Below are 57035 nucleotides of genomic sequence, written 5' to 3'. Positions count from 1 at the left end.
GGGAGTTCGTAGAGACTACAGCCGAGGTCGTCGGCGTCGACGGCGTTCGAGAGCTCTTTCCGGCGGAAGGTGGTCTCCTCGCGGTCGTACTGCTTCCAGTCGACGTCGCTGTCGTTGACCTTCTCCATGTTCGGGTACCGACGCTCGTCAACGGTATAATATTTCTCGCGATGCGAACCACTTTGGTCGCTACCGGTCAGGGATCGAGAAGTAAGCGAACGAGTCTCGAGGCAACCCAGCGTCCGCGAACGAAGTGAGCGGTTCACCGAGCGCGCTGACGGCGCGCTCGGCCTTTTTCATCAAAGTTTTTGCGCGGGGTCCTCGCTCGCTCGGCTCGCTCGAACCCCGCGCAAAAAGTTTGGTGGGAAAACGAAACCCCCTAACCCCGCCCGAGCGTGGGAACGGGCATGCACGACGACAGCGAGGTCGCCGTCCTCCGGCTCGGCCACCGACCGGGACGGGACGACCGGATGACCACCCACGTCGGTCTGACCGCGCGGGCGCTGGGGGCCGACCGCGTGGTCTTTCCCGACAACGCCGGCCAGTCGCTCGAGACGGTCGCCGACATCACCGACCGCTTCGGCGGCCCCTTCGAGGCCGAACTCACCGCGGGCCCACAGGGGGTCATCCGCAACTGGGAGGGCCGGGTCGTCCACCTCACGATGTACGGCGAGCGCGTCCAGGACGTCGAAGACGAGATCAGGGCGGCCCACGCCGACGCGGGCGAGCCGCTCCTGCTTGTCGTCGGCTCCGAGAAGGTCCCTTTCGACGTCTACGAGGAAGCCGACTGGAACGTCGGCGTCACCAACCAACCCCACTCCGAAGTGGCCGGGCTGGCGGTCTTTCTCGACCGGCTGTTCGAGGGCCGGGAACTCGAGCGGGAGTGGGACGACGCCGACCGGCGCGTGATTCCCACGGAAACGGGCAAGCGCGTCGAATCGGCGGATTCGGACGCCGAAGAGTAAGCCAACCGAGCGCCGACGGCCCGCGAGAGCCGTGACACCGCCTGGCCCCGCCTCAACCGCTCGAGTTGAGTAATCGAACCGGCCGGACGAGCCGCCCCCACACCAGCCCCAGCGCCGTCCGGACGGCCGCGAGGACGCCGGTCTCGTCCTCGTTCAGGACGTAGCCGTTGCCGACCCGTTCGATCGGGCTCGAGCTACTCTGGACCTCGAGTACCCGCTCGAAGTCCTCTTCCATGAGTCCGGTTCGGTCGCAGATCTCCGTCTTCGTGAGCGGCCGGTCGGCCTCCTGTAGTTCCTCGAGCAGCCAGCGACTATGAAGCGAGACGAGGTGGAACTCGTCGTCGGTCAGGTCGTCCTCGTCGGTCTCGGAACCGTCGTCGGTCCGTCGCGCATACAGCCCGTCGAGACAGATCCAGCAACCGGCCGCCAGCAACGCGGCGGCGATCCAGCGGGTCCCCTCTTGTAACTGCACGGCACCCGCGGCGACGGCGAACAGGCCGACGCCGATCCAGGCGAGCGCCGGGTCGATGTCGAACTCCTCGAACGCGCTCTCGAGCAGCGGCGCGCCGATCGCGATACCGAGGACCGTCCCGAGAACGCTCAGGTCGAGGTCCAGAACGATGACCGCGCCCGCGGTGACGAGGGCGATGACGACGTCGGTACGGTCGATTCGATCACCGACTCGAGCGGCCGACTCGCGAAGCATCTGTCGACAATACAACACCATCGCTACTAAGCGTACCGCTCGGCGTCGGCCGCCCGGACTCGCGACGGCCGTGCGGGAGCAGCTGTAAGAGAGGTACAATTTTAAACATGGGATTCGGTATCACGATTCATGGACTTGGAAGCGGTCGACGAATCCGCCCTCGCGGGCAACGTCGCGAAGCTATTCGACCAGACGGCGGCCCACCACGGGGACGCACAGGCGATGGAACATCACGGCCGGCGCTGGACCCACGCGGAGGTCCGCGACTGGACCGCCGAACTCGCCGGCGGCTTCCACGACCTCGGCCTCGAGCCCGGGGATCGTGCCCTCCTGTTCCTGCCGAACTGTCCGCAGTATCTGATCGCCTCGATCGGCGCGTTCAAGGCCGGCGTCGAGATCTCGCCGGTCAACCCCCAGTACAAGCGTCGCGAAGTGGCCTACCAGCTCGAGGACACGGACGCGGGCGCGATCGTTACCCATCCGGCGCTGCGGGAGGTCGTCGACGAGGCGATCGAGGACGCCGGAATGGAACCGGAGATAATCACCATTCAAAGCGAGGACTGGCCCCGCGATCCCGAGGACCACGCCTTCGAGGAGTTGCGCGGCGAGCCGACCATGGTCGAACGTGCGGACGACGACGTCGCCTTGCTGCCGTACACCTCCGGGACGACCGGCGATCCGAAGGGCGTCCAGCTCACTCACGAGAACACGCGGGCCCAGCTCATGTGGCCCCTGGCGGCTTCGAACGTCGACGTCGAGCCCGAGAACGTCCGCAGTCTGACCTGGCTCCCGCTCTACCACATCACTGGCTTCACCCACACCGCCCTCCAGCCGCTGGTCGGCGGCGGCCGGCTCTACTTCCGCAGCGCCCTCGAGTGGGACGCCCAGGAGTGTATGCAACTCATCGAGGACGAAGGGATCACCCACTACGTCGGCGTGACGACGATGTACGCCGACATGGTCGCGTCCGATGACTTCGGCGAGTACGATCTCTCGAGCCTCGAGTCGGCCTCGGAGGGCGGCGCGAAGCTCTCGCCGTCGGTCCAGGAACGGTTCGAGGAGGTCGCCGGCGTCGATATCTCGGAGGGGTACGGCCTCACGGAGACCCACGGCGCAACCCACACCCAGAGCGGCTCGACCTTCGGCCTGCAACACGGGACGATCGGCCAGCCTCTCCGGATGACCGACTGCAAGATCGTCGACGGATCGGGCGACGAGGTCGCCCCCGGCGAGGAGGGCGAACTCGTCGTCCGCGGGCCCCAGGTCATGAAGGGGTATCTCAACATGCCCAAAGCGACCGAGGCGGCCTTTACCGAGAACGGCTACTTCCGGACCGGCGACATCGCCCGCCGCGACGGGAACAACTACTACGAGATCGTCGACCGGAAGAAACACATGATCAACACCGCCGGCTACAACGTCTACCCCAGCGAACTCGAGAACCTGCTGCTGGAACACGAGGCCGTCGCGGACGCCGCCGTCGTCGGGATTCCGGACGAGCGACGCAACGAGGTGCCGAAGGCCTTCATCGTCCCCGCCGAAGGCGTCGAACCCGGCAGCGACGTGACCGCCGACGAGTTACAGGAGTTCTGTCTCGCTGAGGTCGCCGAGTACAAACACCCCCGCGAGGTCGAGTTCATCGAGGAACTGCCCCGCACGACCTCGGGGAAGATCCAGAAGTACAAGCTCGAGGACGACGCGTCGTAACTCTCGACACCCTCCTCACGCGATCTCGTAGTATCTGACGCCGTCTTCCGTTTCGTACGTTACCGCACCCTCTCGCTCGAGCGTGCCGAGCGCGCCGAGGGTATCGAGCAGCGGAGCCATGTGCCGCACCGTCCCGACGCGTTGTTCGGCGATCGCCAGCGGGCTCGCGGGTCCGACGGCCGCGGCGGCCTCCCGGGTCTCCTCGAGGAGCGCGTCTAGTCGGTCCCGAGTGCTCTCGATGACCGCTTGCGGCCCCTCGAAGACGGGGCCGTGGCCCGGGAAGACAACCGTCGCGTCCGTCTCGGCCAGTCGGTCCATCGCCTCGTAGTAGGCGTCGACTGCCCCGTCGGCACCGTGGTCGAGGCCGACCTGGAAGGCACCGGCGCGAAACGGCTCGATGAGCGCGTCGCCCGAAAACAACACCGTCGTCCCTTCGACGGTCGTCTCGAAACACAGGTGATCGACCGCGTGACCCGGCGTCGCGAACGTCTCGAACTCCCGACCGCCGATCGCGACCGTCGCGTCGGGCTCGATCGTGCGGGCGGTCTCGGGCTCGACCAGTCGCCGATCGCGGCGTAGTTCCTCGAGTTCCTCCTCGACGATCTCCGTGGCTCTGTCGCCCTCGTAGCCCGCCGCCGTCGTCATCTCGCGAAAGCCCTCGCGGGCGGTCTCGAGGTCTCGCTCGAGTCGCGACAGCGACCGCGCCGGCGCGTGGACGGTCGCGCCGGCCGCCCGGAGGACGGGCAACTGGCCGATATGGTCGCTGTGGACGTGGGTTACGACGACGTGGTCGATGTCGGCCGGTTCGTAGCCGATCTCCGCCAGCCCCTCGCGCAGTTCCGTCTCGCCGGCATCGTCCGGTGCGCCCGCGTCGAACAGGATCGGCTCCTCGCCCTCGAGCAAGTAGGCGGCGACGTGTTTGGGTGGCCAGGGAACGTCGAACTCGAGGCGATGGATCCGTTCGTGGGCGCGGTCAGCTCGGACGGCTCCGCAGGAGGCATCGGCAGTCATTGTCCTGAGAAGTGCCACCCAGCCACATAAACGTCGCGCCCGAACACGCTGACGGCGCTCGGATTCGTCGCAGTCGCGGTGGAACTTGCCACGACTCGGCCGGTCGGTCGCGCGCGGGGCAGTTGGCAAGACTTAATGGCGTCATGCCGTTACATGGCGGTAATGGCTTTTGAGGACCTGCTCGAGGACCCGGTGATCCAGAAATATTTGCACGAGCTGGTCGGTCCCAAGGGGATGCCCGTCGCGGCGGCACCGCCGGACGGGGAAGTGACCGACGAGGAGCTCGCCGAGGAACTCGACCTCGAGTTGAACGACGTGCGGCGCGCGCTGTTCATTCTCTACGAGAACGATCTCGCCACGTATCGGCGACTGCGCGACGAGGACTCGGGGTGGCTGACCTACCTCTGGACCTTCGAGTACGACAACATCCCGGAGAACCTAGAGGAGGAGATGTACCGGCTGCGCGAGGCCCTCGACGAACGCCGGGAGTACGAGCGCAACCACGAGTTCTACCTCTGTGAGATCTGTTCCATCCGCTTCGAGTTCGGCGAGGCGATGGACTTCGGCTTCGAGTGCCCCGAATGTGGCTCGCCGCTGGAATCGATGGACAACGACCGACTCGTCAACGCGATGGACGACCGCCTCGACGCGCTCGAGGACGAACTCAACATCGACGCGGACGCCTAATGGTCGTACTCGCAACCAAGCTATACGTCGAAGGAGAGGCCCGCGAACGGGCGCTGGACTCGCTGCGATCGCTGGTCGGCAACGAGATAGCCGATCTCGACGTCGAGTTCGAGATCGGCGTACGCCACGACGATTTCCCGTCGGTGACGGTCGAGGGCGACGACGCCACCGTCGCGCGCAACGTCCTCCGCGAGGAGTTCGGCGAGATCGTCCCCGATCTCGAGCCCGGCGAGACCTACGTCGGCACCCTCGAGTCGTGGGACGACGACGGGTTCGTCCTCGACGCGGGACAGGGCGACGGCGTCCGGATCCCGACCGACGAACTCGGGCTCGGCCCGGGGTCGGCGACGCAGATCCGCGAACGGTACGGGCTGGTCCAGCATCTCCCGCTCCGATTCGTGTACGGTGGCGATGACCCGTCCCGTCTGTCCGACGCAGAACAGGATCGCCTCTACGAGTGGACCCGCGGCGATGGCCGTCTCAACGTCAACAGCGCGACCCGAGCGGAAGTACGGGCCACGCTCAACCGCGCCGGCCACGCCCAGGACTACGTCACCGTCGAACGGCTCGGCCTGCTCGAGCAGAGCGTGATCTGTCCCGAAGACACCGATCCGCCGGGGTTGCTCGCGAGCGTCGGCGAGTACCTCCCGGCCGAACTCCGCTGTGTCGTTCCCTAGCATGAACCGACGGCTCCTCTTCGCGATGGTCGCAGTCGCCCTGTTGACGATGGGGGCCGGTTGTTCGGCGTTTTCCGGCGGGATCTCCGACGAGCAGCTCGATCAGGACGCCGACTACGACGATCTGCGCGACAGCGACGCCGACGTCGCTATCGAGATCGAGGGGGGCAACGTGATCAGCAACGGCGAGTTCCGCGCAGTCTACGACCTCGAGGACACCGACGAACTCTCGCTGTATCGCTCCTCGCTCTATCAGGACGACCCCCTCGATATCAGCGCCGTCCGCTACTGGTATCCCAATGGGACCGAAGTGAACGGCTCGGATCTGGAGATCGAGCAGGGCCAGTCCGAAACGACCGTGCAGGTTCCGAACGGGAACGGAACGCTGGCGTTCTCCGGTGACGCCGGCCGGAAGACCTTCCAGTTGCCGGCCTACGTCGACGGCTCCTACGAGGTGACGGTCCCCGAGAACCACCGGACCTCGAATTTCTTCTTCGGGGATGTCTCGCCGAACGGCTACGAGCGCGAGGTCGTCGACGACCGAGAACGGCTCGTGTGGGACGAAGTCGACAGTCCGATCTCGCTTCGGTACTACCTCACGCGTGACATCCCGCTGTTCCTCGGACTCATCGGTGTAACCGCGCTACTCGGTGGGATCGGGATCGCCTACTACTACCGGCAGATCAGACGGCTTCGGGAGCAACGCGAGGAGTTCGGGCTCGACGTCGATACCGAGGACGAGTCCGACGACGGGCCGCCGGGACTGTTATAATCAGTTCGCCGATACGCGGGCTCGATCCCGTCCGAGGAGGTTCGAAGCGCCGTTTTCAGCCGTGAATCGTTCGCTCGTCGAGCCAGACGACTTCGTCGCCGTCGATCTCGATCCGGCCCTTGACGTGGGTCGTCTCGACGCGTGGCGGCTCGAGGCTGCCGGGTCGAACCGACCGCGTCACGTCGACGTCGTCGACCAGCCAGCCGTAGTAGCGGTCCGCGTCGTCGGTCACGGCGAAGACGAGCAGTTTGGGCTCGTCGACGCGGGCGGTCGTCCGAAGCGACGAGCCGAAGGCCCGCGGGAGGTCGACGACTCTGACCCGCTCGCCGGCGACCGTGATCGTTCCCGCGTCCCACGGGTCCGCAGCGTCTGCGAGGGGCTCGTCGTCCGTCACGCCGAGGACCGATTCGACCGATTCGGCGCCGACACAGTAGCGTCGCTCCTCGAGGTCGAACGTGAGGACGGTGACGGGGTCGTTCGTCTCCTGACGGTCGTCGGGGTTCGAAGCCGAGCCCATTCGAACTGGACGAAGTCCGTTCGGAAAATAAGCCTTCCGGATGGTTGAATTTTCGGTCAAATGACGTACGAGGCGACCGGGATGGTAATCGATGGTCGGCGACGTGTCAGTTCCGACGACTCCCACGGTGGAGTCAACGTTTTATTGGTGGAACCTGATACACGAACAGGACCATGGCCCCGGATCTCTCGGAAAAGCTTCTCGGAATCGATATCGACGACGACCGGCCCGATGACGGCGACGAGGACGACCAGGAGACGTTGCTCCGGTTCGTCTTCGTCGGCGTCGGCGAACACCGACTCGCGCTCCCGGTCGATGCGGTCAGAACCATCGCGGAACCGCCGGACGAACTGACACGGGTCCCGCGTGCCCCGCCCGCAATCGAGGGGCTGATGGACCTTCGTGGGGAGATCACGGCCGTCATCGATCCGCGGGTCCACTTCCCGGTCACCGAGGAGCGGTCGGGGCGCGAGCGCCTGCTCGTTCTCGATCGACCGAGCGATCGGCAGTCGGCAGCGATCCGGGTCGACGAGGTCATCGGCGTCGAGACGGTGCCGGAAAGCGACATCGTCGACGCCGAGTCGGTCGCGGACAGCGACCTCACGGGCGACGCCCTCGAGCATCCGCTGGTCGTCGCGATCGTGACCAAAGAGCGGGACCCGAGCGTCGACGTCGGCGGTGTCCGCTCCGAGCGACCGACCAACGACGGGATCGGTGCTGTCCCCGGTGCCGAGATGGGTGGCGGAACCGAAGCCGGCGGCTCCGCGGCCCTGTCCATGGGGTCGGCCGGCGGTGCGCTCGGGGAATCGATCGGCGACACGTTCGAAGTCGAGCCGACCGACGAGTCGGCCGCCGAACCCGATGAGGGCGACGGGGAGGAGACGACGACGGAGATCGTCGTCGAAGCGACGGCCGTGGTCGACATCGAGCGGTTGTTATTGGCGTCCGGTGGGTCGTAACGAAAGGCGAACCCACGCCGTCCGCTAAGAGGGGCTTTGAGCCGGGTCTTCGTGCCGTATTCGTCGTTTATCACGTCTGATAATCGAGAGACAGCATTTATGGTAGTTGTATCTCAACGAGAGTTTGGTGTACTACTGAATGTCGACAGGGGTGCTCATCGTGGACGACTCTCATTTTATGCGGAACCTCTTGCGTCAGATTTTGGAACAGGATTACCGCATCCTCGGAGAGGCGTCCAACGGCGCTGAAGCCGTCAAACTGTACAAAGAACACGATCCCGACATCGTCATGATGGACATCGTGATGCCCAAATGCAACGGCATCAAGGCGACCGCGGCGATCAAGAAGATCGACCCGGACGCCCGCGTCATCATGTGTACGAGCGTCGGACAGCGTGAGAAAATGAAACTCGCCGTGAAAGCTGGGGCGGACGGCTACGTTACGAAACCGTTCGAAGAACCCAGCGTCAGAAAGGCCCTTTCGGACGTCGTCGCTGCATGACGCGAGTACTCGTTGTCGACGACTCGAAGTTCATGCGGACAGTCATCGGCAACGCGCTCGAGGAAGCCGGCTACGAGGTCGAACGGGCCGAAGACGGCGCGATCGGGGTCGAGCGCGCCGCCGCCGTCGATCCGGACGTCGTGACGATGGACGTCGAGATGCCCGGTATGGACGGGATCGACGCCGTCGAGCGAATCATGGCGTCGAACCCGACCCCGATTCTCATGCTCAGCGTCCACACGGAGGCGGGAACGACGGCCACGCTCGACGCGTTAGAGCGCGGGGCCGCGGACTTCCTCCACAAGCCCGACGGCTCGGGTTCGCGCAACATCGCACACCTCACCGACGAGGTCGTCGAAGCCGTCGACGACCTCGCCGCCGCGGAGGTATCCTCGATGGCACTGGCTCGAGCGGCCGCGACAGCCCACGCGACCCGCACTGGTCGGGCCGGCGCGGGCGAAACCACGACCGGCAACGCCGTCGCCGGCGGGAGTACGGAGACGCAGGTATCCGATCGCTCCGCAGTCGGCCCCGACGTCCCCAGCGTCGGTTCCGGGTCCGGGATCGACGAGGACACAGCGCCCGTGAGCGTCGACGGCGACACCGAGACCGCCCCGACGGTCGTCATCGGCGCGTCGACCGGCGGCCCGAAGCTCATCGAACGGCTGTTCGAGCGGCTCCCGGCCGCCCTCGAGGCGAAGGTCCTGGTGGTCCAGCACATGCCGCCGGGGTTTACCGAGCGGTTCGCCGAACGCCTCGACGCACGCAGCGAGTACGACGTCGCCGAGGCCGCGGACCGCGATCGACTGGCGCCCGGCGAAGCGGCCGTCGCCCCGGGCGGTGTCCACCTCGAGGTAGCGAGCAACGTCGGCGAACGGCTCCGCCTGCGACTCGACGACGGCGAACGGGTCCACGGCGTTCGGCCGTCGATCGACGTGACGATGGAAAGCGTCGCCGCCCGGGTCACCGACCCGCTCTGTGGCGTCGTCATGACCGGGATGGGCCGCGACGGCGCGGCCGGCATCGAAGCGATCGACGCCGCCGGCGGCCACACGATCGCACAGGACGAGGCGACGAGCCCGGTCTTTGGCATCCCCTGTCAGGCAATCGAAACTGGCTGCGTGGACACGGTCGCGCCCGCCGACGGCATCGCCGACGCGATCGTCGACGCGTTCACGACGGACGGTGAGAACGATGAGTGATTATCTGACGGACTTCGTGCAGGAGAGCGAAGAACGAATCACGGAGCTGAACAACGCCCTGTTGACCCTCGAGCGGGATCCGGACGACGAGGAGGCGATGGAGCAGATCTTCCGGATCGCGCACACGCTCAAGGGCAACTGCGGGGCGATGGGGCTGGAGTCGGCCAGCGATCTCGCACACGCGATCGAGGACCTGCTCGACGCCGTCCGCGGGGGCGACATCGAGGTGACGCCGGAGTTGATGGACGTCGTCTTCGAGGCCGTCGACGAACTCGAGACGATGATCGACGAAGTCGCCGCCGACGGCGAGATCGACACCGATCCGTCGGCGACGATCGACGCGGTTCGGGAGTACCTCGAGCGAGATACAGCCCGGCCCGGGCTCGCGTCGCCGACGCCCGAGGAGATCGACGAGATCTGTTCGCGGTTCGCACCCCCAACCGACGACGACCGGGACGTCTACCTCGCCCGTCTCGACATCGCCGAACGCGAGGGCGTCAACAACGGCAAACTGGTCGTCGACGCGCTGATCGACGCCTTCGAGCTGATGGGAACCGCCCCGTCTCGGGATCGAATCGAGGCCGACGAGTACGACCGCGGCTTCGACGCCGTCTTCGCGACCGCGGTCGGCGAGGCCGCGATCGCCTCCGGCCTCGAGCCCGTCGAGGAGGTCGACGATTTCGAGATCGTCGACGTCGACGACCGGTTCGAGGCCGCGCCGGCGGACGACCCCGGCGACGTCGCGGCCGAAGACATCTCCTCCGCCGACGCACAGGACCTCGAGGTCGACGAGTTGCTCGACGAGTTCGACGAGTTCGACAACCTAGACGAGATGGTCGAGGACGTCGAGGACGAGGAACTCGACGCCTTCGAGGACATGGGCGAGGCCGGGTCCTTCGACGACCTGCTCGACGAGGAGGATGTCGAGGAACTCGAGGCCGAACCGGGCCAACCGCCGGCCGAACACCGCGAGACGGACGCGGCGTCCGGCGGCGCCGATGCCGACACTGCGGCCGGTGGGTCGGCGGCCGACGACGGCGACGACGAGGTCGACGACGCCAGCGCGGTCTTCGACGAACTCAAAGACGAAGTCGAGATGGTCGGTTTCGACGAACTGCAGGACGAACTCGAGGAACTCGAGTTCGACGAGTTCGACGAGGACGAAGAAGTCGACATGGACGAACTCCTCGGCGAGGAGGCCGACGACGACGCGTTCCTCGAGGGCGAAGAGCCGACCGAGAGCGCCGTCGACGACATGCTCGTCGACGCGGAGACGGACCCGGCGGCCGATGAACTGGCGGCCGGCGAGTCGGAGGTCGATGGTTCCGCGGACGCCGAGGAGACGGCCGATACCGACGTGGTCGCTGCCCCCGCTTCCGACGACCGCGAGAGCGGGGCCGAAGGCGACGAGCCGGCGACCGACGCTCCCGAAACCGAACCGGCCGACGGGATCGAGGCGGACACGACGCCGGAGCCGGCCGACGAACCCGAAGCGACGCCCGATACTGCGGGCTCGCCGGCGTCGGACGAGGCCACCGCCGAGTCCACCGATACTGAAGCCGAGACGGCACTCGAGGAGTCGACGGAACCCGATGGCACGGCAGCGCCCGCCGCTGACGACGCCGACGATACCGAACCCGGGGCGGCGGAAACGGGCCGTCCCGCCGACGACCCGATCGTAGTCGACGACGCGCCTGCCGACGAGGCGGGCGTCTCGGACGCCGATACCGAGCCCGCGATCGATGACGCCACCGACGAGCGTGTCGCCGTCGACGCCGACGACGGAGCCCCGACAGATCTCGAGACGGAAACCGATGACGGGACCGACCTCGAGGAGGCCGATACCGCCACCGCTGGGGCCGATACCGTCGACGACGTCGAGGCCGACGACGGTGCCGAGACCCCTGCCGCCGACAGCAGTGTTGCCGACGCCGATATCGAAGCCGGCGCGGCCGACGACTCGTTCGGTACCGACGACGGCTTCGAACCGTCGGCGGGATTCGACGACGGCCTCGAGACGGCCGACGAGGATCCGTTCGGCGATGAGCCGATCGACGACGCTGCCGACTCGTTTAGTGCCGACGACGAGTTCGAGGTATCGGCCGACTCCGTCGACCTCGAGGACGGGGACGACGGGTTCGGCGGCTTCGATGACGACATCGACGACGGACTCGACGACGACGCGTTCGACGACACCGACGCGTTCGACGTCGATACCGACTTCGGATCGTCGACCGACGAGTCGGAATCCGGATCCGAATCGTCGTTCGGAGACGATGCCGACGACGACGAGGGCGACGATGTCGTCCGGACCGTCGAGGAACCCGAGTTCGAGATTCCGGACATCGAGATACCCGACACGGACGTCGAGCAGGACGCCGACGACGAGGCCGACGAGATCCAGTCGGTCCGGGTCGACGTCGAACAGGTCGACTCCCTGCTCAATCTCGTCGAGGGACTGGTGACCAGTCGCGTTCGCCTCCGGCACGCGGCCGAGGCCGACGACGACAACGACGCCCTCGAGACGGAACTCGACGCGCTGTCGGACCTGACGACCGACCTGCAGGAGACGGTGATGGACATCCGACTGGTCCCGCTGCGGACGGTCACGAACCGCCTGCCGCGGGTCGTCCGCGACATCGCCCGCGAACAGGACAAGGAGGTCGCCTTCGAGATGACCGGTGAGGACGTCGAACTCGACCGGAGTATCCTCGATCGCATCGGCGATCCGCTGATCCACCTGGTTCGCAACGCCGTCGACCACGGGGTCGAACCGCCCGCCGAGCGCGAGGCCGCCGACAAACCCACCGAGGGCAGCGTCGAAGTCCACGCCGACCGCGAGAGCGATCGCGTGACGATCACCGTCGAGGACGACGGCAGCGGGCTCGACCCCAATCGGCTCCGCGACGAAGCAGTCGAGGCGGGCGTCCTCGAGCCCGAAGTGGCCGCCGAACTTCCCGACGAGGACGCCTACGATCTCATCTTCCATCCCGGCCTCTCGACGGCCGATGAGGTGACCGACGTCAGCGGCCGTGGCGTCGGGATGGACGTCGTCAAGCGGACCGTCGAGGATCTCGAGGGGATGGTTTCGATCGACAGCGAGGCCGGCGAGGGAACGACGGTGACGATGGAACTGCCGGTGACGGTTGCGATCGACGAGATCCTCTTCGTCGAAAGCGGTGGCGAGGAGTTCGGCGTCCCGACCAAGGCGGTCCGGGACATCGAGCCCGCCACGGCGATCGAAACAACGGACGGCGAGTCGATCCTGCCCGGCGAGGACGGCGACTACCCCGTCGTCTCGTTGGCCGACATCCTCGAAACGCCGGCAGCCGGCGCGAACGGGAACGGCATGGTCGTCCGCATCCGCGACGACGTCCGCGAGGTCGCCCTGCACTGCGATCGGGTCAGCGGCCAACAGGAAGTCGTCGTCAAGCCCTTCGAAGGCTTCATGAGCGGCATTCCTGGGATCAGCGGCGCGACGGTTCGGGGACGGGGGGAGGTAGTCAACATTCTGGACGTGACGACACTATGAACGAACAACACCCAACCCTACGGAGGAATCCATGACGATGATGGTCGACATTCGAAAGCTGAGTTTCATAAACGAGATGGCGAAAGTCGGGACGAACGGCGTCGCCGACAACATGAGCAAACTGACCGGCGAGGACGCCCAGATGGAGGTGACCAAGACCAACTTCATCGACGTCGACGACATCGAGTCACAGCTCGACGCCGGGAAGCGCGTCGGCGTCCGGGTCCGACTGCTCGATCCCCCACACGGTCACATCCTCATCCTCTTCCCCGAGGCCAGCGCCAAGAAGATCACGGCGATCATGCTGCGTGACGTCGTCGACGACATGGGAGATGTTTCGGGCAAGATGGCCCGTAGTGCCGTCGAGGAGATGGGCAACATGATGGCCAGTGGCTTCATCGACGGCTGGGCTGACGTGCTGGGCCGCGCGATCGATATCGCCGCGCCACAGCTGGTCTACGCCCCGACGGGCGAGATCGTCACCCGGACTGCGAGTCTCGGCGGTGACGACCTCGCGCTGTTCTTCGACTCCGATCTGTCGGTCCCCAGCTACCAGATCGAGGCGGAGATCTACGCGTTCCCGGACTTGGAAGAGTTCGTGGAAATGGTCAACGGCATCGAAGTCCAACCCGCATGAAACTCGACGTCAACGCACTCGGCACGTTCTACCGGATGGCTCGAGAGGGTGCCGGGATCGCGGCCGGCCGACTGACCCACATGATGGGCGTCGAGACGCAGGTCGGCGTCACGAAACTCAACTTCATGCGCGGCCAGGAGATCCGGCGCGACTTCGAGGACTCGACCGAGAAGGTCGGCGTCCGCGTCAAACTCACCGGCGCGATCGAGGGCTACTCGGTCGTCGTCTTCGAGCGCGAGAGCGCGTTCCGAGTCGTCGAGACGCTGCTGGCCGAGGCCGGCCCCGACGCGGAGATCGAGGGCGACGCGGGCGAACCCGACGAGTTCGACGAGATGACCGAAAGCGCCGCGACGGAGGTCGGTCACATCATAAACAGCGGGTTCATCGACGGCTGGGCCGACGTCCTCGAGGCCGTCATCGACGTCTCGACACCCGAGTTCGTCGAAGGCGTCTCCGCGGAGCCGTTCTTCGGCGACATCGACGAAGCGCCGGGCGACGACGACCTCGCCTTGCTCTTCCAGAGCCGGATCGAGACCGTCGGCACCGAAGTCGGGTTCAACCACTACCTGTTCCCGAAACGGGAGTCGATGTCGAAGCTCTTAGAGCGGCTGCGCACCAGCGAGGGCATCGAGTACGACAAGTTAGACGGGTTCGATCGGATGGCCGAACGGGGCGCGGAGGAAGTCGCCGAAACCGCCACGACGCTGACCGGCATCGACACCAGCGTCGAGATCCGGCGGCTCAACTTCGTCTCGCTCGAGGCCATTCCGGAGCAGGTCGCCGAGGAGAAACTCGTCGGCGTCGCCTTCGAGTTCGACGGGATGCCAAGCGGCTATCTGCTCTTCCTGTTCGACGAGGAGTCGGCCCACGAGATCGTCGACGCGATGGTCCCGATGGAGGTCGACGAGGACGGCTTCGGCGAGATGGGGACCAGCGCGATCAAGGAACTGGGCAACATCATGGCCAGTGGCTTCCTCGACGGCTGGGCGAACGTCCTGGACACGACGATCGACCACTCGACCCCCGAGTTCATCCACGACATGGGTGCCGCGGCCGTCGACCCCGTCATCATCCAGCTCGGCGAGAACCAGGACTTCGCGTTCGTCTTCGACACGGTCGTCGTGGCCGACGGCCGCGAGTTCGACTGTGAAGTGTACGCAATCCCGGACGAATCGGACCTCGAGCGGGCGCTGAACAACTTGGACGTCGATCGGATCGAAGACGCCAAGACGACGGCCGAGTTCCAAGAAGTCGATACCACATGAAGACCTACGGCACCGAACCGGGCGCACCGACGCCGGTCCAGGTCGGCATCTCCGAACTCGTCGTCAGCGACGGCGACGACACGCTCAAGTCCTACGGGCTGGGCTCGTGTCTGGCGATCGCCCTGTACGACCCGCAATCGGCGATCGGCGGCTTGGCACACGTCATGTTGCCCGACGGCGACGCAGCCGACAACAGCGACCGCAAACCGGGTAAGTACGCCGACACGGCCATCCGGGCGCTACTGCGCCGAATGGTCGAACAGGGGGCCAACTACACCGCCGTCGAGGCCAAGATCGCCGGCGGCAGCGACATGTTCGAGTTCGAGAGCTTCGGCGACGGCGTCGGCCAGCGCAACATCGCCGCCGCGAAAGAGGAACTCGAGAAACTCGGCGTCCCCCTCGAGGCCGAAGACGTCGGCGGCGAACACGGCCGCACCGTCGAGTTCACCCCCGGGACGGGGAGCCTCGTCGTGAAGACCTCGGACGGCGACGACGAGAACGGAGTGACGGAACTGTGATCGGCGACGGTGCCGGCGAGATCGATCCCGAAGACCTGGATCTCCCGCTCGACGACACCGGCGGCGACGACGACGAGGAGACGTTCACGGAACTGCTGGCCTTCGTCGAGGAAGAACTCTCCTTCGCGACCAGCCACTACAACGATAGCTACCTCGATCGCCGCGTCTCCTCCCGGATGCGACGCACCCAGTGTGACACCTACGAGTCGTACTTCGAGTTGCTCCGGCAGGAGCCGGCCGAACAGGAGGCGCTGCTCGAGGCGCTGAGCATCAACGTCACGGGATTCTTTCGGAATCCGGACGTCTGGGAGGGGATCCGGACCGTCCTCCGACGACTCTCCGGAAACGGCCCGCTCCGGGTGTGGAGCGCCGCCTGTGCCGACGGGCGCGAACCCTACTCGCTGGCGATGCTCGCCCGCGACGATCCCGAGATCGACGAGTCGTCGGTCTACGTCCTCGGGACCGACATCTCGCGGCCGGCGCTCGAGACGGCCCGCGAGGGGGTCTACGAGGAGTCGCGGACGATCGATCTGGACGAGCAACTCTCCTTTCTCGACGACTACCAGCGGTACGTCGACGTCGACGGCCGGCGATACCGGATCGCCGACGACGTTCGGACGAACGTCCGCTTTCAGCGCCACGACCTGATCAACGACGAGCCGAAATCGGGGTTCGATCTCGTGGTCTGTCGGAACCTGTTCATCTACATCGACAACGCGTACAAGCGCTCCATGCTCGAGACCATCGGCCGCTCGCTCCGGTCGTCGGGCTATCTCGTCATCGGAAAGGCCGAAACCATCCCGCCGAACCTCCAGTCGGCCTTCGCCGTCCGCGAGGCCCGCCTCCGGATCTACCAGCGAGAGGAGCCGACCGCGACGGACCACTAGTCCGCTCGAACCCGACACCGAACCGTTCTCCCGCCTGCAGTCGACCGGACGTTACATGGCGGTCGACCGACTACTCCCGACGAATGCCACCCCTCGACATTCGCTCCTACACCGCTCGCGCCGAGGCACTGGTCGACGCCTCGCCGCCGACCACCCTGCGGGACACCCGCAGGTGGCTCGTCGAGCCCCTCCTCGAGACGCTCGGCTGGGACGTCCGGGCCGACTCGTGTCGTGCCGATCGGGACGTCGACGACGTTCACCTTGAGTACGTCCCGACCGTCGACTCGGTGCCGGCGCTGTTCGTCGCCGTCGAACCCGCGACCGACTCGCTGGACGGCAGTCGGGCGAACGCACTCAGACGGGCGATGGCCTGGACCGGCGTCGACCGGGCGATCTACACGAACGGTCGCGACTTCCTCCTGCTGGCGGGAACGTCCGATATCGACTACCGTACCGTCCGGCTCGCCGACCTCCCCGACGCGGAGTCGGTACTGGCCAACTACACGCGATCGACGCTCGGGAGCCGTCTCGAGCGCCACTCGCGGGAACTGGTCGCTAGACAGCTCGCCGTCGAGCGGCCCGTCCTCGTCGACTCGATCGTCGACCGGCTCACGGCGGCGACGACACAGGGCGAGGCCTACGCTCCCGAGTTCGAGGCCGCGGCCGAGCGCTTTCTCGACCAGCTCGTCGTCGCGTTCGCCGAGCAGCAGCCGGCTTCGGGCGACGGTCCGGCCGTCTCGGTCCGATTCAGCGAATCCGCAATCACCGACGACGGTCCGACTCGCGAGGGGACGGCCGAATCACCGACGGCAGCCGGCGACGCCGCGCTCGAGGCCGACGATCCGACCGAGAGCGAACGCGACGAGTCGGGAGACGGCTCTCCAGGCGAGGAGGCCGACACCGCAACTGACAGCCGTTCCGGCAAACCGGGCGACGAGGGTCGTGGGGACGGCGAGTACGTCGTCCGGTTTTTCAACGAGCGCGGGTCGATCGGCGCGATCGGCCACTCGACGTCGGACGGCGCGTTGGTCGAGGCCGCCGACTACCTCCTCGATCGCGGCCTCGCCGGGGTCGATCCGCCGTGGCGTCCCGACGGGAGCGACCGCACGGTCCTCAACGACGACCCCGTCGGGGCCGACGGCTCACCGATGGCGGCACCGAAACGACTCTCGAACGGTCTCGTACTCGAGACCGCCGGCAGCGTCTCCGAGCGGGCCACCCGCGTGAAATCACTGGCCGACCGCGCGGGGTTGCGGGCGATGCTCACCGGCGACTGGGACCGAGAAGCTCAGTAGTCGATCCGGCCCTCGAGGACGGTAACGACGACAGTTAGATCGTTCTCGGGCGGGTTACAGGTCCCCCCGATGTCATCGCTTAGTTCCCAGTCACCTCGGTCGAAGGTTCCGTTCCATGCGGTCTCGTACTCCGTTTCGGTTACGTTGATTGAAACCTTGTTAACATCTTCTCGGACGACCGTCTCGCGGTTGACGCTCGTCAGTTCGAAGCCGACGCGTCCGTCGGCCTGCACCGAACGGTCGTCGGGGTTTTGAATCGCGACGAGCGAGACGACTGCCCGATCGTGATCGGTATCACATCGCAGTCGCGGCCGCTCGCGGAAGACGCTCCCGCCGTCGTCGGCTCGGACGACACCACCGCCCTCGTAGGCGACCGTGTCCTCATCCAGACCGTACTCGAACCGGCCGAGGTCGAACTCGCCGCCGTCGTTAGTGTTCAATCCGTTGCCAATATATGTCCCGTCGATCGAGACGTTCACTCTCGTTCCGTCCGATCCCGTTCGAACGGTCCCCCCTCGAAGCGACAGTTCCCCCTCTCGTCCCGTTACCCCGTCGTACCGGAGGACGTCGTTGAAGTTGTCCGCCAGCGCCGCCATCGCCCGGTCCGCGGTCCGGACCTGTTCACCCTCCTGATAGTCGGTCATCGTCTGAAATCCGATCGTCGACAGCAGTGCGACGGAGCCGAGGATGATCGCAAAAACGAGGATAAACGCGAGGACGTCCGAAACTGCCCGGTCGTCGCTCGCGGGGTCGCCACCGGCTCGATCGTGACACCCCCGCATTAGCGGGCCTCCGTGATCGAAATGTTGTTCGACGATCCGTCGTACTGCAGCTCGATCTCACCGCCGCTGGCCGAACTGTTCTCGATGTCGGCGGTCGTCTCAACCGGCACGTAGGCGACCGTGTCGGCACTCGCCGCCGTCAGTCGCAGGCAATCGGTCTGCCCGTCGAGCAACGGTGCAGTACAGTTACGCCGTAGTTCGACGGTGTATCTGGAGTTCGCGACCGTCCGCGGGTGACTGGCCGTGACGGCTACCCGCTCGGCCCGCCCGTCGTCTCCGGTCGCGATCCGATCGACGTTGCCGATCTCGTTGGCGAGGCGCTCGCCGATCGTCTCGAGGCCAATATCGGCGCTGCGATCGGTTTCGGTCTCGAGCATGGTGCTTGCACTCGTGATCAACATGGCGACGAGGACGGTCGTAATCGCGATCGTCAGGACGTGTGTCAGTGCGATCGAGACGCCCCGATCGTCGTCCTCGAAGCCGCGGTTCATGATCGATCACCGTACAGGAAGACGCGATACGGTCGCTCGTAGGAGACGTCGCTCGAGTCGTAGGTGACGGTGACGTCGACGGCCCATGCGCGACCGGTGTAGTCGTAGCCGGATCCCAACGAGCCGTTGTCTTTGACAACGAGGTCGTACGTCCCTACCATATCGTTGTTGGTAGTTATGGAGAGAGTAGATGTCTCCGACGGATCGATCGTATTGAACGTGCAATCAGAACCTGTACTCACGTTGATTTCGCCGCTAACAACGTTGATACTTGCGTTCTCATTACCGACAGTACAACGGTTGTCTTCCCCATCTTTTATTATGAACTCTCCCCCAGTGTCATTGATCGTTATTTCCGTTCCTTGATTAGCGTCCTCAACCGTGATCTCGCCGCTGCCAGTAGCCTCTAGTTTGAACGCTAGGTGACCGACGTTAGTGGTATTCGGTAGAAGAGAACTAATAGACGATATCTGTTTATCAGTTTTGACGGACGCGGTTTGCGCTTTTTTATTGAATTCGACATCGACGACGACGGGTCGACTGTTAGCTGTCGTGTTCCGATATCGTTCCGAATAGCTTTCATTGATTGTACTCTCGAGAGTACTATTATAATCGTCATCGTCCCATCTGAGATTGCCGCGGTGAGCGACCCCCCCAATCCCTTGCTCGATGTCGTGTTCGACCATGGCAGCGTCGCTTCCGCTCCGGCCGGAGTCGCCCGACGAAAGCGTCTCGGTGAGCAACACGCTGTTGACCACGACGACGAGCCCGAGAATGATGAACGCGAGCGTGATCGCACCGATCAGGATCAACTGGGCTCGGTCGCGCCCGTGATCATCCCGAACATCACCGTTTGATTGCAGACGACGACTTACCATACGATCACCCGTACCTCGACGACGTTGTAGATCGGATTGTTATCCCCGTTTTTGGCGGATGGGATCGGATAGTTCTCAGCTTCGGAGAGGTTGATCCCCTCGTCTCTACTACCCGGTGCCGTCAGCTCGTCATCGTCGTACAGCGTGACGGTCCGGCTCGCCGTGATCGCGCTTTCCGGCGGCGATCCCTGGTTGACCATCGTAACGTTGTCCGTCGTGCTGCCGTTCTGATAGACGAGTTCGACGTTGTAGTACGAACCGGTCTCCGTGTACCGGTCAGACAGGATCTGTCCGAGGACGAACGCCTCGCGGTTGAACGACTGCGCACCGTAGGTATCGCCCGAATCCGTCGCGTTCGCTCCGTGGAAGCGCTCTTCGGAGTCGTTCCAGTACCGAATCATATACGAGAGCGTCCCGTTCTCGCCCTGTCCCTGTCCCTGGGCGGCGATGGTCAGCGCGTCCATCGTCTCCTGTTGCACTTGCGATTGGACCGTCCGATCGGCCGCGCCGCCGGTCGTCGGCGTGATCACGATCGACTGCAGCGCGAACAGCACTGCCATCAACACGACCATCGAACCGATGAATCCCTCGAGCGTGTAGGCCTGCCCGCGGTCACCGCCCCCGGTCCGTTTGATCCCACTCATGTTACCACACCCTCACGACGAGTCGACATGCCGGCCGACACTCGTCGGGATAGTTCGCGAGCGTGACGATCCGTGCAGAACTCGCCGCCGGCTGTCCGGTGTAGTCGTCCCCCGCCGTCAGACCGGTGTCGATATCCGAACTGCCGTTGAGACGTTCGATAGTTACGTTAACCCGATCGTAGACGAGGTCTTCGTCGCTGCTCGCCCGAAGCCCCACCTGTTTGGTCAGGTTCTCCTTGCCCTGATAACTGGTAAAATTGATCTCGTTTCCCTCACCTGTGGCTGTATCGTTGACGATCCGGTCTGCGATCCGATCGGCCTGTGCCGTCTCTGCACCGCCGACCGACGAGTCAAAGGGGGTCACGACTGACGGCAGAAACATAAAGACGAACGCGATCGCCAGCAGGAAGATCCCGATCCCGACGGCGAAGTCCTGCGTCGTCTGGCCCCGTTCGCGCTCGACCGCTGCCCGACTCGAGGTGGCCAGCAGCTCTCGTCCGTCCGTTCGATCCCGGCATCGATCGTGCGTTCCGTTCCCGGTCATGTTAGGCCACCAGCGTCCAGCCGATGAGTGCGACTGCGGACAGTCCGACCGCGTACTTCAGGCCGCTCAGTAGGTCCGCATCCCGGATGTAGCCACAGATAAAGCCGGAGATGATCGCCTGCAGGGTCACCGCGTGGAAGAACAACACCGACAGCATGTTGACGTCGATGTTCTCGCTCAGGTTCGCGCCCTGCATCGCGCCACCACCACCACCGCCACCGCCACCGCCACCGCCACCGCTTCCGCCGGTCTCGAGCCCAGCCATCGTATCGATGAACTGGGTCTTGAGGATCGCGATCACCGCAAGCACCGTCATGAACGTCATGATGATGATCACGATCTGCATGCGGGTGCGGGACTTGCGCTCGCGTTCGATGTCGTCGTGGTTCTCACTGGCGGTGGCGGCCGTCCGAAGGACGTCCGAAATCTGGTTCGACGCCTCCTGGGCTTCGGTGATCAGCCGCGTCGTCCGGGCCAGCCGCGGAATGTGGTACTTGTTGTTGAACTCGATGAGCGCCTCCGTCAGGCTCATCCCGTAGTTGACCTTCGTGTGCATCATCTCGAACTCGCGGGCCAGCTTGCCGCTCGTGGTGTCCGAGACGGCCTTGAGCGATTCCAGCAGCGTCAGCCCCGTGTCGTTGGAACTCGAGAGCTTTCGAAGGTCCTCCGAGAGTTTGTTGACGACGGCGTTTCGGTGCCGGACGTTCCACTCCCGGAAAATCGAGAGCGGCAGCGCCGTGATATACAGCGGTACGTAGAGATAGATGAACGTCCCCCAGATCGGGGCCTCGAGCATCTCGTCCCACGAGGTCGGGGCCGATCCGTTTACAAGCGCCGTGACGACGATGACGAGCGCAAGCGGGAGGGTCAGTACGAGAGTGACCAGCGGATGGTCCCGGAAGAAGATGTGGGGTTGACGCAGGACTTCGATCGTCTCGTGGGTCCCCTCGCGGTTCTTGATCCGGTCGAAGACGCTGTGTCGACCGGTGAACTGCTCGACGAGGCCGAGACTCAGCAGGCCGCCCTCCTGTCCCGTTTCGGTCCGCTGGTCGGTGTTGCCCATTGTGAGATAGCCGTCGCCGGGTTCGTCGTGTTTGACCGTCGAAACCAGAACCATGAACCCGACACCGATCATCGGAATGAGGCCGTAGACGACCATATACAGCATCTGATCCGAGACGTCGGCGTTCGGGATCATCTGCATGATCACCATGATGATGATCAGCAGCAGCGGGAACAGCGACAGCGTCATGTACATCTCCCCGAACAGCTCGAGCGTCTCGAGGGTCAGTTCCTGTTCCTGCTTTGCGGTCCGCATGTGCTTTTCCTTCTTGTCCTCGAGGAAGCTCTCCATGTCACCGCCGCTGTTGACGATCGAGAGCATGTCGGTCAAAAACTGCGAGAGGTCGTCGCTCGGCGTCTCGAGTGCTTGCTTGCGGATCGCCGTCCGGTAGTCGATATCGAAGTACTCGGTCTCCTTGACGATGCTCTGGAACTCACGGGCGACCTCGCCGTAGGTGTCGTCGGCCTCGGCCATCGCCTCGATGATCTCGAGCTGGTTCAGGCCGCCGACCGAGAGGGCGTACATAAAGGAAATCGAGTCGGTCAACAGCATGTTGATCTCGCGTTTCCGGCTCGAGGCCCGCGAGTAGGGGATCGCGACCATCGAGCCGAACCCGAACGCGAAGCCGATCGAGCCGAAAAGGAGACCGGCGAAAAAGATGACGGCGGGAATTCGGAGGAGGTTGATGATGTCGAGCAGGAGGCCGGTCCCGACAGGGATCCCGATCAGCGGTTCGTTCGCGATGAATCCGAGCGCGACCAGGCCGTAGCCGATCATCAGGCCGATCAGCCAGAGGCTCAGCCCACTGATGAATCCGATACCGAGCGCCCGGGAGAGGTAGAGTTCGACCGTGTCGGTCATCCGGGCCTGTGCGAGTTTCGTCTCGATGTCCGCGACGAACTCGCTTTCCTCGCCGAACAGCCAGTCGTAGAGCGGATAGAACCGATCACCGAGGGCGTCGGAACCCGCCGACATCCCCGTCCCGCCACTGTCGTCCCGTTGGAGGCTCATGTGTCACCGTCCTCGTTCGCGTCGTCGGCGTCGAAGATGCCGGTATCGTCGTTGCCCGATTCGTCTTCTTCATCCCTGAAGATCGAGTCGTCGCCCCCGCCGTCGAAGAGCGAGCCGTCGCTATCGTCGTCGTCGTCGGCCTCGTCGCTGAAGATCGAATCCGACCCACCGCCGAAGATCGAGTCCTCGTCCGTCGCGGAGTCGTCACCCCCGGCAGACCGGTCGGTCGGCGTCGATCCGTCCGTTGACGACGCCGTCTCGTCCGGCGACTCGAGTGCTTCGTCGACGCCGGAGCCAGTGTTGGGCCCGTCGTCCACATCCGTGGCAGTCGAGCCGGAAGCGGTTTGGTCTCCGTCGTCGGTATCGGTCCCGTCCGGCGGGTCAGAACCGCTTTCGTCGATCTCGATCGTCGGCGGTTCGACCGCCGTTGCGTCCGCGGACTCGTCGTCCGTAGTCGCAGGCTCGTCGTCGCTCCCCGCATCGACGGCATCGGTCGCTGACGTCCCGTCGCTCTCCCCCTCGTCATCCGACGAGGGCTCGCTGAGGTCGATCGTCGGCGGCTCCGGCTCCGACGGTGACGCCTCGTCGGCTTCGGCCCCGCCTGACTGTGTGGGCGTCTCGTTCGAGGCCGTCCCTTCCGCGGCCGGTTCGCGACCGTCGTCCGTCGACTCCGTGGCCGTTGGATCGGCCGGCGAACGGTCGGCCGTCCCGTCCGGGCCCGCGTCGCTCGAGGGGGGTGTCGATGCGGCGGACGCGGTGTCGCTTTCGGGGACGTCCGAGAGATCGTCGATCTGTGCGTTGCCCTCACGGCGTTCACCGTCGTCCGATTCCGGATCGAAGATCGAGTCGAGATCGTCCTCGGGGAACATCGAATCGAAGCCGGAGGTGTCGGGTCGGCCCGCGGGGGTCCCGTCCTCGACGGCCGGTCGGCCGGAGCCGGTCGGCTCTCCGAGTTCGTCGATCGTCTCACCCATGTCGTCGAATAAACCGCCCAGATCGCCGTCTCCAGCGTCTTCGGTGGGCATCACCGTCGAGTCGTCGGCTTCTCCCCCCGCTATCGCGCTGTCGGCATCGGCAGACTGGCTCGCGGTTCGGGAGCGATCCGGTCCGGTGTCCGCGGTCGACGCCTCGGTGTCGGCCCCGGCAGCGACCGACGAGTTCCCGCTCGAGGGGGTACTGTCATCGGCCGTCTCCAACTCGTCCGTACTCGGCCCGGGTTCGGCGGCTTCACCGGTATCGGAAGCCGGATCCGCAGCGGCTCCGGCCGCGTCGGCCTCGACACTGTCGCCGCCGGTCGCGGTTCCGCCGTCGTCGCCCCCGATCGCAAAGCCGGTGTCTTCGCTGAGCCACGCCGGCTCGTCGGCGGTCCCGTCGTTACCCTCGACGGCGAATTCCGTGTCGCTGTCACCGAGTTCCCACTCCGAGTCATCGACGCCTTCGTCGACGTCGCCTGCGAACTCGAACTCCTCGCTGTCGGCTCGGTCGACCTCGATCGTGCTTTCCTCCTCGACGTCGCCGAGCGCGCTCGCGAGCCCACTCGGCACTTCGCCACGGTACTCCTCGAACACCGACTCTTCGGCCCGTTCGAGGATGTCCATCGAGAGGTTGTACGTCTCGTCGGTCGCCTCCGGCCGGGGGACCAGTTCCTCTTTCTCCGGGTCGACGTCGATCAGGACGCTCTCCATCTCGCGGAGGTCCTCGAGACTGTCCTCGAGTTGCCCGTTCGCGATGAGCGTGAGGATAGTGTCGGGATCGTTGATGAAGGCCTGGACGGTCGCGGCGACCTGTGCGTACGTGTTCAGTCCGTTTTTGATGAGATAGGCGAGGATGATCTCACGTTTGAACAGTTCCTCCTCGAGCTTTTCAGTACTCCACCCGCGGTCGAACTGGATCTCCTCTAAGGTGTTCGAGTCCCCCATTTTGAGGAACTCGTCGGTTTCGGCTTGCCACTGGTAGACGTCCTGAACGTTGATCTCGTCGTGTTCGGCCTCGTAGTGGTTGATCTCGGTCAGGGACTTGTTCCGGCGGACCTTCCGGCCCTGTACTCGGGTCTGTGTCTGGATCGAGACCAGGTCCAGGGCGGTGAACATCGTCTTCGAGACGTTGATCGGGTCCGTCGTGAACCGCTTGAGGACTTCGTCGACGGAGTCGGCGTGGAAGGTCGTGTACGTGGTGTGACCGGTCGACATGACCTGGAACAGCGTTCGACCCTCCTCACCGCGGATCTCACCCATGACGATGTAGTCGGGGCGCTGTCGGAGCGCGGCCTCCAGCAGGTCGAACTCGTCGACGTCGCCCTGCTCGTCGTCGGCGAACGAGGGGCGGGTCACGCTGGCGATCCAGTTGCGCTGTGGCAGTTCGACCTCGCGGGTGTCCTCGATGGAGACGATCTTGGCGCTGCTGGGGATAAACAGCGAGACGGCGTTCAGCGAGGTGGTCTTCCCCGAGGCAGTACCGCCGGCGAAGATCAGGCTCTTGTGGTTCTCGATGGCCAGCCAGAGGAAGGCCATCTCGTCGAGCGAGAAGGTGTTCCAGTTGATGAGGTCGATCGGCGTGAAGGGGACGTCCTTGAACTGGCGGATGGTGTAGTTCGTCCCGTGGTCGGACACCTCTTTGCCGAGGGTCAACTGGGCGCGCGAGCCGTCGGGCAAGGTCGCGTCGACCTGTGGGAGTCGCTTACTGATGCCTTTCCCGGAGCGCTGTGCCAGTTTGACGACGAAATCGTCGAGTTCGTCCTTCCCGTGATAGATGTTCGAGATGATCTGTTCGTACTCGGAGTGGTAGACGAACACCGGCGAGTTGTAGCCGTCGACGGAGATGTCCTCGACGTTGATGTCGTGTTTGATCCCGTCGATCCGTTCGTAGCCGATGAAGTCGCGTTTGAGCAGGTACAGTAGCTTCTCGACCTGATACTCGCTTAGCGTGTCCGGATCGTCGGCCAGAATCGCCGGCTCCGGTCGGACCTCGATCCCCTGTAGCTGCGAGGGCCCGTCGTCCTCGCTTTCCGCTGCTTCGTCCTCGTCGTCGAGCAGCCCCTGTAGCGTCTCGAGGATGCTCTTTGCCGTCTCGTCCGACGTGGCCTCGAAGAGATCATAGCGCTTGAGCAGCCGCCGGGTCTCGTCCTCGATAACCGTGCGCCGGCCGTCCTCGGTCGCTTTCTCCTTGATCCCGTCCTCGGAGTACTTGATGGCCGTCCTGAGCTTGCCCGAGAGGAACTCCTTGAGTTCCGTCTCGATCTCGTTCTGGTAGGGTTCGACCATGTAGTACTTCTTCTCGTTTTCCTTCTCCGAATGGAAGATGACGACGAAGGCGTAGGGTTTGTTGACCCAGTAGCGCTCGACCTCGCGGAAGTGGGTCTTCTTCTCGAATGGAACCGCTTTCTCGAGGTCGTACCGGTTCGAGACGGTCGTGTTGCCCGCCGCCGTCGAGAAGAACTCGTCTTCGTCGATCTCGTCTTGGATGTTGACGGTCCGTTCCTCGACGATGTCGTCGAGTTCCAAGGCGGCGTCGTTGCCCGCCGCGAGCCGGTTCTCGAGGGTCTCGGGATCGAAACCGAGTGCCTCCTCCCGGTCGTGCCGGACGATCTCACCGTCGGAATCCCGCGGCCGGCTGCCGTCGTCCTCGTAGTAGTATTCCCACTTGTAGTGTTCCCACGTCCAGGTATCCTTGACGACCGGTGTCGTCTCGGGGTTGGCGTACTCCCAGTAGGCGTCCCAGATCGCCTCGCCGTTGTCCCCCGCGGTCGGCAGGACCGTCTCGTCGAGGTCGTCGGGGTGGTGGCCGAGGTATTCCTCGGGGTCGAACTCGACGTCGTTCCAGTCGTCCCCGCTCGGGACGACCGATCTCACGTCCTCGTCGGTGTCGAGCCCGAGCTGGTCGTCACCCTCGGGTTCGTCCGGGTACAGGTCGGCGACTTCGTCCCCGTGCCCGTGTTCTTCCATGAACGCTTCCCACGTGTACTCGCCGACACGGACACGCGAGTCCCGTTCCGACGGCTCGTCCTCCGACGCAGGGTCGGACGCCTCCCCCTCAGAAAAGTCCCCGACGTCCGATTGGTCGGCCTCGTCAATAGCCATTGCCCCTACACGAACGCTCACCCCTCAAAAAATTCATCCGCCCATTACCAGTTCTGATAATCCACTGTCCCGCCGTTTTCTATCGATTACGGCTCGCTCGAGGAGGATTTAGGTTCCGTTATTGACAGGCTTGCTGCCGGGGGAAAACGACGATCGCCGCCTGGCCGCGCGAAAAGCTTGACGTGGGTACCCACGAAACGGGGGACCGATGAGCGAACTCTTCGATCTCGAGGGACGAGTCGCAGTGGTAACGGGCGGCGGCCGTGGTATCGGCCGCGCGATCGCAGTCGAACTGGCGAACGCGGGCGCGGCAGTGGTCCCGAGCGCCCGATCGACGGACGAGATCGAGACCGTGGCAGCGGACATCGAGGACGCTGGTGGTGACGCCCTCGCCGTCCCCGCGGACGTGACCGACTCCGATGCCGTCGGCGACGTGATCGACCGAGCCGCCGCCGAGTTCGGCGGCGTCGACGTCGTCGTCAACAACGCCGGCTTCAATCCCGACGATGCGCTGGGCCGGCCCGAAGACGTCGAGACCGAGAGCCTCGATCGGGTGTTAGACGTCAACCTGAACGGGGCCTACGAGGTCACCCACGCCGCCGCTGACCACCTCCTTGCAAGCGACGGCGGCTCGGTAATCAATGTCGCCAGCGTCGGCGGGTTGGTCGGCCTGCCGCGCCAACACCCCTACGTCGCCTCGAAGCACGGACTGGTCGGACTGACCAAGAGCATGTCGCTGGACTGGGCTCCCGAGGTCCGGGTCAACGCCGTCGCACCGGGCTACGTCTCGACGGAACTGACCGCGGACCTCGAGGAGAACGATCGGCTCCGCCAGTCGATCATCGACCGCACACCGCTGGATCGGTTCGCCGATCCCGAGGAGATCGCCGGCCCGGTCGTCTTTCTCGCGAGCGATGCCGCCAGCTACGTGACCGGCTCCGTCCTCGCGGCCGACGGCGGCTGGACGGCTCGATAACTCCCCGCTCCCGCCGTTCGGACCGATCGTAAGGCCGATACCCTGCTCTCGAGCCGATCACGTTCGGCCCCCGAAATCTTTCATCAAAAATCACGGGGGTAGTTGTGATCGCGTGGGTGTTCTCCAAACCCTTAGCCGTCGATCGGGGGTATCCCAACTATGCGCTACAATGACAGTGACCAAGCACGCGAGGTCGCATCGCGTGCCAACGACTTGATGGAGGAGGTCGTCCTGCCGATCGAACGCGAACGAGCCGGGGGGATGGCCGTCTCGAGCGGTACCATCGCGGAACTCCGCGAGGCCGCCCGCGAGTACGACGTCTACGCACCACAGATCCCCGAGGAGTACGGCGGCATGGGGCTTTCCTTCCGCGACTCGCTCCCGGCCTTCGAAGAAGCGGGTCGGAGTCTGCTCGGCCAGATCGCGATGCGGGTCGACGCTCCCGACGAGGGGAACATGCACCTACTCGAACTGGCCGGCGACGAGTTACAGAAAGAGACCTACCTCGAGCCGCTCGTCCAGGGAGAGATCAAGTCCGGCTTCTCGATGACCGAGCCGATGCAGGGTGCGGGCTCGGACCCGAAGATGATCCAGACGACCGCCGAAAAAGACGGCGACGAGTGGGTCATCGACGGCCACAAGTGGTGGACGACGCAGGGGGTAGAGGCCGACGTGCTGATCGTCCTCGCCCGAACCGACCCCGAGGCTCACCCCTACGAGGCCTGTTCGCTCTTTCTCGTTCCCGCCGACGCCGACGGCGTCGAGGTCATCCGCGACGTCCCACACATGGGCGGCGGCAATCACGGCACGTCCCACGCCGAGATCCGATACAAGAACGTCCGCGTTCCCGAGGAACACCTGCTGGGCGAACTGAACGAGGGCTTTACCCACGCACAGGAACGGCTCGGTCCCGCCCGACTCACGCACTGTATGCGCTACTCCGGGATGGCCCAGCGATCGCTGGACATCGCGAAGGCCTACATCAGCGAACGACGCGGCTTCGACTCGTCGCTGTCGGACAAGCAGTCGCTCCGACACCGGATCGCCGACGCCGAGACGAAACTCCACATGGCTCGGACCGGCATCCGCGACGCCGCCGACCGGATCGCCGCCGGCGACGAGGCCCGTATCCCCGTCTCCATGTGCAAGGTCTTCTCGGCCAACGTCACCCAAGACGCCATCGACCTCGCGGTACAGTGTTGCGGTGCCAACGGCATCGGGAAGGACCTCCCGCTGTCGGACTTCTATGAATCCGTCCGCCAGTTCCGCATCGTCGACGGTGCCGACGAAGTCCACCGCCGGGTCATCGCTCGCGCCGCCTTCGAGGACGTCCCCGAGGAGGAACTCGAGCCGCTGACCCGCTTTGGCGATCCGAACCGGGAACGAAGCGCCGACCACTGACAGGCCGTTCGCTGCGCCGCTTTTCGTCCGACCCCCGTCGGACCCCGCTTGCCGCCCTCTCGAGTGGCACGATCGGCTAGGGACGGACTCGTTGGTCACGGGCCGAATCCCTCCCGTGTCGTCGCCTCGAGAGTCGGCCGTCGAGGTGCGACTGGCGATCGATTTCGACCGGGATCGCCTCGAGGACGTGAACGGCAGGCGTGGCGGTTCACTCCCTGTTCGCTGTATGGGCGTGGCGGGATTCGAACCACGCGAACGGCTCGCTTCGCTCGCCGTTCTCTCATTCGAATCCCGTGCCCGTCCGCTCCTCACGTCCGTTCGTCGCAGGACGGGCGTGGCGGGATTCGAACCCACGATCAGAAGGTTAGGAACCTCCTGCCCTGTCCGCTAGGCCACACGCCCCGGCGGAAAAAGAACGTTAGTTGGTCTCCGTCTCGGTTCCAGACTCAGTGGTCGTCTCGTCCTCGGTGGTGACGGGCTCGGTGTCGACGAACTCCTCGTCGTCGGTGGTCTCGCCCTCACTGACGGTGCCGCCCTCGCGCATTTCTTCGAGTTCCGATTCGACCTTTTCGCGGCCCTTCTGGAACTCACCCATCGCCTCGCCGGTCGATCGCGCGAGCTTCGGGATCTTATTCGCCCCGAAGAGCAAGACCGCGATGACGAGGATGATGGCGAGTTCCGGAGGCCCCATGCCGCCGGGGATGAACAGCGGTGTGATTTCGGCTACCATCTCTATGCGTAGCTTACCCGCTGGCAATTATAACCTTTTTGGAGCACTAAGGTAAGCATGCGGGCGCGACAGTCCGTCTGAGCGCACAGTTCGGAATTTCCACTCGAGCCGGGCCGGCCGACGCCGCCCCAACTTCCGTCGCCGACCGCGACGGGGCCTCGCTCGGATCGATCCACGTCCCGTCCGGGAGCGAAACTGTCTTTCCGGTTTGTACGTAACGATTACAACGATGGCAGCAACCGGAGACGCCGCACCCGACTTCACTGCACCGCTCGCAAACGGCGACATCGAAGAGTTCACGCTCTCTGAGCGCCTCGAGGACGAGGCACCGATCGTCCTCGCCTTCTTCCCCGGCGCGTTCACCGGTGTCTGTACCACCGAGATGTGTACGTTCCAGGACCGACTGGCCGCGTTCAACGGCCTCGACGCCGCCGTCTACGGCGTCAGCCGCGACTCGCCGTTTACCCTGAACGAGTTCCGCGAGCAGAACGGCCTCGAGTTCGGCCTCATCAGCGACTACAACAAGGAGATCGTCGACGAGTACGATCTCTCGATGGACTTCGCCGACCTGGGCGTCCACGGCGTCGCCAAGCGGTCGGTATTCGTCGTCGACGGCGACGGACAGATCGCCTACTCGTGGGTCAGTGACGACCCCGGCGTCGAGCCCGACTACGACGAGGTCGAGGCCGCCGTCGAGGACCTGTCGTAACGAACCCGAGACCGTCGCAGGGCTTTTTTAGTCAGCAACCGAGGAGTACGTATGAGTGATTCTGCCGCCGCCGAGGAGCCCTACCATGTCTACACCCCCGACGACGACCACCACTTTCCCGACGAGAAACTGAACCGCGTCCTCGAGTTCGTCGAGACCGACGAGGAAATCGAGGCCTATCTCGAGGCCCAAAACATCAATGCGGTCGATCGGATGCGGTACAACGATCACGGCACCAAACACATCGAGATCGTCCGTAACCGGGCGCTGTGTCTCTACGACCTGCTCAAGGCCGGCGACGTCGACTTCAACGGCGCGCGCCAGCAAGGGCTCGCCGAGGAAGACGAGGCGGTCATCATCGCGCTGGCGGCGACCTTACACGACGTGGGCCACGTCGTCCACCGCGATAGCCACGCCTACTACTCGATCCCGCTGGCCGCCGACATCTTGGAACGGATCCTCCCGGAGTTCTACGACGCCGCCGACCGCGTCCGGATGAAAGGCGAGATCCTCCACGCGATCCTCTGTCACCACACCGCCGAGACGCCCCTGACGACCGAGGCCGGCGTCATCCGCGTCGCCGACGCGCTGGACATGGAAAGCGGCCGCTCGCGGATCCCCTACGAGTCCGGCGGGCGCGGCATCAACACCCTCTCGAGCCAGGCGATCAAGCGCGTCTCGCTCCAGCCCGGCGACACCACGCCCGTGATGGTCGAGATCGCGATGACCAACGCCGCCGGCGTCTACCAGGTCGACAACCTCCTCAAGGCGAAACTCGAGGACTCGGGGCTCGAGGAGGAGATCCGCATCGTCGCGGTCAACACGAACGAAAACCACGAGCGGCTGGTCGAGCGGATCGAACTCTAGAACCCACCTTTTGCGCTGCGGGCGCGGCTTCGCCGCGCCCTCGGCAAAAGCTGGACCAAAAGCACTCCTCCTTCCGTTCCGACCCGCTACGCGGGTCTCCACATCAGTCGTCGGCCCGCTCGCGCCTTCGGGGCTCGCGGTGAGTAACGGGCAAAGGCCTGCCCTTCCCCGGGTCGCGAGGTCCTCGCAACGCTCGGACCTCGCTTCCGGCCGTTCGCACTCGTCAGAGAGTGTTCCGTCCTCAGGCGAGTTTGTACCGACCGTCCCGTCGCTCGAGGTAGCCCCGATCCCGGAGGGTCCCCGTGATCGAGAGGACGGTCCCTTTCGTGACGGCGAGGTCGTCACAGAGGTCGTCCGCGGTCGCACCGCCGGTCGCGGCGAGATACAGGTAGACCAGTTTGGCGCGGGCGGAGTCGAGATCGGTCGGAAGCGATACGTCCGGTGTCGTCGTCGCTGCTCGTGTCATACTGAATCCTGTATTTTTCGACGATAATAAATGTCGTCTACAACGATTGTCGAAACTGCGACGACGAGCGGCCGCCACTACTGTCGATATAGCATACGTCGATGGTCGAAAGTATGTTCAGACCGACTGACGGGGTCGCGATCGCGCGATCTCGAGTGTAGGCGATCGTCGTAGTGGTGTGTAGTGGTAGCGGGTGACGAAGTCACCGCGGCCGCTGAAGACGGACGGACTGCTTTTGTGGCCGGGTTCGCGAGTAATAGGAGATGTCGACCCAGCTTACCGCCCTCGCACTGCTGACCGGGCTGGTGACCGGTGCGCTGTTCCGATTTCTCAACGTCCCGATTCCGGCGCCGCCGGAACTCCCCGGTATCATGGGGATCATCGGGATCTACCTCGGCTACAGGGTGGTCGAACGCGCCGGCGTCGGCGTCGACCTGCTCGAAGTGCTGGGGCTGTAGCGGTTCGACCGAGCGGCGGGGGACCGCGGCGTCAGGCCGTTGATTCGGTACTGAGGACGAACCGCATGAGTACCCAAAGCACTAGAAGAAACGCCGCGGGCGAGAACACGACCGCTACGAACAGTAGCGGGCCGGCAAGGACGGAGCCGCCGAGGAAGGCCGCGGCGACGCCGAGCAGCGAAACAGTTCCCATACGTCGCCATTAGTCGGGACAGCAATAAACGGTTCTACTCGAGGCGGCGGCCGGATTACGCGGCGAAAACGGCGACGGCGCGGTCAGTAGCTGCGCTCTTTCGGCTCGTAGGTCTTGTTCTCGCCCTCGAGGATCACGGGGCGATAGAAGATCGACGGCGAGCCGTCGTCCCACGAGATCAGCGTGTGCTTGAGCCACTCCTCGTCCTTGCGTTCCTGGTGTTCCTTGCGCCAGTGAGCGCCGCGGAACTCGTCGCGCACCAGGGCGCCGAGCGCGATCGTCTCGGCGACGTCGATCAGGTTGCGCGTCTCGATGGTCTGCTGGAGGTCCGTGTTGAACGTCCGCGACGGGTCGTCGACGTAGACGTCCTGATACTCCTCGCGGCATTCACGGATGATCTCGAGGGCCTTCTTGACGCCCTCCTCGGTCCGGAAGACGTTGACGTAGTCGGTCATCGCCTGCTGGAGCTTCGCGCGGATCTCGGCGTGCTGGACGCCGTCGTCCTTGTCCATCAGGGTGTCAACGTGTTCGCGGGCGGTTTCGACCTTTCGCTGGAGGACACCCTCGGCGTCGGTGGCCATCCCGCCGTCGGCGGCGACGCTCCCGCTGGTCTCGAGCCCCGCTTTGCCGGGTGCGACCGGCAGTTCGGTGTCGGTCTCGTCCTCGACGTCGTCGCCGTAGCCGGTCCGGATCTCGGGCTCGCCGAGGTCCTCGCCGGCGGCGTGTTGGCCGGCGCGCTTGCCGAAGACGATCAGTTCCGGCAGGGCGTTGCCGCCGAGTCGGTTGCCGCCGTGGACGGAGACACAGGCACACTCGCCGGCCGCGTAGAGGCCGTCGACGCAGGTCTGGCCGTTCTCGTCGACCTCGATGCCACCCATGGCATAGTGCTGGCCGGGCTTGACCGGCATCGGCTCGACGAGTCCGTCGACGCCCTCGAAGTCCTCCGCGAGGTGCAGGATGTTCTCGAGGCGGTCCATGATGCGCTCTTCCCCGAGGTGGCGCATGTCGAGGTGGACGTACTCGTCGTCGACGCCCCGTCCCTCGCCGACCTCGGTGAGTTCGGCGCGGGCAACGACGTCGCGGCTGGCGAGTTCGCCGGAGTTGTTCGCGTAGCCGTACTCGAACATGAACCGCTCGCCCTCGCTGTTGTAGAGGATACCGCCTTCCCCGCGGACCCCCTCGGAGATCAGGACCCCCGTCGAGGGCAGCGAGGTCGGGTGGAACTGGATGAACTCCATGTCCTCGAGCGGCGCGCCGGCACGGTAGGCCATCGCGTGGCCGTCGCCGGTACAGGAGACGGCGTTGGTGGTGTGGTCGAAGGCCTGGCCGGGGCCGCCGGTCGCGAGGACGACGCCGTTGTTCGCCTTGAACCCTTCAATGTTGCCCGACTGGACGTCGTAGGCGACGACGCCGTGACACTCGCGGTCGTTGGGGTCGTCCTCGTCGGTCGTCGCCAGGTCCATGACGTACCACTCGTCGTAGACCTGGATGCCGCGTTTGACGACCTGTTCGTACATCGTATGCAGCAGGTGATGGCCCGTCTCGGCCCCGGCGTAGGTGGTCCGTGGGTAAGAGAGGCCACCGAACGGGCGCTGGGAGACGGTGCCGTCGTCCTCGCGGGAGAACGGCATCCCCCAGTGTTCGAGGTTGATGGTCTCCTCGGGGGCGTTCTGGGCGAGGGTCTCGACCGCCGGCGCGTCGCCGAGGTAGTCCGAGCCCTTCATCGTGTCGTAGGCGTGGAGTTCCCAGTCGTCGCCCTCCTGAAGCGCCGCGTTGATGCCGCCCTCCGCCGCGCCGGTGTGGCTACGGACGGGGTGGAGCTTCGTGACCATCGCCACGTCGGCTCCCGCTTCGTTCGCTGCGATCGCGGCCCGGAGGCCGGCGCCGCCGGCGCCGACCACGATGACGTCGTGTTCGTACATGGTTACCAGAATTTCAGGTTCTTCTTGACTGCCTCCCGCTTGAGCTCCTGAATGTGCTCGGTGAGCGGAATGTCCTTCGGACACACCTCGGTACAGGAGAACTGGGTCTGGCACCGCCAGACGCCGTGTTCCTGCTCGAGAATGCGGAGTCGATGCTCCTTGATCTCCTCGCCCTCGCGGTCGTCCATCGCGAACTTGTAGGCCTTGTTGATCGCTGCCGGGCCCAGATACTCGTTGTCGCCGGCCGCGATGTTACACGAGGACATACACGCGCCACACCAGATACACCGCGAGGACATCTTGATCTTCTCGCGGTTTTCCTGGCTCTGGCGCTGCTCCTCGAGGTCATCGACCGGCGGCGTGTCCTCGTCCTGGAAGTACGGCTCGACCGTATGCATCTGGTCGTAGAAGTGGTCCATGTCGACGACCAGGTCCTTGACGACCTCCTGATGGGGCAGCGGCTCGATGCGGACCGGCTGTTCTAGATCGGAGATCTGGGTCTTGCAGCCCAGTCGCTGCTTCCCGTTGACGAAGAAGGCGTCGGAGCCACAGACGGCCTGTCGACAGGAGTGACGGAAGGTTAGCGACGAATCGTACTCGTCGCGGGCGTACATGACCGAGTCGAGGACGGTCATCCCCTTCTCGAAGGGCACGTGGAAGTCGTCGAAGCGTGGTTCCTGTTTCCCCTCGACTTCGGGGTCGTAGCGGAACACCTTGATGTGGACCGTCTCCCCCTCGAGTTCGGCGGCCTTCTCGGCGTGGTCGTCGACCATACCGCCGCCTTTCTGCTCTTCGGCCGCCGGCGACTCCGCGCCTTTCATCGACGGGTCTTCCGGTGCTTCCTGGCTCTCGGGTTCGGCTTGTTGCGTACTCATGTTAGATCATTCCCCGCATCGCGAGTGCGACGTAGATTCCCTGCGCGACGAGGCCGACGCCGGCGATGGTCAGCACCGCCAGCACGACCTTCTTCTGGGTCCCCTCGAGTCCCTGATTGACCAAGGCGTTGTAGACGCCGTTGACGCCGTGGAAGGCGGCGGTCACCAGGAACAGGACCATCGTGAGGAAGTACCCGATGTTCTCCATTCGGAGCTGCGTCTGCATGAAGGTTACTTCGTACGCGTGGTTGACAAAGTGGAGGAGGAAGAAGTGGAACGCGAGAACGACCACGAGGAACGCGGCGGTGATGCGCTGGAGGAACCAGCCGGTGCCGCCGGGCGTGAAAGAGGAGTATCGTTCCGCCATCAGATCCCCACCCCCGTCAGGAAGGTCGGGACGCTGGCGACGGTGATCGCCCCGGTCAACACCAGCGAGGCGTAGAAGCTCTTGTCCTGAGACTCGAGGCCGATCCCGAGATCGACCATCAGCAGGCGAAGGCCGTTCAGGATGTGGAAGACGGCCACCGCGAGCAGGCCGATCTCGAGCAGGCGGATGAGGAACAGCCCCTCGAGTCCCTGCAGCGTGCCCGTGTAGACGTTAACCGATTCGCCGTCGACCATTATCGTTTCGCCCTGTGCGCCACCGATAGACGTACTCAACACGGCGATGTGGGTGAACAGGTAGCCGATCAGCATCCACCCGGTGAACTTGTGGAAGATCCACGCCCACATGCCGGCCGAGAACTCCTTCCACCGCCCGAAGTCCTCGATGAGGCCGCGATTGTAAGACTGACTCATGCGCTCATGTGGACCGTTTGACCGCGGCGGTATAGAAGTTACTTTTATCGCTCCTGTTCATCCGTTCGGTCCGAGAGAACACGGCCAGAAACGAACGAGTTCCGTTGACATGTCCCGAAGGAGTTCGGGGAACTCCCGGCAGATGTCAGATGTTCGCTCAGTCGTCTCCCTGACGGAGGTCCGACCGTGACCGCTCGGTCGTCCGCTCGCGCTCGAGCGCGGTGAGGGTATCCGGCGAGAGTCCGACGAGATGACACAGCGGGTTCCCCGGGTAGACGACGGGGTTCTCGAGGACGCCAACGATGAGGCCGGTAAAGGGGGCCTCGACGGTGACGATGTCCTCGTCTTCCTTGAACGGGTTGGTGATGGTACAGATGACCTCGCCCTCCTCGACGAGCTGGCCGCGGCCACGTTTCATATCGACGATACCGCCGGCGTCGGCCCGTAGCCAGGTCTTCTCGTCGTCGTCGTCGATGACGGTCCGCCAGCCGGGCCAGTGGACCGACGACTCCCGGTGAAGTCCGAACTCGGCGAGGACGCTCGCGACGCCGGTGAGTGCGCGGTCGATCAGCCGTCGCTGGAACCGGTGGGCCTCGCCCATCTCGACCGTGATCGTCGGAATCCCGGCTTCGGTTGCCTCGCGTCGGAGCGTTCCCGACGGCCCCTCGCCGGCGATGATGACGTTGGAACTGAACGCCTTGGCGAGTCTGGCGACGGTCGATCGCTCCGTGTTCGCACGGACGTGAAGCATGTTCGTCCGGCCCCGCGTCGACGTATGGAAGTCCAGTCCGAGATCGCAGGGCTCGATGAAGTTCGTGAAGATCTGGTTGGCCATCCGCCGGGCGCTGGTCGAGCCCTCGCGGCCGGGGAACGACCGGTTCAGGTCCCGATCGTAGATCGGGAGATACCGCTCCTGTGCGAGGAATCCGGGGACGTTCATCACGGGCAGACAGACGAGCGTCCCGTGCAGTATCGAGTGGTCCCAGTCGTGGGCCACCTCCCGGACGACCTCGATCCCGTTGAGTTCGTCGCCGTGGGCCGCCGCCGAGAGAAACACCGTGGGCCCCGGATGCTCGCCGTTGACGACCGTTACTGGGATCCGCACGGGGTCGCCGAGATACGTCTCGCTGATGCCGTATCGAATGTTCGCCGATTCGCCCGGATCGACGCGGCCGCCGTTGTAGGTAAACGCCTCGGTGGCCGCCTCGTCGGGAGGGTCGCTCGTCGCGTCGTCGCTCATATCACGTTCTCCGGGAGCAGCGACGTGAATGTTCCCCCTCGGACCGCCTCGAGCCTCGACGCTCGATCGACCGTGACTTCCCAGTGCCAGTTTTCCCGGAGAAAAGCCGTTTCCCTCGAACAACGTCTACCAGCGACTGGGAGCGTGGGCATACGTTTTGTATCTGGCAGTAGTATGGAGGCTCATGAAGATCCGAGAGGCAACCGATTCGGACGCCGAAGCGATTCGGACGATCGCCCGCGACTCGCTGGGTTCGACGTACACTGACTTCCTCGAGACCGAGACCATCGACGAGGCCGTCGAACAGTGGTACGGTGACCCGCTCGCGGACGAACTCGCGGACGACCGGACGCTGTTCTTGCTCGTCGAACGCGACGGTGAACTCGCGGGCTTTTCCCAGAGCGAACTGGTCGGCCAGCGGGCCAACACCGGCCGACTGCTCTGGCTCCACGTCCACCCGGACCACCGCGGCGACGGGACGGGCGTGCGCCTGCTGGTTCGCACCCGCGAGCGACTCCTCGAGGAGGGAGCCGACGGGATCCAGTGTTTCGTCCTCGCGGACAACGAGGGCGGCAACGAGTTCTACCGCAGTCACGGCTTCGAGCAGGCGGGCCAGCGCGAGGTCGAGATCGGCTCGGAAACGTTCACCGAGAACGTCTACGTCGAGGCCGACCTCGAGGACGAGGGCGAGTGGGGGACGGTCGACGAACTGACCGTCGACGGCGAGACGGTCTACGTGAGCTACGGCGAGGCCGCCAGAGGATCGCAGGCACCGTTTTACGTGGCGTACAGCGACGACGACCGCAACGACCACTACGCCTGGTTCTGCGGAAACTGCGATTCGATCGACAACGCCATGGACGCGATGGGGCGCATCGAGTGTAACGAGTGTGGCAACCGCCGCAAGGCGACCCGCTGGGACTCCTCGTACCTCTGAGCAGGTTCCGGGAGGCGTTCACCGACGGCGTTTTCTTCGCTTCGCCCGGTCGAGTTCGACCCCCGTAGGCGGTCCTTTCCGCGGTTTACAGTCGGTTACGGGTCCCACACTCTCGACCGGGCGTTCTCGGTCCGATCGGGCCCCGCCGCGTGACCCCGACATCGCCGTGGCTGTTGTCCATCCCTTCGGACTGTTGGCTCCCCATTACAATTGTGCGATCCCTCGAGTCGTCAGTCAGTGGGTCGCTGCCGGGTCGGTCGGCAGCGCCGCGTGTCTCCGTCGGCTACTATGAACAGGGAGGATCACATCGTCCACGGCTTCAAGGCAACGCTCGTCGCGCGCGGGATATACATGCTCTCGAGCGCGCTGTTGATGTTCGTACTGGCGCGGTACCTGCTGGACCCGGACGGGTACGGCGCGCTCTACTGGGCGATCGGGGTGTTGGCGATCGTCCAGCTGTTCGCGGACCTGGGGCTGTCCCGGTCGGTCGCACGGTACATCTCCGAGTACCGCGAGACCGACCCCGGGCAGGTCCCCCATCTCCTCGAGACGACGATCACGGTCAAAGTAATCCTGCTCGCGGTCGTCGGCTACGTCCTGTTGGTCTACCACGAGTGGCTCGCGACCGCGCTCGGCGAGCCGGGGGCGGCCCCGTTCCTCGCGGCCGGCGTCGTCTACCTCGTGGTCTTCTCCGCGAGTACCTTCTCGCAGGTCGCCTTGCAGGGCTTTAATCATCTGGGCTACAGCGCGATCGTGCAAGCGATCAGCGGCGCGGGGCGGCTGCTCTTTGCCGTCGGGTTCGTCCTTGCGGGCTTCGGTGCGCTCGGTGCCTTCTTCGGCTACGTCGTCGGATATGCCATCGCCGGGGCCGTCGGGATCGGCATCCTCTACTACGGCTTCTATGCCCGCCACGACGCCGCCGCGGAGTACGAAGACGGACTCTCGAAGCGGCTGCTCGAGTACAGCCTCCCGCTGACGGCGACCCGGAGCGCGAACGTCATCGACAAGCAGATCGACATCGTGCTGGTCGGGATCTTTCTGAACCCCGCCGCGGTCGCGTTCTACACGCTGGGCAAACAGATCACCGACTTCGTCCTCGCGCCCGCCGAGTCGCTCGGCTTTACGATCTCGCCGAACTTCGGCGAGCAGAAGGCTGCCGACCAGCTCGAGGAGGCCAAACGGATCTACGAGACCTCTCTGACGAACGTCCTCCTGCTGTATATCCCGGCGGCGGTCGGGCTGGCGATCGTCGCCGAGCCGTTCCTGACGATGGTGATCGGGGAGAACTACGCCGGTGCGGTCCCCGTGTTACAGGTGCTTGCCGGCTTCGTCGTGTTGCAGGCGATCACGAACCTGACCAGTGACAGTCTGGATTACCTCGGCCGCGCTCGCGCTCGTGCCGTTGCGAAGGGCGGCACGGCGGTCACCAACTTCGGACTGAACATCGTCCTGATCCCAGCGATCGGGGTCGTCGGTGCGGCGATCGCGACGGTGGCGACCCACTCGGTCTACGTCGCGGTGAACCTCTATATCGTCCACACCGAACTCGGCCTGAACGTTCGGCGGCTTGCCCGGACGACCGGAATGATCTGCGGGATAACGGGCGTGATGGGCGTGGCCGTGTTGCTGGTGACGCCGCTGGTCTCGAACCTGCTGATGCTGTTCGGCGCGATCGCAGTGGGAGCCATCACGTGGGGTGCGCTGGCGGTGCTGAGCGGGCTGGTCGATCCGGGGCAGGTCCGATCGGTCATCGGGTGACGTCGACGCGACCGATCACTACAGACGACTGTCAGTTAGAGAACTATCAATACTTATCCGCCGTCTCGGTGTCGGTTCCGTATGGCCGTTTCCGATCCCGTTACTGTCGGGGTACTGAGTCTGCATACGAGCAAGGAAACCAAAGCGATTCTTAACGCCGCCGAGGACCTCGGCCACGACACCGAGTGGCTCCGTGCCGAAAACACGTCCGTCAGCGTCACGGACGGCACCCCCGTCCTCGAGCCTGACGTCGACGTGATCGCCAACCGGATGCTGCTGTCGAACACCGAACAGCCAGCGGAGGAACTGGGGCTCGCGAACACCTTTACCCAGCTCGTGCCGATGCTCAACGAGCCGAACACGGTGTTGACCGCGATCCACAAGCTGTCGACGGCGACCGCGCTGGCGTCCAACGAGATCCGGACGCCGGACGTGACGCTCGCGCTCAGCGGCGACCGGCTGAACGCCGCACGGGAGCGGTACGGCGAAGAGGCCGTGTACAAGACCGCGATCGGGACCCACGGCGGGGGGACCTGGAAGGTCGGCCCCGACGACCCGATCAACGCGAAGGTCGGCAATCGCTACGCCTTCCTGCAGGAACTCGTCGATCAGGAGGACGTCCGTCACCGCGACCTACGGGTGTACGTCGTCGGCGGCGAGGTCGTCGCCGCGATGTATCGCTACGCGCCGGACAACGACTGGCGAACGAACGTCGCTCTCGGGGGCTCCGTCGAGGACGCGACCGACGACCTCCCCGAGGAGGCCGCCGAGATGGCACGGCAGGCGGCCGGCGTCGTCGGTCTCGACTACGCCGGCGTCGACCTCGTCGAGGGCGACGACGGCTGGTACGTCCTCGAGGTCAACCCGACGGCGGGGTTCAAGGGACTCTACGAGGCGACGCAGGTGAGCCCGGCCCCCTACATCGCAAAGCTGGCGATCGAGCGCGCCGGCGGCGAGGTCGACGACGATCGCGTGCGTGACATCGCGAACGTCCTCGACGACTCCCGGCCGACGGCCCAGCCGCCGGACACGGTGGCGTCGGCGACGGAGCCGGCGGTAATCGGCTACACCGAGGAGGTCGTTCTCTCGGGCACGAGCGGTTCGAAGACGATACTGGCAAAATCCGACACGGGCGCGACACGGACGAGCATCGACACCGGGCTGGCCGCCGACATCGGTGCCGGCCCGATCAAGTCCATCACTCGCGTCCGCTCGGGCAGCAGCAAGCAATCGAAGAGCCGCCCCGTCGTCGACGTCGTCGTCGGCGTCGGCGGGAACCAACACACCGTCACGGCAAGCGTCGAGGACCGCAGCCACATGGACTACCCCGTCATCCTCGGCCGGGACATCCTCGAGAATTATCAGGTCGACGTGAGCCGCCGGATCGACGGCGACGTGCCAGATACGCCCGAAGAAGAGGAGTAACTGTCCTGTCGCCCGCGGGCGGCCCCACTGCGGTAGCTGCCTGTCACAGGTTTCGCTCATCGATGTATGTCCTGGTCGCCGTCGTCCGTCCCCGATCGGGGTCGGTCTCGAGACGGCGATCGTCTTTCTCCGCGACGGACGGCCCGTACTGAGTAGCGGTCGACAAGACGTGGTACGGCTCCGCCGGCCGGACACACGTCCCGTTCCCACACGGTTCAACACGATATGCGATATTGTTTTGCTATATTAGAAACTATCTGCCGGGGAAGCAAAAGTGGAACTTGTATTCGGTACATATATTATTCCCCAATCCGTTTTCCAAACCGTACGAATACATGAGCGACAACAAACGGAACCGGAACCACGAGTGGTGGCCGAATCGGTTGAACCTGGACGTTCTCGACCAGAACGCCGAAGCCGTCGGTCCGTACGACGACGACTTCGATTACGCCGAGGAGTTCCAGAAACTCGACCTCGAAGAGGTCAAAGCCGACCTCAAGGATCTGATGACGTCCTCACAGGACTGGTGGCCGGCTGACTACGGCCACTACGGGCCGCTGTTCATCCGGATGGCCTGGCACAGCGCCGGGACGTACCGCACTACCGACGGCCGCGGCGGTGCCTCTGGCGGGACCCAGCGTTTCGCGCCGCTCAACAGCTGGCCCGACAACGGCAACCTCGACAAGGCACGCCGACTGCTCGAGCCGATCAAGCAGAAGTACGGCCGGAAGCTCTCGTGGGCCGATCTGATCGTCCTCGCCGGGAACACCGCCCTCGAGTCGATGGGGATGCAGACGCTCGGCTGGGCCGGCGGCCGCGAGGACGTGTTCGAGCCCGACGAGGCCGTCTACTGGGGGCCGGAAACCGAGTGGGAGGCCCCGCAGGACCAGCGCTTCGACGAGGACGACGAACTCGAGGAGCCGCTGGGCGCGACCGTGATGGGGCTCATTTACGTCGACCCTGAGGGGCCGGACGGCAACCCCGAGCCGCTCGAGTCGGCAAAGCGGATCCGCCAGGCGTTCGGTCGCATGGCGATGGACGACGAGGAGACGGCCGCCCTCATCGCCGGCGGACACACGTTCGGCAAGTCCCACGGCGCCGAGAACGACGACATGGGTCCCGCGCCCGAGGCGGCCCCGATCGAGGAGCAGGGCCTCGGCTGGCCCGACTCCGGCAAGGGTTCGGAGACGACCACGAGCGGCATCGAGGGCGCATGGAACCAGTGGCCGACGATGTGGGACACTTCCTACCTCGACAACCTGCTCGACTACGAGTGGGAACTCACCGAGAGCCCCCTGGGCGCGAACCAGTGGCAGCCGGTCGAGGAGGAGGCCTACGACACCGTCCCGGACGCCCACGATCCCTCGGAGAAGCACGCCCCCATGATGATGACGACCGACGTCGCCCTCAAGCGGGATCCGGAGTTCCGGGAGATCATCGAGAACTTCCGCGACAACCCCCCGGAGTTCCTGGACGCCTTCGCGCGGGCATGGTACAAGCTGATCCACCGCGACATGGGCCCACCGGAGCGGTTCCTCGGTCCCGATGTCCCCGAGGAAACGTTCGTCTGGCAAGACCCCGTCCCCGATGCCGACTACGAACTGATCGGCGACGAGGAGATCGACCAGCTCAAAGCGGAGATCCTCGAGTCGGAGCTGTCCGTCTCCGAACTGGTTACGACCGCCTGGGCGGCCGCGTCGACCTACCGCGACAGCGACAAACGCGGCGGTGCGAACGGCGCTCGTATCCGCCTCGAACCCCAGCGCAGCTGGGAGGTCAACGAGCCGGCCCAACTCGAGACCGTCCTCGAGACCTACGAGGGGATTCAGGAGGAATTCAACGCTGCTCGAGACGACGACGTACGCGTCTCGCTGGCCGACCTCATCGTGCTGGGTGGCAACGCAGCCGTCGAGCAGGCCGCGGCTGACGCCGGCTACGACGTGGAGATCCCGTTCGAACCCGGTCGGACCGACGCCACGCAGGACCAGACCGACGAGGAATCGGTCGAGGCGCTCAAACCGGAAATCGACGGGTTCCGTAACTACTTCGGCGGCGAGTACGACGGGCCGGCCGAGGACCTGCTGGTCGACCACGCCGACCTGCTTGACCTAACGGCCTCGGAGATGACCGTACTGGTCGGCGGCATGCGCGCGCTGGACGCCAACTACCAGGACTCCGACCTCGGCGTCTTCACCGACGAGCCGGAAACGCTGACCAACGACTTCTTCCAGACCCTGCTCGACATGGGCTACGAGTGGGAGCAGGCCTCGGAGGGCGAGGAGATCTACGAACTGCGCGACCGCGAGACGGGCGACGTCGAGTGGACCGGCTCGCGCGTGGATCTCATCTTCGGTTCGAACTCCCGGCTGCGGGCCATCGCGGACGTCTACGCGAGCGAGGAGGAAACGTTCGTCGAGGACTTCGTCGATGCCTGGCACACGGTCATGACCAACGACCGCTTCGACCTCGAGTAAACGAGCGCTCGCGCCGTCGCTGACGAACCGCCGACAAACCATCGCGGTCGCTGGGACCGATCATCGCCCGGTCGCGGTCCCCCGCCGCGGCCGGTCTCTTACTCGCTGCGGATGACGACCTCGTCGTCCGTGATCGCCGAGATCTGTGCGGCCTCGACCGGGTAGTCGTCGCCGCCGTGACCGCCCCAGTTCATGCGGGCCTTGAGCCGATCGGTGAGCCCCGGCTCCGGATCGACGTAGGCGGTCTGGCTCTCGACTTCGGCGACCATCCCGATCTGCTGGCCCGACTCGTCGACGACGTCTTTCCCCTGGTCGTCCCTCGAGAGTTCGACCGTCGGCGCTGCCGTCTCGCCGGCCGCCGCGTTCTCGCCTTCGATACCGGTCACGTCGGCGTCCGCCATCGTCTCATCACCTGCGACACCGGCGGTCTCGGCGGCCGCCATCGACCCGTACTCCTCGACGTCGATGATCTCGCCCTCGAGCAACTCGCTGCTGACGACGTCGGACTCGACCAGTTCCGACCCCTCGAGAACGTATCGCAGCTCCAGGCGCTCGTCGAGTTGCTCCTCGACGGTACGGCGCTCGATGAGTTCGCTCCGGACGGCGTCGCCCTCGGTACGCTGGCTCCGGATGACTTCCCGCTCGAGGACTTCGTCGGGGGCCACGCTCGAGCGGACGACGTCGCTCTCGAGGATCGATCGCTGGACGCTCTCGAGTTCGACGTCCGTCTCGATCTCGTCGCGTTCCATCTCCTGGTCCCGTTCGATGTCGACGTCGACGACCCGACTCTCGACGATGTATCGTTCGATCTCCTCGACCGTATCGAGGCGGGTTTCGTCGACGGTTACCTCGATGGTGTCGTCACCGACGAACTCGGTGTCGACGACCTCGCGGGCGCGGCGTTCGGAGTCGACGATCTCGCGTTCGACCAACTCCGTATCGACCACCTCGCTCTCGATCGTGTCCCGCTCGACGACCTCGGTCTCGACGACCTGCGTCTCGACGATCTCGGTCGTCACCGTCTCGCCGCGTCGCAGCGAGTCCTCGAGTTCGTCGCGGCCGAGATCCGCCCGCTCGAAGGCCCGCTCGCGCTCGACGATCTCGAAAAAGCCCAGCCCCTCGCCGGTCGGCTCGTCCTCGTGGTAGACGAAGACGTAGTCCTCGTCGTCGAACCGTCGCTCGAACTCCTCCCAGGAGTATTCCTCGTGGCCCTCGCCCAGTTCGTCACGGCGGGCGAACGAGTGGCCGTGATCGTCGCTGTCCCGGATCCGAACCGGGACGGCGTCGCGGGCCTCGGCCCACTTCCTGATCCGGTCGGGATCGCTGGTCATTCGGCGCTGGTCCGGCGCGTCCGTGTCCGTCGGGGATGTGTCGTTTGCCATCTCCAGTAGAGTCCGGACGCCGCCGCACTTCAGTCGACGCGGCCGTCCCGTCGGTTCAGTGTCTCGTTTCTCCGATCCCCGAGATCGGCCGGCAGGAGCCGGCCCGTAACAACTCGTTGCCGGCGACGGTGTCGATCGTTTCGTCCCGTTTCAGCGCTCGAGCGGGCTCCAAAGCGTTGTTACCGGTAACACCACCCCCGCCTGCCGGACGAGCGGCGCTGCCGGCCCGCCGGGCGGCTCAGGCGGATTCGTACTCGGCCCAAATGTACCGCGTCGCGACGCTGCGGTACGGCTTCCAGGGCTCGGCGATCTCGCGCATCTCCGCGCGGGTCAACTCCTCGCCGTCGGCGTACAACTGCTCGATCCCGCGGCGAACGGCGAGGTCACCGAGCGGGAGGACGTCGGGGCGCTCGAGGACGAACAGCAGATACATCCGCGCGGTCCACTCGCCGACGCCTTTGATCTCGGTCAGCAGGTCGACGACCTCGGCGTTCGAATACGAGGCTAGCCCCGCCCGCGTGTAGTCCTCCTCACGGAAGGCGCGGGCGGCGTTTCGCACGTACTCGACCTTGCTCCGGGAGAGGCCGGCGTCGCGAAGCGCTGCCTCGTCGGCGGTCAGTACCGATTCCGGCGTCACTTCCCCATCGAGGACCTCGAAGACCCGCTCCCGGACGGCCGCGGCGCTCGCGGTCGAGAGCTGCTGGTTGATGATCGAGATACAGAGCCGCTCGTACTCGCTCCAGTCGGGTTCGACGTAGGGATCGTGTCGGTCGAGCAGCCCGGCCATCACGGGATCCGCACGGAGAACGTCGTGTGCCTCGTCGTTCATGGACAGGTATGAGACGGGTGTAGGGGACCGGAGACCCATAGGCGTCTCGGTGGGTCCCGCGAGGGCTCACTCGAGGTGGTGATAGTCGAGTTCGTGGTCGGCCTCGAGGGCCTCCCGGACGGCCGGGCTGGGGTCACCGACGCCGCGCCGACTGAACGAGAGCCCCGCCGGGTCGGCCGTGACCACGAGGTTTACCCGCCAGTCATCGGCCGTCTCGGGGTAATCAGTCCGGTAGTGTGCGCCCCGGGATTCGGTGCGCTCGCGGGCGGCCCGGAGCATCGCCTCGGCGACGGTGAGGCTCATCGAGAGGTCCACGGCGTACTCGAACGACTTCGAGGTCCGGTCGCCCGCGACGCGGAGATCGGCGGTGCGTTCCCGAAGGGCGTCCAGTTTCGCGAGCCCCTCCCGGAGCCCCGCGTCGTCGCGGAGGATGCCGGCGTGGTCCCACAGCAGGTCGCCGAGGTCCGCGAGCAGTTCGGTCGGCGTCACGGTGCCGTCCGAGGCGGCCAGTTCCCGCAGCGCCTCGAACTCCCGTTCGGCGAGCGCTCGCTGGCCGTCCGTGAGGGCCGGGTCGTCGTCACCGTCGGTCACCGCGGCCGCGACGTGGTCACCGACGAGTTTGCCGATCGCGACGGTCTCGGCCAGCGAGTTGCCGCCGAGTCGGTTCGCGCCATGGACGCCGGCGACCGTCTCGCCGACGGCATAGAGGCCGCCCACGCCGGTCTCGCCCGTTCGGAAGTCGATATCGACCCCGCCCATCGTGTAGTGGGCCGTCGGCCCGACCACCATCGGTTCCTCGGTGATGTCGACACCCAGCGACTCGAAGCGCTCGACCATCGACGGCAGCCGGTCGCGGACGTACTGATCGTCCCGGTGGGAGATGTCGAGGTACACGCCGCCGTCCTCGGTCCCGCGGCCCTCGCGGACCTCCTGAGCGATGGCGCGCGCGACGACGTCGCGGGCGTCGAGTTCCATCTGGTCAGGGGAGTAGCGCTCCATGAACCGCTCGCCCTCCGAATTGTAGAGCCGCCCGCCTTCGCCGCGGACCGCCTCCGTGACGAGTCGGCCGTCCCACTCCTCGCCGTAGCGTTCGCCGACCATCCCGGTCGGGTGGAACTGGACGAACTCGAGGTCGACGAGTCGCGCCCCGGCCTCGAGCGCCAGCGCCTGTCCGTCGCCGTTGTTCTCGTCGTCGCGCGAGGAGTGGCGGTGATAGAGCGCCGAGAACCCGCCGGCCGCGAGGACGACGTGGTTCGTCCGGAAGAGCAGCCCCTCGCCGGTCTCCATATCGAAGCCGACGGCCCCGTCGACGCGGCGGCCGTCCGAGAGCAGGCGCGTGATCATCACGTTCTCGCGGTAGGGCACCTCGAGGTCGCGAGCGCGGTCGACCAACGTCCCGAGCATGGCCTCGCCGGTCCGGTCGCCGACGAAGCAGGTCCGCCGGTAGGACTGCGCGCCGAAGTAGCGCTGGTTGACGTCGCCGTCCTCGGTCCGGTCGAACGGCATCCCCCACGCCTCGAGTTCGCGGATGCGGTCGGGCATCTCCCGCGCCGTCAGTTCGACCGCGTCGGGATCGTTCAGGTGATGGCCCTCGTTGAACGTGTCCGCCGCGTGGATCGTCCAGTCGTCCTCGGGATCGAGCGATCCCAGCGCCGCGTTGACGCCGCCGGCCGCCCACGTCGTGTGAGCGTCGCCGTGATCGCGCTTGCCGATCACGAGCGGGTCGATCCCCGACTCGGCGAGTTCGATCGCGACGCGGGCACCCGCCGCTCCGGCCCCGATGACGAGTACTGGGGTCGTCACGACCTCGTACTCGGGGTCGCCGGCGAAGCCGGGATCGCCCTCGGTCTCGAGGCGGTTCTCGATCCCGGCGGTCGATCGCTCGCGGCTCGTCGTTCGGCGATTATCGTCGACCGTGTCGCTGCCGTTGGATGGTGATTCTGTCATCGAGTGGATGTAACGACCGGCCGGGTTTAGGCCTCGCCCCGAACGATGCAAAAGATGGCTTTCAGGGCTACGAGGGGCCATATTCGACTTTACCGCCGCATCTGGGGCCGCGAATAAAGGTCGGCTCGGATACCAGTCGTTCGATCGTAGCGGACTATCTACAGCATCGATACGAGCGGTCGATCCGGTCGCCACCGAGGTCGCACCAGTGCGCTTGCGCCCGGATGGCCGACGCGGCATTATGGAGCGTCGGGGCCGCCCTCGGAGGTCGTGAGTGCGTCGGGCTCGACGTTCGCGAGCCGCATCGCGTTGCCGGTGACCCCGAGGCTCATCCCCATGTCGCCGACGACGACCGCCACCGCGACGCTGACGAGCCCCAGCGGCACGCCGAGCGCGAGCAGGGCCTTCACGCCGAGGCTCGCCCAGACGTTCTGCCGGATGACGCCGTTGGCCGTGTGAGACAGGTCGTACAGGTACGGCAGCTTCCCGATGTCGTCGCCCATCAGCGCGATATCGGCCGTCTCGAGGGCGGTGTCGGTGCCGGCCGCGCCCATCGCGATGCCGACCTCAGCGGTCGCCAGCGCGGGCGCGTCGTTGATGCCGTCGCCGACCATCGCCACGTCGCCGTACTGCTCCTGGAGGGCCGCCACGGCGTCGACCTTCTCGTCGGGGAGGAGTTCGGCGCGATACTCGTCGACGCCGACCTGCTCGGCGATCGCCCGCGCCGTGCCCTCGTTGTCCCCGGTCAGCATGACGACGCGCTCGACGCCGAGATCGTGGAGCCGTTCGACCGCCCGCTTGGAAGCGGGCCGGACCTCGTCGGCGATCGCGACCGCGCCGAGCAGGTCGGTCTCCGTCCCGACGAGGACGACCGTCTTGCCCTCCCGCTCGAGCGCGGCGAGGGTCTCCTCGGCGAAGGTCCCCTCGTCGGCCGCGAGCGCACTCTCGGGCGCGGCCCCGCCGTCAGTCCGCGGATCCGACGAGGGGTCGTCCGCGCGGGTCCGTGAGAGATCGAAGCCCAGTTCCTCGAACAACGCGGGCTTGCCCGCGTAGTACGTCTCGCCCTCGATCTCCCCGCGGATCCCCCTGCCGGTGAGGCTCTCGAACCCCGTCGGCTCGGGGAGGTCGCCCACGTCCGCCTCGTCGGCCCGGGCGAGAATCGCCGCGGCGATGGGATGCTCGCTGCGTCGCTCCAGCCCGGCCGCGTAGCGAAGCAGCGTCGCCTCGTCTGTCCCGCCGGCCTGGCTCGCGGTTTCACCGCTCGCCTCGTTCGCGGCGCTGGGCGCCGCGCAGGGCACGACGTCGGTGACGGCGAGTTCGCCTTTCGTGAGCGTGCCGGTCTTGTCGACGGCGACGGCGTCGACCTCGCCCATCGCCTCGAGATACGTGCCGCCCTTGATCAGGACGCCGTTTCTCGCGGCGCTGGTAACCCCCGAGACCACCGAGACGGGCGTCGAGATGACGAACGCACAGGGGCAGGCGATCACCAGCAGCGTGAGCCCGCGGACGAACCATGTCCCCCAGTCGCCAGAGAAGACAATCTCGTAGCCGGCGACGCCGGCGGTGATGGGGTCGCCGATGAGCAGCGGCGGCACGGCGGCGGTCAGGATCGCCAGGACGACCACGACGGGCGTGTAGTAGCCCGCGAACCGGTCGACGAACTGCTCGGTCTCGGTCCGCTTCGCCTGTGCGCCCTGGACCATCTCGATGATCCGCGAGAGCGTCGAGTCGCCCGCCGTCGAAGTGACCTCGACCTCGAGGTAGCCGTCCTCGGTGATGGTTCCGGCGTACACCTCGTCGCCGGTCGATTTGTCCACGGGGACGCTCTCGCCGGTGATCGGCGACTCGTCGACCGCGCTCTCGCCCTCACGGACCGTCCCGTCGAGCGGGATCTTGTCCCCGGGCCGGACGACGACGGTCTCGCCGACCGCCACGTCGTCCGCGTCGACGGTCACCTCCTCGCCGTCGCGCATGACTGTGGCCTCGTCCGGCGACAGCTCCATCAGTTCTCGCAGGGAGTCCCGCGCCCGGTCCATCGCGTAGTCCTCGAGCAGTTCGGCGATGCTAAAGAGGACGGCCAGCGTCGCGGCTTCGACGAAGTAGCCGATGCCGGTCGCGGCGATGATCGCCGTCCCCATCAGGAGGTCGATGTCGAGGCTCCGGTTCTTCGCGGAGTAGTAGCCGCTGCGGACGACGGGGACGCCGCTGACCGCGACCGCCCCGAGAAAGAGCAGATCCGCGACGTGGAGGGGATACTCGAGGACGCTCGCCACCGCGACGTTCCCGCCCGTCAGGAGGAACTCGAAGCCCAGTCCGAGCGTGACGAAGACCGCACCGAGCCACGTCTTCTTCGCGCGGGGACTCGTCCAGACCTCCGAGGGCGGCGCGACGTCGACGCCGTCGCCGCTCGAGTCCGATTCCGTCGCCCCGTCGTCGGCCGTTCCTCCGGTGACCTCGTAGCCGGCGCCTTCGATCGCCGCGACCACATCGGCCTCGCTGGTTCGATCGCGGTCGTACGTGACCGTGGCCGTCCCGGTGGTCGGATTGAGATCGACGTCGACCACTCCCTCGACGCGTTCGAGGCTCTTGTCGACCTTCCCCGCACAGGACGGGCAGTCCATCTCGGGAACGGCGAGCCGGGCGGTCAACTCCCGTCGCTGTCCGCCCCCGTCCGTTCCCTCCGTCGCGTCCGATTCAGTACTCATTACTTCGGGATTGGGGCGTCAGTTCGATAAGCCTTGGTTGGAATATTCCAAGAACCAGCGGAGCCGCTAGAGCGGCGTCGACGGCGCGTCGGCGAACCGCTCGTCCGCGACGTACCCCTTGGCCAACCGTTCCTCGGCCCGGCGGAGTCGGTAGGTGAGCGTCGACCGGGGCACGTCGAGGTGGTCGGCGAGGTCGCCGACGTCGACCGCCCGGGGCGACTCGTAGTAGCCGTGTTCGACCGCGGCCCGGAGCGCGGCCTCCTGTTCGGGGGCGAGGTCGCTCGCCCCGCCGTTCGCGTCGCCTGTCGGCGCGTCGGTTTCCGCCGTCGCCGCCCGGAGCATCTCCATCCGGGCGCAGTCGCCGACCGCCGCTTCGAGGGCGTCGAAAAACGCCGTCGTGTCGCCCTCGCCGGAGTGGACGATCCGCCAGGTGTAGTGCCGGCCCTCGTGGCGCGTCTCGAACAGGACGCCGTCGCCGAGGTGATCGCGGGCGATATGGGGGACGGACGCACAGGTCGGGGTACGCTCCCAGTCGGAGTAGAGGACGAGCGTGTCGTCGGTGCGGTCGAGGACCTGCGTGGTCTGGGTCGCGCCGCAGTCCTCGGTCGCGAGACAGTCCGCGTAGTAATCGCCGTTGAGGAAGGCGTCCTCGATGTCCGCGAGGGCCGCGGGCGTGCCGGTGGCGTGGTCGACCCGCCAGAGGCGCTCGTCGGTGGCGTGCAGCGACAGCGACCGGATCCGGGCGTCGGGGTGGTCGGCGAGGGCGTCGGCCACCCTGTTACAGCCGGGCTCGTACTCGAGGGCGAAGACGAACTCTCTCATTGCGCCGTCGTAGGCTCCCGCGGGGCAAAGCGTTGCTGGGTGCGAGGACGGCCGGGAGCGCGACTCGAGCGACTGCGAGAGACACACGATCCTACGGAAGAGCAAGTTCTTCCAAGCAGCGAGGGTCCGAAGGTCACTCGTGTCCAAAAGAGCGCTTGGCGGTCGTTTGAATGTGTTGCCGAGGGCCGCCTTCGGCGGCCCGCAGAGTAAAATTCCGTTACTCGTCCAGCAGTTCCCGCGCGATGACGTTCTTCTGGATCTCGGTGGTCCCCTCGTAGATCTGGGTGATCTTCGAGTCGCGGTAGAACCGCTCGACGGGGAAGTCGTTGACGTAGCCGGCACCGCCGTGGATCTGGACGGCCTCGTTGGCGACGTCGACGGCGACGCGGGAGGCGTACTCCTTGGCCATCGAGGCGAGCTTGGTGATGTCGTTGCCCTGGTCGACGTTCCAGGCGGCCTTGTAGGTCAGGTTGCGTGCGGCCTCGGTCTCGGTGGCCATCTCCGCGAGCTTGTGCTGGATTGCCTGGAACTCCGAGATGGACTGCCCGAACTGCTCGCGGTCCTGTGCGTACTCGCGGGCGGCCTCGAGCGCGCCCTTGGCGATACCGAGTCCCTGCGCGGCGACGCCGGTCCGGGTGGCGTCGAAGAACTGCATCTGTTGGAGGAAGGCGGCGTCCTCGTCGCCGACGAGGTTCTCCTCGGGAACGCGGACGTCGTCGAGAATGAGTTCGGCGGTGTCGGAGGCCCGAATGCCGAGCTTGCCGGTGATCTTGTCGGCGGAGAACCCGTCACGGTCGGACTCGACGATGATCTGGCTGAAGCCGCCGTAGCGGCTGTCGGCGTCGGGGTCGGTCTTACAGAGGACGACGAAGTAGTCGCCGACCGAGCCGTTGGTGATCCACATCTTGTTGCCGTTGATCACCCACTCGTCACCGTCCTTCTCGGCACGGGTCGACACGGAGGAGACGTCCGACCCGGTGTCGGGCTCGGAGATGGCCGCGCCCGAGATCTTCTCCCCGGTCGCGACGGGCTCGAGGTAGCGCTCTTTCTGGTCTTCGGTCCCGAACTCGCTGATGGCCTCGGTCCCGAACGAGCAGGCCATGATCGACAGCGCGATGCCGGGATCGTAGGAGAACAGTTCCTCGGCGATGAGCGCCGACTCGAGGGTGGAGTAGCCGGCCCCGCCGTACTCCATCGGGATCGACGTGCCGACCAGCCCCATCTCGGCGGCCTTGTCGACGATCTCGTGGGGGAACTTCTCTTCGGTGTCGTACTCCTCGGCGTGGGGCACGATCTCGTTCTCGGCGAACCGGCGAACTTCGTCGCGGATCTGCTCCTGTTCTTCGTTGAGTCCGAATTCCATGAACGACCCTTACGATCGGAACGGTAAAGAGCTTTGTAACCGATAGTAAACCAAACTCCAGTTCCCATTAAGTGAGAGGGAAACGTTGAAACGGGTCCGAATAGGATTTTCGAGCATGCAACTCGAGGACATCAACACCATCACAGTTCTGGGTGCGGGCAACATGGGTCACGGTATCGCGGAGGTCGCCGCGATGGCCGGGTACGACGTGAACATGCGCGACATCAAAGAGGAGTTCGTCCAGAACGGCTACGAGCAGATCGAGTGGTCACTGGACAAACTCGCCGAGAACGACCGGCTCACCGACGAGGAAGCCGACGCCGCCAAGGACCGAGTGACGCCGCTGGTCGACATGGAGGAGGCCGTCGCGGACACGGACTTCGTCATCGAGGCGGTCCCCGAGCAGATGGGGATCAAAGAAGACGTCTACACCGACCTCGAGGCGGTCGCGCCCGACGATGCGATCTTCGCGACGAACACCTCGAGCCTCTCGATCACCGACCTCGCCGAGTTCACCGAGCGACCGGAGCGCTTCTGCGGGATGCACTTTTTCAACCCGCCGGTCCGGATGCAGCTGGTCGAAGTGATTTCGGGTGCCGAAAGCAGCGAGGAGACGCTCTCGGTGACGGAGGACCTCGCCGAGGACTTCGGCAAGACGGCCGTTCGGGTCCACAAGGACTCGCCCGGATTCATCGTCAACCGCATTCTGGTGCCGCTGATGAACGAGGCCGCGTGGCTCGTCAGCAACGACGAGGCGACGATCGCCGAGGTCGACTCGACGACGAAATACGACATGGGCCTGCCGATGGGCAGCTTCGAACTCGGCGATCAGGTCGGCAACGACGTCAGCTACCACGTCCTCGAGTACATGAACGAGGTGCTGGGGGAGGCCTACGAGCCGGCCCCGCTGCTCGAGGAGAAAGTCGAGAACGAGGAACTGGGCAAGAAGACCGGCAAGGGCTTCTACGACTACGAGGACGGCGACGGCGTCCAGATCCCGACCGACGAGGGTTCGGAGTTCGTCGAGCAGCGCCTGCTCGCGACGATGGCCAACGAGGCCGCGAAACTGATCGGCGGCGACGTCGCCCCGCCGGAGTCGATCGACGAGGCCGTCCAGCTCGGGGCCGGCTTCCCCGACGGCCCGGTCGCGCTGGTCGACGACTACGGCCTCGAGACGCTGCACGACACCCTCGAGGACGCCTACGAGGAGACGGGCCACGAGCGCTACGCGCCCGACGACTACCTAGCGGAGCGGGCCGCTGCCGGCGGCTTCTACGACGACGGCGACGACGCGTCGGGGGTCGACTTCGGAACGATCCGGCTCGAGTACCCCGCCGACTACGTCGGACAGATCGTCCTCGACCGTCCGCACCGGATGAACACCATCAGCGACGAACTCCTCGAGGAGCTCTCGGACGCGATCGACCACCTCGAGGACGACGACGAGGTGCGCGCGATCCTCGTCACCGGCGAGGGCGAGCAGGCCTTCTCCGCGGGCGCGGACGTCCAGAGCATGGCCGGCAGCGGTGCCGACCCGATCGAGGGACAGGAACTCTCGCGACTGGGCCAGCAGACGTTCGGCAAGCTCGAGGCCTGCGATCTGCCCGTCGTCGCCGGGATCGACGGCTTCTGTCTGGGCGGCGGGATGGAGCTGGCGACCTGCGCGGACCTCCGCGTGGCCAGCGAACGGTCGGAGTTCGGCCAGCCCGAGATCGACCTCGGCCTCATTCCGGGCTGGGGCGGCACCCAGCGACTCAAGCATATCGTCGGCGAGGGCCGCGCGAAGGAGATCATCCTCACCGCCGAGCGCTACGACGCCGAGACGCTGGCCGACTACGGCTTCGTCAACGAAATCGTCGACAACGCCGACCTCGAGGACCGCGCCCTCGAGCTGGCGACCGACCTCGCGGGCGGCCCGCCGATCGCCCAGAAGTTCACCAAGCGCGCGATGCTGGCCGGCCGCGACGACACCGAGTCCGGCCTCGAGTACGAGGCCTCCGCGTTCGGGCACCTGATGGGGACCGACGACCTGATGGAGGGGATCTCGTTTGCCCCTTCGTAGATGACGGGGATCCGGGCGTCGCGGTAGACGCGCGCGATCCGCCGCTCGTCGAGGATCGATCGGCCGCCGTGGAACTGCATGCCCTGTTCCGCGACGTCGACGGCCGTTTCAGTCGCTTTCGTCTTCGCCATCGCCGCCCAGTAGCCCGCGTTGTCCTCCTCGGCGACCTTCTCGCGGGCGCGCCAGACGAGGGTCCGGGCGCTTTCGAACTCCAGCAGCATGTCCGCGAGCCCGTGCTGGACGCTCTGGAAGTCGCTGATCGTCTTGCCGAACTCCTCGCGGTCGTGGGTGAACTCCCACGCTTCCTCGATCGCGGCCGCGGCGATGCCCAGCCCGTGGCCGGCGACGGCCACCCGGCCGTGATTGAAGAAGTCCGCCAGCAGCATGAAGCCGTCACCCTCCTCCCCGATCACGTTCTCGGCGGGGATCCGGCAGTCGTCGAACTCGATGTGGGCCTGCTTCGAGGCCCGCATCGCCATCTTCTCGGGGATGTGTTCGGCGTCGTAGCCGTCGGTGTCGGTCGGGACGATGAACATCGAGTGGTTGCCGTAGCGGTTGTCCTCGTCGTCCCCGGTGCGGGCATAGAGGGTGATCCAGTCGGCCTCGACGCCGTTGCCGATCCAGTACTTCTCGCCGTTGATGACGTACTCGTCGCCGTCTTTCTCCGCCGTGGTCTGCATCCCCGCGAGGTCGCTGCCGGTCTCGGGCTCCGAGACGGCGAGTCCGGAGCGTTGCTCGCCCTCCGCCACCGGACGAATGTACTCCTCGCACTGCTCGTCGGTGCCGTGTTCGTAGGTGATCTCGCAGCCGAAACTCGCCAGCTGCAGGGTCAGCGCGATTCCCGCGTCGGCCCGATAGAACTCCTCGGTCATCGCGAGCAGCTGGGCCAGATCCAGCCCCCGCCCGCCCCACTCCTCGGGGATGTCCTGTGCCACGAGGTTCGCCTCGCGACCCGCCTCGAGGATCTCCTCGGGATACTCGCCGGACTGGAAGTACTCCTGGGCGTTGGGCTCGATGTGTTCGCGGGCGAACTCGCGGGCCTCGGCTTTGATCTCGTGTGCGTGTTCGGGGACGATGTCGTCGTCGAGCAGTTCCATGTCCTGTCACACGATCGCACAAAGGAAATAGCCGCGGGCGAATATTGCAACCCGAGAACGACGCCCGCTCGAGTCCCACGCGGTCGGGGCTCGCCCGTGATCGGCGGCTACCCGATGGTCCGCACCAGTTCGGCGATCGAGTCAGCCGCATCGGCGTGGGACTCGAGCAGGTGGCGATCCCAGACGAGATCGGCAAGCAGGTGGGCATAGAGGACGCCGCCGGTCACGACCGCGAGCGAGACGCTCGCCAGCACGAGCGTCGGAACCACGA

51 protein-coding genes, 1 tRNA gene and 1 pseudogene (2 of these 53 running past the window's edge) are annotated in these 57035 nt (G+C 65.6%); 25 read left to right on the top strand and 28 right to left on the bottom strand.

Annotated features, from left to right (window positions below):
• Positions 1-128, bottom strand: partial view of a cupin domain-containing protein gene (locus tag NP511_RS04060; RefSeq protein ID WP_049964514.1) — the beginning only. 361 nt of this gene lie to the left of the window's left edge; only the first 128 of its 489 coding nucleotides appear in the window; it begins with the start codon at positions 126-128; the stop codon falls past the left edge of the window.
• Between the two features lie 279 nt (positions 129-407).
• On the opposite strand from NP511_RS04060, the gene NP511_RS04055 reads away from it, so the two are divergent.
• Positions 408-965 (top strand): tRNA (cytidine(56)-2'-O)-methyltransferase, encoded by a 558-nt coding sequence (locus NP511_RS04055; protein ID WP_049964513.1) that lies wholly within the window; start codon positions 408-410, stop codon positions 963-965.
• 52 nt (positions 966-1017) lie between these two features.
• On the opposite strand, the gene NP511_RS04050 is transcribed toward NP511_RS04055, so the two are convergent.
• Positions 1018-1671 carry a hypothetical protein gene (locus NP511_RS04050; RefSeq protein WP_049964512.1) on the bottom strand — a complete coding sequence of 218 codons (654 nt, stop codon included), beginning with the start codon at positions 1669-1671 and terminating at the stop codon, positions 1018-1020.
• Positions 1672-1800: 129 nt separating this feature from the next.
• Between NP511_RS04050 and NP511_RS04045 the strand changes: the two genes are divergently transcribed.
• Positions 1801-3378, top strand: coding sequence for a class I adenylate-forming enzyme family protein (locus tag NP511_RS04045; RefSeq protein ID WP_049964511.1), 1578 nt, complete (start codon positions 1801-1803; stop codon positions 3376-3378).
• Between the two features lie 15 nt (positions 3379-3393).
• Here the strand turns inward: NP511_RS04045 and NP511_RS04040 are convergent, their stop codons facing one another.
• Positions 3394-4389: an MBL fold metallo-hydrolase gene (locus NP511_RS04040; protein WP_049964510.1), complete on the bottom strand. Its 996-nt coding sequence runs from the start codon at positions 4387-4389 to the stop codon at positions 3394-3396.
• 162 nt (positions 4390-4551) lie between these two features.
• Between NP511_RS04040 and NP511_RS04035 the strand changes: the two genes are divergently transcribed.
• Genes NP511_RS04035 through NP511_RS04025 form a run of 3 tightly spaced genes read left to right on the top strand, consistent with a single transcriptional unit; the run spans position 4552 to position 6525 of the window.
• Positions 4552-5076, top strand: a complete 525-nt coding sequence (locus NP511_RS04035; protein WP_006181860.1) for a transcription factor — start codon at positions 4552-4554, stop codon at positions 5074-5076.
• A complete protein-coding gene (locus tag NP511_RS04030; protein ID WP_006649022.1) occupies positions 5076-5753 on the top strand; it encodes a DUF2110 family protein in 678 nt (225 codons plus the stop codon). The genes NP511_RS04035 and NP511_RS04030 overlap by 1 nt, the downstream gene beginning before the upstream one ends.
• 1 nt (position 5754) lies before the next feature.
• Positions 5755-6525 (top strand): DUF5803 family protein, encoded by a 771-nt coding sequence (locus NP511_RS04025; protein WP_049964509.1) that lies wholly within the window; start codon positions 5755-5757, stop codon positions 6523-6525.
• Positions 6526-6580: 55 nt separating this feature from the next.
• Here NP511_RS04025 and NP511_RS04020 read toward each other — a convergent pair whose 3' ends face one another.
• On the bottom strand, positions 6581-7042 hold the full coding sequence (locus NP511_RS04020; protein ID WP_049964508.1) for a chemotaxis protein CheW: 462 nt from the start codon (positions 7040-7042) through the stop codon (positions 6581-6583).
• Positions 7043-7215: 173 nt separating this feature from the next.
• Between NP511_RS04020 and NP511_RS04015 the strand changes: the two genes are divergently transcribed.
• From NP511_RS04015 to NP511_RS03975, 9 genes are all read left to right on the top strand, one after another.
• Positions 7216-8001: a chemotaxis protein CheW gene (locus NP511_RS04015; RefSeq protein WP_049964507.1), complete on the top strand. Its 786-nt coding sequence runs from the start codon at positions 7216-7218 to the stop codon at positions 7999-8001.
• Positions 8002-8140: 139 nt separating this feature from the next.
• Positions 8141-8503, top strand: coding sequence for a chemotaxis protein CheY (gene cheY, locus NP511_RS04010; protein WP_006181855.1), 363 nt, complete (start codon positions 8141-8143; stop codon positions 8501-8503).
• Positions 8500-9705: a chemotaxis-specific protein-glutamate methyltransferase CheB gene (cheB, locus tag NP511_RS04005; protein WP_049964506.1), complete on the top strand. Its 1206-nt coding sequence runs from the start codon at positions 8500-8502 to the stop codon at positions 9703-9705. The genes cheY and cheB overlap by 4 nt, the downstream gene beginning before the upstream one ends.
• Positions 9698-13237: an Hpt domain-containing protein gene (locus tag NP511_RS04000; protein ID WP_049964505.1), complete on the top strand. Its 3540-nt coding sequence runs from the start codon at positions 9698-9700 to the stop codon at positions 13235-13237. Before cheB ends, NP511_RS04000 begins: the two co-directional genes overlap by 8 nt.
• Positions 13238-13268: 31 nt before the next feature.
• On the top strand, positions 13269-13874 hold the full coding sequence (locus NP511_RS03995; RefSeq protein ID WP_006181852.1) for a chemotaxis protein CheC: 606 nt from the start codon (positions 13269-13271) through the stop codon (positions 13872-13874).
• Positions 13871-15139, top strand: a complete 1269-nt coding sequence (locus tag NP511_RS03990; protein WP_049964504.1) for a chemotaxis protein CheC — start codon at positions 13871-13873, stop codon at positions 15137-15139. The genes NP511_RS03995 and NP511_RS03990 overlap by 4 nt, the downstream gene beginning before the upstream one ends.
• Positions 15136-15657, top strand: a complete 522-nt coding sequence (locus NP511_RS03985) for a chemotaxis protein CheD (RefSeq protein WP_049964503.1) — start codon at positions 15136-15138, stop codon at positions 15655-15657. Before NP511_RS03990 ends, NP511_RS03985 begins: the two co-directional genes overlap by 4 nt.
• Positions 15654-16544 carry a CheR family methyltransferase gene (locus NP511_RS03980; protein ID WP_049964502.1) on the top strand — a complete coding sequence of 297 codons (891 nt, stop codon included), beginning with the start codon at positions 15654-15656 and terminating at the stop codon, positions 16542-16544. The genes NP511_RS03985 and NP511_RS03980 overlap by 4 nt, the downstream gene beginning before the upstream one ends.
• 83 nt (positions 16545-16627) lie before the next feature.
• Complete coding sequence (locus NP511_RS03975; RefSeq protein WP_049964501.1) at positions 16628-17839, top strand: hypothetical protein; 1212 nt, start codon at positions 16628-16630, stop codon at positions 17837-17839.
• Here NP511_RS03975 and NP511_RS03970 read toward each other — a convergent pair.
• From NP511_RS03970 to NP511_RS03960, 3 genes are read right to left on the bottom strand one after another with little or no spacing between them, the layout of a single operon-like run.
• Positions 17833-18621: a DUF7289 family protein gene (locus tag NP511_RS03970; RefSeq protein ID WP_049964500.1), complete on the bottom strand. Its 789-nt coding sequence runs from the start codon at positions 18619-18621 to the stop codon at positions 17833-17835. The genes NP511_RS03975 and NP511_RS03970 overlap by 7 nt on opposite strands.
• Positions 18621-19112 carry a DUF7266 family protein gene (locus NP511_RS03965; RefSeq protein ID WP_006649012.1) on the bottom strand — a complete coding sequence of 164 codons (492 nt, stop codon included), beginning with the start codon at positions 19110-19112 and terminating at the stop codon, positions 18621-18623. Before NP511_RS03965 ends, NP511_RS03970 begins: the two co-directional genes overlap by 1 nt.
• Positions 19109-19273, bottom strand: a complete 165-nt coding sequence (locus NP511_RS03960; protein ID WP_233274301.1) for a hypothetical protein — start codon at positions 19271-19273, stop codon at positions 19109-19111. The genes NP511_RS03965 and NP511_RS03960 overlap by 4 nt, the downstream gene beginning before the upstream one ends.
• A 480-nt stretch (positions 19274-19753) precedes the next feature.
• On the opposite strand from NP511_RS03960, the gene NP511_RS03955 reads away from it, so the two are divergent.
• Positions 19754-19969 carry a hypothetical protein gene (locus NP511_RS03955; protein WP_233274300.1) on the top strand — a complete coding sequence of 72 codons (216 nt, stop codon included), beginning with the start codon at positions 19754-19756 and terminating at the stop codon, positions 19967-19969.
• 14 nt (positions 19970-19983) lie between these two features.
• Here NP511_RS03955 and NP511_RS03950 read toward each other — a convergent pair whose 3' ends face one another.
• From NP511_RS03950 to NP511_RS03935, 4 genes are read right to left on the bottom strand one after another with little or no spacing between them, the layout of a single operon-like run.
• Entirely contained in the window at positions 19984-20634 is a 651-nt protein-coding gene (locus tag NP511_RS03950; RefSeq protein ID WP_049964498.1) for a DUF7288 family protein, read from the bottom strand.
• 1 nt (position 20635) lies between these two features.
• Positions 20636-21178 (bottom strand): DUF7287 family protein, encoded by a 543-nt coding sequence (locus tag NP511_RS03945; RefSeq protein ID WP_049964497.1) that lies wholly within the window; start codon positions 21176-21178, stop codon positions 20636-20638.
• Position 21179: 1 nt separating this feature from the next.
• Entirely contained in the window at positions 21180-23252 is a 2073-nt protein-coding gene (locus tag NP511_RS03940; RefSeq protein ID WP_049964496.1) for a type II secretion system F family protein, read from the bottom strand.
• Positions 23249-27328, bottom strand: a complete 4080-nt coding sequence (locus NP511_RS03935; protein ID WP_049964495.1) for an ATPase, T2SS/T4P/T4SS family — start codon at positions 27326-27328, stop codon at positions 23249-23251. The genes NP511_RS03940 and NP511_RS03935 overlap by 4 nt, the downstream gene beginning before the upstream one ends.
• 208 nt (positions 27329-27536) lie before the next feature.
• Here NP511_RS03935 and NP511_RS03930 point away from each other — a divergent pair, with 208 nt between their 5' ends.
• Entirely contained in the window at positions 27537-28304 is a 768-nt protein-coding gene (locus NP511_RS03930; protein WP_049964494.1) for an SDR family NAD(P)-dependent oxidoreductase, read from the top strand.
• Positions 28305-28463: 159 nt separating this feature from the next.
• Positions 28464-29705, top strand: a complete 1242-nt coding sequence (locus tag NP511_RS03925) for an acyl-CoA dehydrogenase family protein (RefSeq protein ID WP_049964493.1) — start codon at positions 28464-28466, stop codon at positions 29703-29705.
• 329 nt (positions 29706-30034) lie between these two features.
• Here NP511_RS03925 and NP511_RS03920 read toward each other — a convergent pair.
• Together NP511_RS03920 and NP511_RS03915 are read right to left on the bottom strand one after the other, a co-directional pair.
• A tRNA-Arg gene (locus NP511_RS03920) sits at positions 30035-30107 on the bottom strand.
• A gap of 16 nt (positions 30108-30123) precedes the next feature.
• Complete coding sequence (locus tag NP511_RS03915; RefSeq protein ID WP_049964492.1) at positions 30124-30435, bottom strand: Sec-independent protein translocase subunit TatA/TatB; 312 nt, start codon at positions 30433-30435, stop codon at positions 30124-30126.
• A 229-nt stretch (positions 30436-30664) separates the two neighbouring features.
• On the opposite strand from NP511_RS03915, the gene NP511_RS03910 reads away from it, so the two are divergent.
• Together NP511_RS03910 and NP511_RS03905 are read left to right on the top strand one after the other, a co-directional pair.
• A complete protein-coding gene (locus NP511_RS03910; protein ID WP_049964491.1) occupies positions 30665-31144 on the top strand; it encodes a redoxin domain-containing protein in 480 nt (159 codons plus the stop codon).
• Between the two features lie 51 nt (positions 31145-31195).
• Positions 31196-32011, top strand: coding sequence for an HD domain-containing protein (locus NP511_RS03905; protein ID WP_049964490.1), 816 nt, complete (start codon positions 31196-31198; stop codon positions 32009-32011).
• Positions 32012-32252: 241 nt separating this feature from the next.
• On the opposite strand, the gene NP511_RS03900 is transcribed toward NP511_RS03905, so the two are convergent.
• Positions 32253-32477 carry a helix-turn-helix domain-containing protein gene (locus NP511_RS03900; RefSeq protein ID WP_049964489.1) on the bottom strand — a complete coding sequence of 75 codons (225 nt, stop codon included), beginning with the start codon at positions 32475-32477 and terminating at the stop codon, positions 32253-32255.
• Positions 32478-32740: 263 nt separating this feature from the next.
• On the opposite strand from NP511_RS03900, the gene NP511_RS03895 reads away from it, so the two are divergent.
• Positions 32741-32935: a XapX domain-containing protein gene (locus NP511_RS03895; protein WP_049964488.1), complete on the top strand. Its 195-nt coding sequence runs from the start codon at positions 32741-32743 to the stop codon at positions 32933-32935.
• Between the two features lie 31 nt (positions 32936-32966).
• Here NP511_RS03895 and NP511_RS03890 read toward each other — a convergent pair whose 3' ends face one another.
• The 6 genes from NP511_RS03890 to NP511_RS03865 form a co-directional block, all read right to left on the bottom strand.
• Positions 32967-33128 carry a hypothetical protein gene (locus NP511_RS03890; protein ID WP_158413748.1) on the bottom strand — a complete coding sequence of 54 codons (162 nt, stop codon included), beginning with the start codon at positions 33126-33128 and terminating at the stop codon, positions 32967-32969.
• Between the two features lie 83 nt (positions 33129-33211).
• Positions 33212-35050 carry an FAD-binding protein gene (locus tag NP511_RS03885; protein ID WP_049964487.1) on the bottom strand — a complete coding sequence of 613 codons (1839 nt, stop codon included), beginning with the start codon at positions 35048-35050 and terminating at the stop codon, positions 33212-33214.
• 2 nt (positions 35051-35052) lie between these two features.
• Complete coding sequence (locus NP511_RS03880; protein ID WP_049964486.1) at positions 35053-35925, bottom strand: succinate dehydrogenase/fumarate reductase iron-sulfur subunit; 873 nt, start codon at positions 35923-35925, stop codon at positions 35053-35055.
• Position 35926: 1 nt separating this feature from the next.
• Positions 35927-36292 (bottom strand): succinate dehydrogenase/fumarate reductase transmembrane subunit, encoded by a 366-nt coding sequence (locus tag NP511_RS03875; protein WP_049964485.1) that lies wholly within the window; start codon positions 36290-36292, stop codon positions 35927-35929.
• On the bottom strand, positions 36292-36723 hold the full coding sequence (gene sdhC, locus NP511_RS03870) for a succinate dehydrogenase, cytochrome b556 subunit (protein ID WP_049964484.1): 432 nt from the start codon (positions 36721-36723) through the stop codon (positions 36292-36294). Before sdhC ends, NP511_RS03875 begins: the two co-directional genes overlap by 1 nt.
• A 157-nt stretch (positions 36724-36880) precedes the next feature.
• The gene (locus NP511_RS03865; protein ID WP_006648995.1) at positions 36881-37963 is read right to left on the bottom strand and encodes a succinylglutamate desuccinylase/aspartoacylase family protein; all 1083 of its coding nucleotides are present in this window, start codon (positions 37961-37963) and stop codon (positions 36881-36883) included.
• A 184-nt stretch (positions 37964-38147) separates the two neighbouring features.
• On the opposite strand from NP511_RS03865, the gene NP511_RS03860 reads away from it, so the two are divergent.
• The 4 genes from NP511_RS03860 (at position 38148) to katG (ending at position 44557) form a co-directional block, all read left to right on the top strand.
• Positions 38148-38900, top strand: a complete 753-nt coding sequence (locus tag NP511_RS03860) for a GNAT family N-acetyltransferase (protein ID WP_006648994.1) — start codon at positions 38148-38150, stop codon at positions 38898-38900.
• A 288-nt stretch (positions 38901-39188) separates the two neighbouring features.
• The gene (locus NP511_RS03855; RefSeq protein ID WP_049964482.1) at positions 39189-40658 is read left to right on the top strand and encodes a flippase; all 1470 of its coding nucleotides are present in this window, start codon (positions 39189-39191) and stop codon (positions 40656-40658) included.
• 81 nt (positions 40659-40739) lie between these two features.
• Positions 40740-42083: a RimK family alpha-L-glutamate ligase gene (locus tag NP511_RS03850; RefSeq protein ID WP_006648992.1), complete on the top strand. Its 1344-nt coding sequence runs from the start codon at positions 40740-40742 to the stop codon at positions 42081-42083.
• 335 nt (positions 42084-42418) lie between these two features.
• Positions 42419-44557, top strand: coding sequence for a catalase/peroxidase HPI (gene katG, locus NP511_RS03845; RefSeq protein ID WP_049964481.1), 2139 nt, complete (start codon positions 42419-42421; stop codon positions 44555-44557).
• Positions 44558-44655: 98 nt separating this feature from the next.
• Here the strand turns inward: katG and NP511_RS03840 are convergent, their stop codons facing one another.
• From NP511_RS03840 to NP511_RS03815, 6 genes are all read right to left on the bottom strand, one after another.
• Positions 44656-45939 (bottom strand): hypothetical protein, encoded by a 1284-nt coding sequence (locus tag NP511_RS03840; RefSeq protein WP_049964480.1) that lies wholly within the window; start codon positions 45937-45939, stop codon positions 44656-44658.
• A 238-nt stretch (positions 45940-46177) separates the two neighbouring features.
• Positions 46178-46768 carry a DNA-3-methyladenine glycosylase family protein gene (locus tag NP511_RS03835; RefSeq protein ID WP_049964479.1) on the bottom strand — a complete coding sequence of 197 codons (591 nt, stop codon included), beginning with the start codon at positions 46766-46768 and terminating at the stop codon, positions 46178-46180.
• 66 nt (positions 46769-46834) lie between these two features.
• The gene (locus NP511_RS03830; protein WP_049964478.1) at positions 46835-48715 is read right to left on the bottom strand and encodes an L-aspartate oxidase; all 1881 of its coding nucleotides are present in this window, start codon (positions 48713-48715) and stop codon (positions 46835-46837) included.
• Positions 48716-48954: 239 nt separating this feature from the next.
• Positions 48955-51420 (bottom strand): heavy metal translocating P-type ATPase, encoded by a 2466-nt coding sequence (locus NP511_RS03825; RefSeq protein WP_049964477.1) that lies wholly within the window; start codon positions 51418-51420, stop codon positions 48955-48957.
• A gap of 66 nt (positions 51421-51486) precedes the next feature.
• Positions 51487-52242, bottom strand: a complete 756-nt coding sequence (locus tag NP511_RS03820; protein WP_049964476.1) for a helix-turn-helix domain-containing protein — start codon at positions 52240-52242, stop codon at positions 51487-51489.
• Between the two features lie 217 nt (positions 52243-52459).
• Complete coding sequence (locus NP511_RS03815; protein ID WP_006648984.1) at positions 52460-53605, bottom strand: acyl-CoA dehydrogenase family protein; 1146 nt, start codon at positions 53603-53605, stop codon at positions 52460-52462.
• 115 nt (positions 53606-53720) lie between these two features.
• On the opposite strand from NP511_RS03815, the gene NP511_RS03810 reads away from it, so the two are divergent.
• Entirely contained in the window at positions 53721-55667 is a 1947-nt protein-coding gene (locus NP511_RS03810; protein ID WP_425608230.1) for a 3-hydroxyacyl-CoA dehydrogenase/enoyl-CoA hydratase family protein, read from the top strand.
• On the opposite strand, the pseudogene NP511_RS03805 reads toward NP511_RS03810, so the two are convergent.
• Together NP511_RS03805 and NP511_RS03800 are read right to left on the bottom strand one after the other, a co-directional pair.
• A pseudogene (locus NP511_RS03805) lies at positions 55646-56764 on the bottom strand (acyl-CoA dehydrogenase family protein); the annotation flags it as partial. The gene NP511_RS03810 and the pseudogene NP511_RS03805 sit on opposite strands and share 22 nt — an antisense overlap.
• Before the next feature lie 107 nt (positions 56765-56871).
• A protein-coding gene (locus tag NP511_RS03800) for a hypothetical protein (protein WP_049964472.1) crosses the window boundary here: on the bottom strand, positions 56872-57035 show its final stretch. It continues 283 nt past the right edge of the window; the window shows 164 of its 447 coding nt (coding positions 284-447); the start codon falls outside the window, past its right edge; the stop codon is at positions 56872-56874.

The sequence above is a fragment of the Natrinema thermotolerans genome, from assembly GCF_031165565.1.
Lineage (GTDB): Archaea > Halobacteriota > Halobacteria > Halobacteriales > Natrialbaceae > Natrinema > Natrinema thermotolerans.
The sequence above is the reverse complement of the archived record's forward strand: the minus strand, read 5'-3'. Positions and strand labels throughout refer to the sequence as shown.

Excerpts from the sequence above, each read along its gene's own strand:
- NP511_RS03970 (WP_049964500.1), bottom strand. The coding sequence starts at position 18,621 with ATGCGGGGGTGTCACGATCGAGCCGGTGGCGACCCCGCGAGCGACGAC.
- NP511_RS03915 (WP_049964492.1), bottom strand. The coding sequence starts at position 30,435 with ATGGTAGCCGAAATCACACCGCTGTTCATCCCCGGCGGCATGGGGCCT.
- katG (WP_049964481.1), top strand. The coding sequence starts at position 42,419 with ATGAGCGACAACAAACGGAACCGGAACCACGAGTGGTGGCCGAATCGG.
- NP511_RS03880 (WP_049964486.1), bottom strand. The coding sequence starts at position 35,925 with ATGAGTACGCAACAAGCCGAACCCGAGAGCCAGGAAGCACCGGAAGAC.
- NP511_RS04000 (WP_049964505.1), top strand. The coding sequence starts at position 9,698 with ATGAGTGATTATCTGACGGACTTCGTGCAGGAGAGCGAAGAACGAATC.
- sdhC (WP_049964484.1), bottom strand. The coding sequence starts at position 36,723 with ATGAGTCAGTCTTACAATCGCGGCCTCATCGAGGACTTCGGGCGGTGG.
- NP511_RS04030 (WP_006649022.1), top strand. The coding sequence starts at position 5,076 with ATGGTCGTACTCGCAACCAAGCTATACGTCGAAGGAGAGGCCCGCGAA.
- NP511_RS03875 (WP_049964485.1), bottom strand. The coding sequence starts at position 36,292 with ATGGCGGAACGATACTCCTCTTTCACGCCCGGCGGCACCGGCTGGTTC.
- NP511_RS03895 (WP_049964488.1), top strand. The coding sequence starts at position 32,741 with ATGTCGACCCAGCTTACCGCCCTCGCACTGCTGACCGGGCTGGTGACC.
- NP511_RS04035 (WP_006181860.1), top strand. The coding sequence starts at position 4,552 with ATGGCTTTTGAGGACCTGCTCGAGGACCCGGTGATCCAGAAATATTTG.
- NP511_RS03985 (WP_049964503.1), top strand. The coding sequence starts at position 15,136 with ATGAAGACCTACGGCACCGAACCGGGCGCACCGACGCCGGTCCAGGTC.
- NP511_RS03940 (WP_049964496.1), bottom strand. The coding sequence starts at position 23,252 with ATGAGCCTCCAACGGGACGACAGTGGCGGGACGGGGATGTCGGCGGGT.
- NP511_RS03935 (WP_049964495.1), bottom strand. The coding sequence starts at position 27,328 with ATGGCTATTGACGAGGCCGACCAATCGGACGTCGGGGACTTTTCTGAG.
- NP511_RS03910 (WP_049964491.1), top strand. The coding sequence starts at position 30,665 with ATGGCAGCAACCGGAGACGCCGCACCCGACTTCACTGCACCGCTCGCA.
- NP511_RS03890 (WP_158413748.1), bottom strand. The coding sequence starts at position 33,128 with ATGGGAACTGTTTCGCTGCTCGGCGTCGCCGCGGCCTTCCTCGGCGGC.
- NP511_RS04040 (WP_049964510.1), bottom strand. The coding sequence starts at position 4,389 with ATGACTGCCGATGCCTCCTGCGGAGCCGTCCGAGCTGACCGCGCCCAC.
- NP511_RS03835 (WP_049964479.1), bottom strand. The coding sequence starts at position 46,768 with ATGAACGACGAGGCACACGACGTTCTCCGTGCGGATCCCGTGATGGCC.
- NP511_RS04025 (WP_049964509.1), top strand. The coding sequence starts at position 5,755 with ATGAACCGACGGCTCCTCTTCGCGATGGTCGCAGTCGCCCTGTTGACG.
- NP511_RS03860 (WP_006648994.1), top strand. The coding sequence starts at position 38,148 with ATGAAGATCCGAGAGGCAACCGATTCGGACGCCGAAGCGATTCGGACG.
- NP511_RS04055 (WP_049964513.1), top strand. The coding sequence starts at position 408 with ATGCACGACGACAGCGAGGTCGCCGTCCTCCGGCTCGGCCACCGACCG.
- NP511_RS03960 (WP_233274301.1), bottom strand. The coding sequence starts at position 19,273 with ATGGTAGGGACGTACGACCTCGTTGTCAAAGACAACGGCTCGTTGGGA.
- NP511_RS04050 (WP_049964512.1), bottom strand. The coding sequence starts at position 1,671 with ATGCTTCGCGAGTCGGCCGCTCGAGTCGGTGATCGAATCGACCGTACC.
- NP511_RS03885 (WP_049964487.1), bottom strand. The coding sequence starts at position 35,050 with ATGTACGAACACGACGTCATCGTGGTCGGCGCCGGCGGCGCCGGCCTC.
- NP511_RS03855 (WP_049964482.1), top strand. The coding sequence starts at position 39,189 with ATGAACAGGGAGGATCACATCGTCCACGGCTTCAAGGCAACGCTCGTC.
- NP511_RS03995 (WP_006181852.1), top strand. The coding sequence starts at position 13,269 with ATGACGATGATGGTCGACATTCGAAAGCTGAGTTTCATAAACGAGATG.
- NP511_RS03810 (WP_425608230.1), top strand. The coding sequence starts at position 53,721 with ATGCAACTCGAGGACATCAACACCATCACAGTTCTGGGTGCGGGCAAC.
- NP511_RS03825 (WP_049964477.1), bottom strand. The coding sequence starts at position 51,420 with ATGAGTACTGAATCGGACGCGACGGAGGGAACGGACGGGGGCGGACAG.
- NP511_RS03975 (WP_049964501.1), top strand. The coding sequence starts at position 16,628 with ATGCCACCCCTCGACATTCGCTCCTACACCGCTCGCGCCGAGGCACTG.
- NP511_RS03950 (WP_049964498.1), bottom strand. The coding sequence starts at position 20,634 with ATGAGTGGGATCAAACGGACCGGGGGCGGTGACCGCGGGCAGGCCTAC.
- NP511_RS03820 (WP_049964476.1), bottom strand. The coding sequence starts at position 52,242 with ATGAGAGAGTTCGTCTTCGCCCTCGAGTACGAGCCCGGCTGTAACAGG.
- NP511_RS03850 (WP_006648992.1), top strand. The coding sequence starts at position 40,740 with ATGGCCGTTTCCGATCCCGTTACTGTCGGGGTACTGAGTCTGCATACG.
- NP511_RS04045 (WP_049964511.1), top strand. The coding sequence starts at position 1,801 with ATGGACTTGGAAGCGGTCGACGAATCCGCCCTCGCGGGCAACGTCGCG.
- NP511_RS03865 (WP_006648995.1), bottom strand. The coding sequence starts at position 37,963 with ATGAGCGACGACGCGACGAGCGACCCTCCCGACGAGGCGGCCACCGAG.
- NP511_RS03965 (WP_006649012.1), bottom strand. The coding sequence starts at position 19,112 with ATGAACCGCGGCTTCGAGGACGACGATCGGGGCGTCTCGATCGCACTG.
- NP511_RS03930 (WP_049964494.1), top strand. The coding sequence starts at position 27,537 with ATGAGCGAACTCTTCGATCTCGAGGGACGAGTCGCAGTGGTAACGGGC.
- cheY (WP_006181855.1), top strand. The coding sequence starts at position 8,141 with ATGTCGACAGGGGTGCTCATCGTGGACGACTCTCATTTTATGCGGAAC.
- NP511_RS03840 (WP_049964480.1), bottom strand. The coding sequence starts at position 45,939 with ATGGCAAACGACACATCCCCGACGGACACGGACGCGCCGGACCAGCGC.
- NP511_RS03830 (WP_049964478.1), bottom strand. The coding sequence starts at position 48,715 with ATGACAGAATCACCATCCAACGGCAGCGACACGGTCGACGATAATCGC.
- NP511_RS03815 (WP_006648984.1), bottom strand. The coding sequence starts at position 53,605 with ATGGAATTCGGACTCAACGAAGAACAGGAGCAGATCCGCGACGAAGTT.
- NP511_RS03990 (WP_049964504.1), top strand. The coding sequence starts at position 13,871 with ATGAAACTCGACGTCAACGCACTCGGCACGTTCTACCGGATGGCTCGA.
- NP511_RS03925 (WP_049964493.1), top strand. The coding sequence starts at position 28,464 with ATGCGCTACAATGACAGTGACCAAGCACGCGAGGTCGCATCGCGTGCC.
- NP511_RS03905 (WP_049964490.1), top strand. The coding sequence starts at position 31,196 with ATGAGTGATTCTGCCGCCGCCGAGGAGCCCTACCATGTCTACACCCCC.
- cheB (WP_049964506.1), top strand. The coding sequence starts at position 8,500 with ATGACGCGAGTACTCGTTGTCGACGACTCGAAGTTCATGCGGACAGTC.
- NP511_RS04020 (WP_049964508.1), bottom strand. The coding sequence starts at position 7,042 with ATGGGCTCGGCTTCGAACCCCGACGACCGTCAGGAGACGAACGACCCC.
- NP511_RS03945 (WP_049964497.1), bottom strand. The coding sequence starts at position 21,178 with ATGACCGGGAACGGAACGCACGATCGATGCCGGGATCGAACGGACGGA.
- NP511_RS04015 (WP_049964507.1), top strand. The coding sequence starts at position 7,216 with ATGGCCCCGGATCTCTCGGAAAAGCTTCTCGGAATCGATATCGACGAC.
- NP511_RS03900 (WP_049964489.1), bottom strand. The coding sequence starts at position 32,477 with ATGACACGAGCAGCGACGACGACACCGGACGTATCGCTTCCGACCGAT.